The following is a 57,671-nucleotide window of genomic DNA, read 5'->3' as shown; positions in this document are numbered from 1 at the left end:
AGGATGGACTTATTCAGGCCGGACTTGGCTCGAACGTTTCTTCCCGGTTTCTCGGTGTTGCCAGCCGCCGACTTGGACATGTTCCGTATCTGCAAGTCCTCGATACACACCATCGCGTGGTTTTGGCTGATCGCGGTCGTGGCCTTGTGCAGGAAGTCACGGCGGGCATTGCCGATGCGGGAATGAATACGCTGGACACGGGCTTTCGCCTTCTTCCAGTTGCTGCTGAACTTCGACTTGCGGCTCATTGCCTGCTGCGCTTTGCGCAGCCGATCCTCGTGCCGCTTGAAGCTGTTGAGTGGTGCGTAGAACGTGCCATCCGACAACGTGGCGAAGCGGGCGATGCCCATGTCGATGCCGACTGCGCCCCCCTTGGGCACGGACTGCTCGACCTCCCGTTGGGTCTGGATGCTGGCGAACCATTTGCCGCCGCTTGCGGACACGGTGATCTGCTTCACTTCGCCCAGCACATCGCGGCTGTTGCGATAGCGCAGCCAGCCGAGCTTGGGCAGGAAGATGCGGCTGTTGGCCTGATCGAGCTTGATCTGCTTCGGGTCGGGATAGCGGAAGCTGTCGCCTTGGCCCTTCTTCTTGAAACGCGGAAACTCAGCCCGCTTGGCGAAGAAGTTGGTGTAGGCCCGCTCCAAATCCTTGAGCGTCTGTTGCAGCGGATGCGTCGGCGCATCCTTGAGCCACGGCGTTTCCGGGCCGTTGCGCCATTCGGTGAGCAGCTTGCACAGCCCGGCATAGCCGAGCTTCTGCTCGCCTTGCTCATAGCGTGCCGTCTGCACCGCCAGTGCCTTGTTGAACACGAACCGGCACGACCCGGCGAAGCGGCGCATGTCGCGCTGCTGGTCGCCAGTCGGCATCAGTTCATATTTGAAGGCTTGGAGACGTTGCATGCAGAAAGTATAGTTTGGTCTATGAGCAACGACAACGATATTCGGCACGGACGGCACTGCGTTTTTCTGATGCACGTCCATTTGGTCTTCGTGACTAAATACCGCCGCGAGGTGTTCACCAAGAACATCTTGGACGACCTGCACAGCATCTTCACCAGCGTCTGCGCCGACTTCGAGGCGGAACTGGTGGAGTTCGCCGGTGAGGACGATCACGTTCACCTGTTGGTGAACTATCCGCCGAAAGTGGCCGTGTCGGCGCTGGTGAACAGCCTGAAAGGTGTTTCCAGCCGCATGATCCGCAAGAAGAACTACCCGAGCATCCGCAAGAAGCTATGGGGCGGTGCGCTGTGGTCGCCGTCCTACTTCGCCGGAAGCTGCGGCGGTGCGCCTATCGAGATCATCCGCCAGTACATCGAGCAGCAGCAGACGCCACACTGACCGCTGAAAGGACGCCTACGGGGTCCGCGCTATCCTTCCCCGGCCTGAAGGCCGAGGCTTGCCGCGCACCGGGGTCAATGCAACAACGCGCGCCGGCGAATGCATGCGCGTTGTCGAAGCGCACTCGCGTCGCGCCGTGACCGGCGCTTTCGTATCCGGATGTATCGCGTGTCCGCATCGATACATGACATTGCAAAATGCCGCGCCGCAGACACATGCGGGATACCTTCGCGGTGCTCAATACACATGCGACGGATTCTGACGACATTCGCGACGCGGCCGGCGCATCCGGCTCCCGCGTTCGCCAGAGGCCGTGCATAACATTCGATCGACTCACCTTCCGGATTCCGACATGAAGACCTTCAGGATCACCTTCGCGCTCGTCGCGTTTGCTACCGCGGCCTGCGCCCATGCAGCGGCCCCCGTCGACTCGTTGACGGGGAATCAAGATGCCGTGGCCACGACCCAATGGGCACCGGCCATCGCGATGCCGACGGGGAAGACACGTTCCGAAGTTCGTCAGGAGCTCGCTCGCGCGCGCCAGAGCGGCGAGCTCGACGCGCTCAGGAAACTCTATTCCGGCCATTGAAGCACCGACGTTTCCGGAGGTCCGGCACGGGCAGGCGCAATGCTCGCCGGCTCGTGCGCGCTGTATCGGCGGCCGCCCATCCACGTCCAGACGAAGCCTCGAAGATGCCGGGATTCCTCGGCACCGCACGTGCGGCCGACGCGTCGCGCGACGTGCAGCGGGAGACGGGACATCGCATCGACACGCGGAGCTGACGTCGACGAGCGACGTCGCGCGCCTGCCGATGCAAACCGGCCGCGACACGATCGCCGGCGCGGGGAATCGCATCGGAATAAACGATCGCCGTCGCGTGTTCAGTGTTAGCAGTCGCGCCCGCTTCCACGCACGTACCCGCGCGCGGACCGCTTGTACCGGTGCCCGTCATGGGCGATCTCATTCCCCCGCCGCCAATATCGAAGATGTCATCGCTGTCCAGAATGCTGCTCGTCTATGACGGATCCAACGAAGCAAACGCCGCACTCGCACGATGTGCGTCGCTTTCCCGCGCATTGTCGGCCACGGTCGACGTCGTCGCCATCGTCGACAATGTCACCGCCAACGCGCGGTCGGCCGGACTGCTCAGCGAGCTCGCCCATCAGCGGCTGGCAGAATCCGCCCATCACGATCTTCAACGGGCGATCGACAACCTGACGGACCACGGCATCGCCGCGCGCGGCTATGTCCGCTTCGGACGCGCGGCCGATGCTATCGCCGCGCATGCGTCGACAACCTGCGTGGACATGATCGTCGTCGGTTATCGTGCCCCTACCGGGTTCGCTCGCTGGTGGCGCGAGCCTCCCGTTCACTTCGATCTGGCCGAGCGTGTTCCGGGTGCAGCGCTTGTCGTCGTCACGGTCCCGTCGACCTAGCGCCGGCGCGCATCGATGTGCGCGGACGACGCGCCATCGCGTTCGTCCGCGGTTCGCCGCGGTTCGACGCCGTTCGACGCCCGGCCTAAATCGCGTCGGCCGCATCGATGCACGACTGAACGGTCGCGGCAAGAATCATCCGCTGCTGGTTGGCGGGCAGACAGACATCGCTTCCCCGCGGACGAAACACCGGGTCCCCGCGTTGTATCGCCCGCCCCGTCAGCGCACATATCGACGGAACGCGCGCGCGGCTCCTGCACCAGATCTGCTCGGCATACCGCCCTGAACACGAGTCGCTCCACGAAACAGTGATCATGGACAACGACAGGCGCTCCATCACGGCTATCCTGGTAGGCGGTTCGGTGCGCGCACGCGCATCGTCCTCGTTCCATTGACGCGACCCGAGGCGTCGCGCCTTGTATCGCGTGCGCTGCGCTCGCAAGCACACACTGCGCTGTTCCTGCGAAGGATCCAGGACATTGATCAACGTGCGAGCCACGATGTCCGCTTCATGCAGCATCCCCATCACCTCTTCTCCCAATCAATCGGATCGATCATGTGAAAGCGGACGCACGAATCACCGACACCCCGTCATTCGGCCCCGCGATGCGCGCGCCCTCGCTCAGGCTCCGCCTTTCTCACGCAGCATCAGCTCGCTTTTCACCGATTTGACGCCGTTGATCTTCCTGGCCGACTCGACCGCGAGATGGTCTTCGTGTTCGGTTTGCACCTGGCCGGCCAGCGTCACCTGCCCGGTCGCGGCATTGCCGAAAACCGTGATCGCTTGCCCTTGCAGCCCCTTCGTGCGCGACAGCGTCCTCTGAATCGACCGCGAGAACGCGCGATTGGCCGCACGCGTGGCCTTCTTCGTCTGGGCGGATGTCTGGGTGGATGTCACCGCGGCATCGGTGCCCGCCGCATCGGCACTTTCGTCGGCAAATGCCTGCAGTTGCAGGCCAGCGAGCAGGACGGCCGCCAGGCCGCCATTCAGGATGACTTGTCGAATTTTCATGATGGGTTCCTTGGGTTGCTGGTATCGAATGGCACGCAGGTTCCGGCCACATCGCGAAGCCGACTCGATCACCTGCCGCCCGAGTCGTCACCGATGCGATTCGTGTACCGGTGGAACCAGAATAAGGCGCTGCGTCAACGGCATCCATAGCATCTGTAGCTAGCTGCACAACCCGTCAGGATAGATCGCCGCATACGTTCGTATAGGCCGCGGAAACGACTGCACGCGTCGCCGCGCATCACGCCGCCTGAGGCGCGGCTGCTGCGCCGTCAACCGGAAAACGCGGGAGCGTCATCATTGCGCGCGTGCCGCCTTCCGCGCGCGGCGTGAGTGCCAGTTGACCATCGTGCGCATCCACGATGGACTTGCAGATGGAAAGGCCCATGCCCATCCCATGCGGCTTGGTGGTGAACAGCGGGTCGAAGATACGTTGCGCCAATCGCGGATCGATGCCGTCGCCGCTATCGTCGATCCGAATCCGCAAGCCATCCTGAGCGGCTTCGCACGCCAGCACGAGGACGCGCCGCTCCTCCGGGATGCACAGCATCGATTCCGCGCCGTTCATCAGCAGGCCGATGACGGCCTGCTGCAGCTGAATGCGTTCGCCGCGCATCGGCATCGGGGACGCGAGTCCGTCGACGCGCAAGCTCACCTTCATCGCATCCAGCGTGCTTGCCATGATCTCGGCCGCCTCGGAAAGCGCGTCGGCGAGATCGAACGTCGCGAAGGCGGGAGTTTCGTGCCGTGCGTTGGCGCGCAGCGCACGGATGATGGTGCGCGCGCGCTCGGCGCACGCGCAGATGTGGGCGAACATCTCGCGCGCGGCGTCGAGGTTCGGCGTGCCGCGATCGAGCCACTTCAGCCCCGCGCGCGCGGACGTATCGATTGCGGTGATCGGTTGCGCGACTTCATGCACGATCGAAGCCGCCAGCTCGCCGTAGGCCTTCAACCGATCGGCACAATCCGCGTCGGAAGGCGTGTCGCCGATCCTTGCCGCGATGCTGTCCGCGCGTGCCTGCCGAGCGGCAAGCGCGTCGTGCAGACGCTGGTTCTCCAGAACGAACCCGGCATGCAGCGCAAGGATCTCGACCAACGCGGTATTCGCCGGTGTGAAAATGCTCGGCAAATCCCCGTGTTCCAGATAAAGCGCACCCATCAATGCGCCATTGCAGCGTATCGGCACGCACATCACCGAGCGGGGCTTGCGACGGCGCACATAGTCGTCGGTCCGCCAATGGTCGGCGGCGCAGGCGTCGCGCAGCACCAGTCCGTCGCGCAGATGCACGGCGGCGGCAATGATTGGCACCGGCAACCGGTCGGTCGGCAACCGCTCGACGTGCGGCGCATGCGCCGCCGTCGCACTGGCGGCTCCCTCCCAGGCGCCGTCGCGCATGACCGCAATCACGCCCCACGTCGCCGCCGTGCCCTGTATCGCAGCCTCGAGCAATTTCCCGACGCGCGTCTCGGGCGCGACCTCGTCCGCCATCGTGTGGGAAATCTGGCGCAACACCTGCACGTCCAGTGCGAGAAGCGATTGAGACATGAGTTCCTCGATCACCGGGGTCATTTCAGGGCCGCTCGGGCCGGAGAGCGATTTCCAGGTAGTCCGCGCAGCGAAAGCGCTGCAGGAATCGTCGAGTTCGTTGTTCATTCGTCTATCTCCTGCGTACCGGGTTGCGGCCTCTGCCAACCTGAAATCAACGTTTCATGTAGTGAGTACTCCACAAACGAATGTTAGCAGCAGTTTCTCGAAATAAAAATATGAAGATAGCGAAATTCGTTCGTAATGCTGCGGGATCGGCCATGCAACACGAATGCAAGCCATTGAATTTAATATAACTTTATGTCGGGTTGCGAACGCGCGAAGAGTTCCGTAGAATTCGAAATTCATGTAGCGTTCCCTGTACGAAAGTTTGCGGGAACGCCGCCAGTGCAAGTTTTTTCAGGCGGCACGGCCAGTTGGCGGCCGTCATAGGAACGGTATGGCTCAAGCAGCAAAAGGCAAGACTGTGCGTGGAACCGGTGTCCGGGAGGCGGCGGCGCAGGAAACCCGCGACAAGATCCTGCACGCGGCGACCAAGGTCTTCGCGCGCTACGGCTATGAAGGCGGCAGCGTGGAAAGGATTTCGCGGCTGGCGAAGTCGTATGACCGGATGATCTATTACTACTACGGGAGCAAGGAGGGGCTGTTCGTTGCGGTGCTCGAAGGCATCTACCGACGGATGGACGAGGCGGAACTCAAAATGGCGCCCGATGCTTCGAACCCCGTGGAAGCGCTCAAGTCCGTGATTCGCTTCAAGCTGGACTATTATTGGCGCAATCCGGATTTCATCACGCTGCTCAACACGGAGAACCTGCACAAGGGCAAGCACTTGTCCAAGCTCGAGCGCAGGGGCGAGTACTCGTCGCATGCGGTAGAGATCATCGCGAAGATTCTCGAGAACGGCGTCGAACAAGGCCTGTTTCGCACGGGCCTTCGGGCGCGCGACGTTTTCCTGCTGATCATCTCGACCGCGTATTTTTATACATCGAACCTGTATACGTTGTCCGCGTTCCTCGGGGAGGAGCTGAACGCGCCGGATGCCGTGCGCCATTGGGAAACGTTCGTGATCGACAGCGTGCTGCGGGTGGTCCGCAAGGATGCGTCGATCGATGATTGAGCGTGTGCCGGCACCCATGTCGACCCTCGTGACCATCAAGATGCAGGCCCCGTTGCGATGAACTATCTTCGCGCCAATACCATCGACGACGTGCTCGGCCGGCTGGCGGCACAGCCGCGGCCGCGCATCGTTTGCGGGGCCACCGACGCCTTCGCCGATATCGGCCTCGTGCCCGCCCGCTCGGCATGGGTGGATATCAGCCGCGTCGACGCGTTGCGCGCCATCGAGCAGCACGACGGCGTGATCCGCATCGGCGCGGCGAGCACCTGGGAAGCCATCGCCCGGACGGCAGGGCTGCCCGTGGCGCTGACGGCGGCGGCCGCTTGCGTCGGCCCCCGGCAGATTCGCGTCCAGGGCACGATCGGCGGCAACGTGTGCCATGCGTCGCCAGTGGCCGACGGCATCCCCGCGCTGCTGGCGCTCGACGCGTGCGTCGAGCTGGCGAGCCTGCGGGGCGTGCGCCGCTTGCCATTGGCCGAATTCCTGCTCGGCAACGGCCAGACCGCGCTGCACGCGGACGAACTGCTGGTCGCCGTGCTGCTTGCACCACCACACCCGCACGACCGGACGTCGTTCATCAAATGCACGAATCGCGACGGCTCGGCGATCGCCGTCGTTTCGGCCGCCGCGCAGTTGCGCGTGGGCACGGACGGCACGGTCGACGCGGTCGCCATCGCCATCGGCGGCGCATCCGACGTGGCGCGCCGCATGCCGGTGCTCGAGGCGGCATTGGCGGGCCGGCGGCTCGACGAGCTGGCCGGCGTGATCGCGGCGGCACCGCTTGCCGAGCTGTCGCCGGTCGACGACTGCCGGGCGACCGCATTGCATCGCATTCATCTCGCGCGGCTGGCGGTCACGCGCGCTTTCACATGCTGCATCGAGGAGAACGCACGTGGCGCATCCACTGCCTGATCAGCTAGCCGATGTTCGCGAAACCATCGCGGGCGGCAGCACGCCGGTTTCGCCGGAGCCGGACTGGTTCGAGCTCAACGGCACGCGGCGCAGCCTGCCGGCGGACCACTCGCAGCGGCTCATCGACCATCTGCGCGCGAACCTGCGCCAGTTCGGCACCAAGGAAGGTTGCCGCCAGGGCGATTGCGGCAGTTGCACGGTGATCGTCGATGGCGACGCGCGCTACGCGTGCCTGATTCCGGTCGGACAGGTCGCGGGGCGCCGTGTCGTCACCGTCGAAGGCCTCGCCGAAGGCACCCAGTGCGGCGAACGCCTGCAGCACGCGTTTCTCGCGCATCAGGCGGTCCAATGCGGGTTCTGCACACCCGGCATGCTGACGGCCGCGGCGGCGGCAATCGACGCCGGCCAAGTGAGCGATCGCGCCAGTGCGCGGGCCGCCATCGACGGCGTGCTGTGCCGCTGCACCGGCTACCAGAAGATCGTCGACGCGGTGACCGAGGCGGGATGCGGCGGCGCCGCGCGATGCGTCACGCCTCCTCCGTCCGAAGGGCCGTCCGTCGGCGTACCGCTGACGCGCCTCGACGGCCCGGAAAAGGTCGATGGAAGCCAGCGTTTCGGCGCCGACGGCTATCCGGCCGACAGCCTGTTCCTGCGCGCGGTCCGCAGTCCGCATCATCGCGCGCGTTTCGCATTCGGCGACCTCGACGCATTCGTCCGCGCCCATCCGGGCGTGCACCGCGTCCTCACCCACGCCGATGTGCCCGGCATGAATCTGCACGGTGTCGCGACACCGTACATGGATCAGCCGGTCCTTCCGGAGACGGAGGCGCGCCACCATCTCGAGGCGGTGGCGCTGGTGGTCGGCGAGCGCGCCGCGATCGCGGCGCTCGACCTTGACCGCTTTCCGGTGAGCTGGGAACCGCTGACGCCGGTGCTCGCGATCGCCGATGCGGTGCGGGACGACAGTCCGCAGCTGCACGTCGGTCGTCCCGGCAACGTACTGATCGAGGGGCACGTGCGCCGCGGCGACCCGGAACGCGCGATGCAAGACGCGCGTCACGTCGTGAGTGCAACGTTCGAATCCAGTTTCGTCGAGCACGCGTATCTCGAGCCCGAGGCCGGCTGGGCGCGACGCGTGGGCGACACGATCGAAATCCATTCGTCCACGCAGGCGCCGCATCCGCATCGCGCCGATCTCGCCCGCATTCTTGCAGTCGCGCCGGAGCAGGTGCGCGTCGTGGCGACCGCGGTCGGCGGCGGTTTCGGCGGCAAGCTCGACATGACGGTCCAGCCGCTGCTCGCGATCGCGGCCTGGCATCTCGACCAGCCCGTCGCGATGGTGTTGTCGCGCGAGGAATCGATGGCCACGTCGACCAAGCGCCATCCCGGCCGCATGACGTCCAGCATGGCCGCCGATGCCGATGGCCGGCTCCATGCGGTAACGTTCGACGCCGACTTCAATACCGGCGCGTTCGCGTCGTGGGGCACGGCCGTCGCCAACCGGGTACCGGTGCATGCCGGCGGCCCGTACGTCATTCCCCACTATGCGGCGCGGGCACGTGCGATTCATACGCACGTCACGGCCGCGGGCGCATTCCGGGGCTTTGGCGTCCCGCAAACGACGATGTCCCAGGAACAGCTCATCGACGAGCTGGCGTTGACCACCGGCATCGATCCGCTCGAATTCCGCGCGATGAACGCGCTGCGGCCGGGGGACGCCCTGCCGACCGGGCAGGTCCTGGACGACAGCGTGGGGCTCGTCGCCTGCCTCGATGCACTGCGACCGGCGTGGCGTGAAGCACACGCCCGGATCGCCACCCTGAATGCGGCGGCGCCGGGCCACCTGCGTCATGGCGTCGGGATGGCGGCGTTCTTCTACGGGTGCGGCAACACCGCGTTGCCGAACCCGTCGACCGTGCGCTTCGGCATCCGGCCCGACGGCACGATCGTCCTGCACCAGGGTGCGGTGGACGCCGGTCAGGGCGCGAATACCGTCATTCCGCAAATCGCGGCCGATGCGCTGGGAGTACCCGTCGATCGGCTGCACATCGTCGGCCCGGACACGTCGGTGACGCCCGATTGCGGGCGCACGTCCGCTTCGCGCCAGACGTTCATTACCGGTCGGGCGGCTTTCCTCGCCGGCACGACGCTGCGCCACCGGCTGCTCGCATTCGCCGGCGCGGCACCCGACGCGCGGATTTCGGCCGATGCGCGCGGTGTTGCCGTCGATGGCGAGGTACTCGATCTCCGGACGCTGCCAGTCGATGCACACGGCTACGTGATCGCGGCCGAAGAAAGCTTCGATCCGCCGACCACGTCGCTCGATGCGTCGGGGCAAGGCTCGCCGTACGCAACCTACGCGTTCGGCGCGCAGATGGCCGAAGTCGCGGTGGACTGCGACAGCGGCCGCGTCCGCGTACTCAAGGTCGCGGCCGCGCACGACGTCGGCAGAATGGTCAATCCGACGCTGCTCGAAGGACAGATCGAAGGCGCGGTGGCACAAGGTATCGGCATGGCGCTGATGGAGAAGTACCACCCCGGGCGATACAACAATCTGCATGACTACCTGATTCCGACGGTGCATGACATGCCCGACGTGCAGTCGATTTTCATCGAAGCGCCGACGGCCGTCGGACCGTACGGGGCAAAAGGCATCGGCGAGCCGGCGCTAGTGCCCACGGCGGCGGCCATCCTGAATGCGATCCATCACGCAACCGGCGTCCGCATCCGCCAGGCCCCGGCCACGCCGGATGTCGTGCGTCTCGCGCTCGCGGCCCGCAAACCGTCTTCCGCGCGCCGATAGCGCCGTTCCCACCCAGCGAACAACACGATGACGCCAACAAGAAATGCCGAGGAAGTCTCACTGCGAGCCGGATCCGGCTCGTCCTGGTACGCGGAACTCGATCCCGCCGGCAAGCGGGCGTTCAAGGCGTCGTTCGCCGGCTGGGCGACCGATGCGTTCGATTTCATGGTGTTCAGCTTCGTGCTGGCTTCGCTGATCGACCTGTGGGGCCTCGATCGCGGCAAGGCCGGCCTGCTGAGCACCGTGACGCTGATTTTCTCGTCGGTGGGCGGCTGGATTGCCGGCATCCTGGCGGATCGCTACGGACGGGTCAAGGTATTGCAAGGGACCATCCTGTGGTTCTCGGTCTGCACGCTCGCGATCGGCTTCGCGCAGAACTTCGAGCAGATCTTCGTGCTTCGCGCACTGCAAGGGCTCGGCTTCGGCGGCGAATGGGCGGTGGGTGCCGTGCTGATCGGCGAGATCATCGCGCCGGCCCATCGCGGCAAGGCGGTTGGGCTGGTACAAAGCGGCTGGGCGATCGGTTGGGGTTGCGCGGCGATTCTCTACAGCATTGCGTTTTCCGTCCTGCCCGAGTCGCTGGCGTGGCGCAGCCTGTTCTGGGTTGGCATCGTGCCCGCCCTGCTCGTGCTCTACATCCGCAAGCACGTGCCGGAGCCCGACGTGTTCGTGCAGGCGGACGCAGCGAGGAAACAAGGCGCGAGCCAGCCATCGGTGTGGGCCATCTTCTCGCGTTCGCAGGTGCGACGCACGGTCCTGGCCGCGCTGCTGTGCACGGGCATCCAGGGTGGCTTCTATGCGATGTCCACCTGGCTGCCGGCCTTCCTCAAGATCGAGCGACACCTGTCCGTGCTCAACACCAGCGCTTATCTGTTCGTGATCATCGTGGGGTCGTTCTGCGGATATGTCGTCGGCGCGTACCTGTCCGACTTCTGGGGACGCCGGCGCAATTTCATGCTGTTCTCCGCGCTGTCCCTCGTGTCGGTGTGTCTGTACCTGACGCTGCCGTTGTCGAATGCGCAGATGCTGTGGCTGGGCTTTCCGCTGGGTTTTTCTTCATGCGGGATCTTCAGCGGGGTCGGCGCCTACCTGACGGAACTGTATCCGTCGAACTTCCGCGCGAATGCGCAGAGCTTCACATATAACTTCGGCCGCGGCATCGGCGCGCTGTTCCCGAGTCTCGTCGGGATGCTGAGCCATTCGCTCGGCCTGGCGCTGGCCATCGCGATCTTTTCGGGCGCGGCCTATGGCGTGGTGCTGCTGGCGGTGCTCCTGTTGCCGGAGACGAAAGCCCGATCGCTTTGATCGGTCGGCGATGGAATGGCCGCCGTTCAACGCCCGGAGAATTCGCCAGGCGCTGCCCGGGCGACGCAAGCGATTCCCGCGTGCGTGCGCCCGCGTCACTCAGCGACCGACGTACACCTGCCATTCCTCGCCGGTGGTAAAGCCCATCGACTCGTACACGTGCCTCCCTGCCGGCGTGCAATGCAGAAACGCGGTATGCGCGCCGGCTTCGAACGCGGCATCCAGTACCGCTTGAGTCGCGGCCCGCGCGTAACCTCGTCGCCGATAGGCCGGTAGTGTCGACACATTGAACACGCCGACCTGAGCATTGCGCACGACGCCGAACGAGGTCGCGACCGGCATCCCGTCGACCTCCACCCAAAAGCCCATCATGCCGTCGGCTTCCAGGACGGCCGGCGCGCTCAGTCTTCGAAATACGGCTTCCGGCGCCTCATAGCCCGCGGCAAGCGCGCCGTTGTACCGTTCGCTGTCCGCTGCCGTAACGCGCCGCACGACCACGTGCCCGTCGCTGTTCGCCGGCGCGGCGGCGCGCGCCAGCCGCTTCGTCATGAACGGCAACGCGACGCACTGCGTCAGGCCATGATCGTCCGCGATCCGCGCGATCTCGTCGGCCTGCGTGCTCGCGTCGCGGGTCTGAATGCTCCACGGCACTTCGCACGTGCTGAACGCGCCGGAAAGCAGCCTGATTTCGTCGACATCGGGCTGACGCGTCATGCTGATGACCGCGTTCAGCACGGACACGGGCGCGCCACTGTAGATCGCCTTCGTTCCATGCGCGCCACGTTCCACGAAGCCCACATCCTGCAAGCGGCAAAACGCGTCGATCGACTCGTGCCACGCGGCCACGGAAGCATCCAGCAGTTCGGTCGGAGAAGTCATTTCGGTCCTGAACGAGGTCGGTAGCGGATATCTATCGACAACACTCGAGCAAACCGATTCATTCCGTGCCGGCGCGTGGATTCCACCGACGACGAGAAGATGTGCGTGTGCGAGACGTGCCGCGAGCCCGGCACGGTCGTCAGCAAGGACAACCGATCACGGCAACACTCATTGCGTCGGGTCTTTCAACTCGATCAGCAGATCCTTCGCCGCGACCCGCTCACCCGGCTTCACATGCACGGCCGCGATCTCGCAGTCACGCTCCGCCGCGATGTGCGTTTCCATCTTCATCGCCTCGAGCGCGAGCAGCGTCGTGCCGGCCGTCACGCGCTGCCCCGGCTGCACGGCGACCGTCACCACCGAGCCCGGCATCGGCGCGGCGACATGCAGCGGATTCGCCGGATCGGCACGCTGCAAGCCATGGCGCTCCTTGCCTGCCTGCACGACCGCCTTCTGCTCGACGAGCGCGGAACGCGACTGGCCGTTCAGCTCGAACAGCACCTTCACGATGCCGTCCTGTGCATCCGCGTGCTGGCCCTGCAGCGACACGAGCAGCGTCTTGCCCGGTTCGATATCGATCGCCACTTCCTCCTGCGGCTGCAGCCCGTACAGGAACGCGGGCGTCGGTACCACCGACGTGTCGCTGTACGCGCGAACGTGCGCGTAATAGTCGATCGTCTGCTTCGGATACGTCAGATACGACGCCAGTTGCCGGTCGTCGAGCGGCTGCTCGCAGGCGGCCTCGGCCTGCGTGCGTGCCGCGTCGAGATCGACCGGCGGAATCTGGTCGCCGGGACGATACGGCGCCGGCGGCTCGCTCTTGAGCACCTTGCGCGACAGCTCCGCCGGGAAGCCGTCGGGCGGGAAGCCGAGCTCGCCCTTGAACAGCGACACGACCGACTCGGGGAACGCGAGGTCCTTGTCCGGGTTGCGCACGTCGTCCACGCTCAGGTCGTTCGCGACCATCATCAGCGCCATGTCGCCGACCACTTTCGACGTCGGCGTGACCTTCACGATGTCGCCGAACAGGCGGTTCACGTCCGCATACGCGCGCGACACCTCGGTCCAGCGATGATCGATGCCGAGCGAGCGGGCCTGCTCGCGCAGGTTCGTGTACTGGCCGCCGGGCATCTCGTGCCGGTAGACGTCGGCCGTGCCCGCGCGGATCTCCGATTCGAACGGCGCGTAGTAGCGGCGCACGCCTTCCCAATACATCGACGCTTCGTGCAGGCGATCCGCGTCGAGCCCCGGATCGCGCTCGCCGCCGGCCAGCGCGGCCGCGATGCTCGACAGGTTCGGCTGCGACGTGAGGCCGCTCATCGCGTCGAGCGCGCCGTCCACCGCGTCGCAGCCTGCTTCGACCGCCGCGAGCACCGACGCCGCGGCGATCCCGCTCGTGTCGTGCGTATGGAAATGCACGGGCAGCCCGGTTTCCTCCTTCAGCGCCTTCACGAGCGTCGCGACCGCCTTCGGGCGGCAGATGCCGGCCATGTCCTTGATCCCGAGCACATGCACGCCGGCCTGCTGCAACTCGCGCGCGATGCCGACGTAATACTTGAGGTCGTACTTCGAGCGCGACGTGTCGAACAGGTCGCCGGTGTAGCAGATCGCGCCTTCGCACAGCATCCCGCTTTCGCCGACCGCGTCGATCGCCACGCGCATGTTGCGCACCCAGTTCAGCGAGTCGAACACGCGGAACACGTCGACGCCGGCGCTTGCGGCCTGCTGCACGAAGAAGCGCACGACGTTGTCCGCGTAGTTCGTGTAGCCGACCGCGTTCGAGCCGCGCAGCAGCATCTGGAACAGGATGTTCGGCACGCGTTCGCGCAGCAGCGCGAGGCGCTCCCACGGGTCTTCCTTCAGGAACCTCAGCGCGACGTCGAACGTCGCGCCGCCCCAGCATTCGAGCGAGAACAGCTGCGACAGCTCGCGTGCGTAGAACGGCGCGATCGGCAGCATGTCGGCCGTGCGCATGCGTGTCGCGAACAGCGACTGGTGCGCGTCGCGCATCGTCGTGTCGGTCAGCAGCACCTGCTTCTGGTCGAGCATCCAGCTCGCGAATTTCTCCGGGCCGAACTCGCGCAGGCGGTCACGCGTGCCGGCCGGAATCGCCACGGCCGTATCAATCTTCGGTAGCACCGGTTTCGGCAACGGCAGCGCCGGCAGCGTGCGGCCGTTGATCTCCGCGTTGCCGTTCACGTTCAGCTCGCCGAGATAGCGCAGCAGCTTCGTCGCGCGATCGCCGCGCTTCGCGAATGCGAGCAGCTCCGGCGTCTTGTCGATGAAGCGCGTCGTCACTTCGCCCGCGATGAAGGCCGGATGGTTGATCACGTTCTCGAGGAACTGCAGGTTCGACGTGACGCCGCGAATCCGGAACTCGCGCAGCGCGCGATCCATCCGGTGAATCGATTCCGCCGCCGTCGGCGCCCACGTCGTCACCTTCACGAGCAGCGAGTCGTAGTACGGCGTGATCACCGCGCCGCCATAGGCAGTGCCCGCGTCGAGGCGTACGCCGAAGCCCGCCGCGCTGCGATACGCAGTGAGCCGCCCGTAATCGGGCAGGAAATCGTTCTCCGGATCCTCGGTCGTGATCCGGCATTGCAGCGCGTTGCCGTTCAGCGGAATCGCCTGCTGTTCCGGCACGCCGGCCGCGCGCGCGACGAGCGCGCCGTCGGCGTCCGTCGCGTCCTCCGCCAGGCCGATCCGGCCGCCTTCGGTGATGCGGATCTGCGCCTTCACGATGTCGATCCCGGTGACCATCTCGGTCACCGTGTGCTCGACCTGGATGCGTGGATTCACCTCGATGAAGTAGAACTGGCCGGTGTCGGCGTCCATCAGGAATTCGACGGTGCCCGCATGCGTATAGCCCACCGCGCGCATCAGACGCAGCGCGGACTCGCACAGCGCGTGCCGGCTTTCGAGATCGAGATACGGCGCCGGCGCGCGTTCGACGACCTTCTGGTTGCGCCGCTGCACCGTGCAGTCGCGCTCGTACAAATGCACGACCGTGCCGTGCAGATCGCCGAGCACCTGCACCTCGACGTGCCGCGCGTTGCGCACGAGCTTCTCGACATACACTTCGTCGTTGCCGAACGCGGCCAGCGCCTCGCGGCGCGCGACGGGCAGCAGCGTTTCGAGGTCCTGCGCATTTTCGAGTACGCGCATCCCGCGTCCGCCGCCGCCCCAGCTCGCCTTCAGCATCAGCGGATAGCCGACTTCCGCGGCCAGCGCCCGGCACGCATCGAGATCGTCCGGCAGCGGCGCGGTCGCGGGCATCACGGGCACGCCGGCGGCGATCGCTGCATTGCGCGCGGCCACCTTGTTGCCGAGCGTGCGCATCACGTCCGGCGACGGGCCGATCCAGCGGATGCCGGCGTCGATCACGGCCTGTGCGAAGTCCGGGTTCTCGGACAGGAAGCCGTAGCCAGGGTGGATCGCGTCCACCTTTGCCTGCCGCGCGACGCGCAGGATGTCGTCGATGTCGAGATACGCGGCGAGCGGCTTCTTGCCCTCGCCGATCAGGTAGCTCTCGTCCGCCTTGAAGCGATGCAGCGCCAGGCGGTCTTCCTTCGAATAGATCGCGACCGTGCGGATGTTCAGCTCGGCGGCGGCACGCATTACGCGGATCGAGATTTCCGAGCGGTTCGCGATCAGGATGGACTGGATGGGGGTAAGCATCACGGCAGCCATGGATAGTGAAGGGTTCAATTGAACTCGCCGATGTGCCGTCCGCCACGCGCACCACGTGCACACGTCGCTGGGCGACATGCAGATCCTCGCATCGGTCATTCGCGGTGGGCATCGTCCCGGCTTTCGCCAGCCAACATGTTCGCCATATCGCGCGACAGCCGCTATCGACATCGCGACGGCGAATAGCATCCAGCCGACCAGCAGGAAATAAGGGACCGGCTCGCGGGCCGGTCGACCGGCCGGCTCATTTCATCCGGAAAGACCAGTCACGCGGCGGACCGCTCCGTTGATGCAAAAAGCAGGCCACGTCGAATACCAGACGGCCGGCGTGTTATTGCTCGATCTCGACGCCGGCATCGAGCCAGCCGCGCATCATCACGCCGACCTCGTCGTTCAGCCACTGCCGGAACTGCTGATATTCGGGGCGCGGCTGTGCATTCCGGTGCGTGATCAGATAGTGATGGCGATCGCGAAACACCAGCACGTCCTGTACCGGCCGCATCAGGATGCCCTGGTCGATCTGGCGGTGCACGAGGTGATGCCAGCCCAGCAGCGTGCCCTCGCCGGCCTCGGCCTGCGCGACGAGCAGCCGGTAGTCGTTGCTTTCCAGATACTTGTTCTCGATCAGCGTGTCGGTGCCGTCGCTCTGCTGGAACCAGTTGCGCCACACGCGCCAGTCGACGTGCTCGCACACCTGCGCACGGCCAAGCATCGACAGGTTCAGGGTCGGACGCGACAGCAGGTCCAGCGGCTTCAGCGACCGGCCATGAAAGTGACGTTCGTGAAACGCGGGGCTGCACACCGGATACACGATGTCGTGAAACAGCGGCTCGACGTCGAACTCGGGCTCGCGCGGCGGGTTCTTCGTGATGATCACGTCGGGCTCGATGAGCCCGTCGAGTTCCATGAAGTGCTCGGTGACGATCAGGTGCAGCCGGATATCCGGAAACCGCTCGCGAAAGGCCGGCAACCGCGACGACAGCCACAGCGCCGAGAACGTGTGCGACACGCAGATCATCAGCGCGTGCTTGTCGGTGCGGCGCACCGCCTCCGCCGCCTCGGCGATGTTCATGATCGACAGGTACGACGCGTTGTAGAGAATCCGCCCGGCATCCGTCAACGCGATATGCCGGCCGGTCCGCTCGAACAGCGCGACGTCGAGCGAATCCTCGAGTTCCTTGATCTGTCGGCTGACCGCGGCCTGCGTCACGCACAGCACCTCGGCCGCCTGCGTGAAGCTCTCGTAGCGCGCCGCCGTCACGAAACACCGCAGCGCCCGAAGCGACGGCATCTGCGCGAGGAGTCGGTCTGCAAACAATTGCTTCTTCAACATGGCTTTCACTCTCAAAACGGAGGTCGGACGCGGCGCCGACGAACCCGTCGTCCGCAGCCCGCCGGTTGCCCGCGGGCCGTGTCATCGCAAACCTTTCAATTATCAGAATAGTGCAGCTTGCGAGTCAGCCGGGCGGCTGGCGACGGTGGCACCGCCGAAGCGGCGTCACGATGACGCTATTGTCGATCGATTGTGCACCGCATCGCCATTATCGGAAGCGATGAGGGGCAGTGCAAGACGAATGGCGGACCGGCATGCCCCGTCGGCCGCGCCGCCCCCCGCACCGCGCATTTGCGCGGCGCACCACACGCCAGGCCGGCCCGTCATGGCAGATCGCCGGGCGCACCGCCGTTGGTTGGCGCGCGCAACTGGCGCGTGTTGCGCCGGCCGGGCCGCGCAGGCCGCGCTGGCCCGGCGTGCCGCGCGTCCGGCGCGCGCTCAGTCGAGCTTCAGCCAGGTGGTCTTCAGCTCGCAATATTGATCGTGCGCGTAGATGGACTTGTCGCGCCCGCCGAACCCCGACTGCTTGAAGCCGCCGAACGGCGTCGACAGGTCGCCTTCGCCGAAGCAGTTCACCGTGACCGTGCCCGCGCGAATCCGCGCGGCGACCTTGTGCGCGCTGTTCACGTTGTCGGTCCACAGCGACGCGGCCAGCCCGTAGCACGTATCGTTCGCGATCCGCACCGCATCGTCGACGTCGTCGTATTCGATGAAGCAGACGACCGGCCCGAACACCTCGTCGCGCGCGATGCTCATCTCAGGCGTCACCTGATCGAAGATCGTCGGTTCGACGAACCAGCCGCCCGTCTCGGCGAGGATCGCGCGCCCGCCGCATACCACGCGTGCGCCTTCCGCCTTCGCCTTCTCGATATGGCCGAGCACCTTCTCGTAGTGCTTCTGCTCGATCAGCGCGCCGAGCTTCACATCCGGGTCGAGCGGATCGCCGGTCTTCCACCCGGCGAGCACGGCCTGGACCTTCTCCAGCAGTTCCGCCTTCCGGCTCGATGGAACGAGGATCCGCGAGCCGGCGCTGCAGTTCTCGCCCATGTTCCAGAACGCGGCCGCGACGGCCTGTTCCGCCACCGCATCGAGATTGGCCACGTCCGGCAGGATGACCTGCGGATTCTTGCCGCCGCACTCGAGCACGACGCGCTTCAGGTTGGTATCGGCCGAGTAGTGCAGGAACCGCTTGCCGGTCGCGGTCGAGCCGGTGAACGCGACGAGATCGACGTCCGGATGGCGGCCGATCGCCTCGCCGGCCTCGCTGCCGAACCCGGTGACGACGCTGAACACGCCCGGCGGCACGCCGGCCTCCAGCGCGAGATCGGCGATCCGCAGCGTCGACAGCGACGTCTGTTCGGCCGGCTTCACGACCACGCTGTTGCCGACCGACAGCGCGGGGCCGATTTTCCACGCGAGCATCAGCGCCGGGAAATTCCACGGCAGCACGGCGCCGACGACGCCGATCGGCTCGCGCGTGATCATGCTCACGACGCCCGCGCCGGACGGCGACAACGCGTCGTAGCGCTTGTCGGTCACTTCCGCGTGCCAGCGAATGCACGCGGCCGACTCGGGAATATCGAGCCCCAGGCATTCGCCGATCGGCTTGCCGGCTTCCAGCGCCTCCAGCAGCGCGAGTTCCTCCGCATGCTCGTCGATCAGTTGCGCCACGCGCAGCAGCACCGCCTTGCGATGCGCGGGCGCGGCCTTCGACCAGACACCCGATTCGAACGCATCGCGCGCGGCCGCGACCGCCCGGTCGACGTCACGCTCGTTGCATCGCGCCACCTCGGCGAGCGCCTTGCCCGATGCGGGGTTGAGCGTGGCGAACGTCTCGCCCGACGCCGCCGCGCTGCGTTGCCCCGCGATGAACGCGCGACCGTCGAGCGACAACGCGTTCGCCTTCTGTTTCCAGTCCTGATGGTTCGTCATGTCGTTTCCTCAAATATCAAAGCTCGGCACCGGCCGAGAACTCCTTGGCCCAGATCGTCGCCGACACGGCCAGGTCGACGATCGGTCGAACCGGCAGCGGACGCGGATGCGGCTGCTTCAGCAACTGCTGCACGAGACTGTTCGATTCGCCGAGCGCGTACTCGGCGATCAGCTTGCCGGAGGACGACCCGCGGCTCAGGCCGAGGCCGTTGCAGCCGATCGCCTCGTAGAGGCCGTCGTCGCGCTTGCCGAACAGCGCGCCGTTGTTGGCGGACAGGCACAACGGGCCGCCCCACGTATATTCCAGCTCGACGCCGCCGAGCATCGGAAAGCGGCGCTCGAACGAGCGCTGATGCAGATGCCGCGACTTCGCGAGATCGGCCTGCGACACCTTCACGTCCGGCCGGAACGCGAAATGGTTGCGCACGCAAATGCGATCGTTGCTCAGGCGCCGCACCGTCGTGCCCATCGGGTCGGCCGGAATCAGCGACCACGAGCGCGTGCCGCCGAGTTTCGCCACTTCGTCCGGATTCATCGCGCGCGTGAGCGAGGCGAACGTGTAGACCGGCAGCAAGCCGTTCGAATGCATGCCGAAGGTCGCCGCGTACGCATTCGTGCACAGAATCACCTGCTTCGCTACGATCTTGCCGCCGGCGAAATGCAGCACGCGCGTGTCGCTCCGATGCTCGATGCGCGTCACCGCGCTAAGCTCGAACACCGTCACGTTGTCCGGTTGCGTCGCCGCCAGGCCGCGCATCAGCGCGGCCGGCTGCGCCGTGCTGCAACCCGGCGTGAACAGCGCGCCCGTGTAGAAGTCCGTGCCGGTCACGGCCCGGATCCCGGCCTGGTCGAGCCATTCGAACGCTTCGCCGATGCGCGACAGCCCATCGGCGAAATGCGCGAGCGCGGCTGCGCCCTTCGGGTTGACCGACGCATGGAATTTGCCGTCGTCGCGCCAGTCGCAATCGATGCCGAAGCGCCGCACGATCTCGCGCACATAGTCGATCCCGTGCCGCTGAAACCGCACATCGGCGCGATCCTCCTCGATGCTGCGCGAATAGCTTTCGCTGCTGATGTCGTGCGGCAGGTCGACGAAGAATCCGGAATTGCGCCCGGCCGTCGTGCGGCCGATCCGGTCGGCCTCCACGAGCGCGACGGACGCACCGGGCGCCAGCTCCGCGAGCCGGCGCGCCGCGCAAAGCCCGGTGATGCCCCCGCCGACCACCACCCAGTCGAACCGGCAGTCGGACGTGACGGTGCGGGCGTCCTGCGCGGGCGGCAGGCTCTCCCACCATCCGTTCACCCCGTCGGGCGCCGGAAACCGCGCGAATTCCAGATTCGAGCCCATGATGGATTACCGGCCGTCGCGCAGCAGCGGCTTCACGAGCTTCGCGAACGCGTCACGCTCATCGCTCGACAGCGAGCCGAGCGGTGCGCGGGCCACACCGACCGGCAGGCCGGCCAGCTCGCAGCCGTAACGCACGTACTGAATGAACTTGCCGCTGCGCTCGAGCAGTTCGAGCACCGGCAGCAGTTGCGCCATCAGCTTGCGGCCGGTCGCGAAATCGCCGCGCTTCACGCAGGCGTCGAACAGGTCGGTGTGCGCTTCCGGCAGGAAGTTCGACGCGCCGCCGACCCAGCTGCGCGCGCCCCATGCGAAGAACTCGAGCGCCTGATCGTCCATCCCGCAGCTCAGCACGAGGCGGTCGCTGAAATGCGCCGACAGATGATGCAGATGCGCGATATCGCCGGTGCTTTCCTTCATTGCGACGAAGTTCTTGCGCTCGAGCAGCGTCTCGAGAATGTCGTCGCCGATTTCCGTGCCGGTGCGGGCCGGGAAGTTGTACAGCATGATCGGCATGTCCAGCGCGTCGTCGACCGCGAGCAGGTGCGCGAGCAATTCCTGCTGGGTCGGCTGCGCGTAGTACGGCGCGGCCACCAGCAACGCGTTCAGTCCCGCGCGTTTCGCCTCGCGGCCGAGCCGCAGCACTTCCTTCGTCGTCGTCGCGTTGATGCCCGCGGTCAGGAACGTCTTGCCGCCGGCCGCGGCGGCGACCGTGTCGAACGTGCGCACGCGCTCGTCGAAGCTCAATGCGTAGTATTCGCCGGTCGTCCCGCCGATACCGAGGCCCGACACCCGGCCCGCGAGATCGGCCGCATGACGGCCCAGCAATTGATGATCGATTTCGCCGTCCGCGTCGAACGGGGTGACCAGCGGTGTGTGTACGCCCTCAAAGCTCATTTCGATTCCTCACTCAGGTGGATGCGCCAGGTTCCCGCCGTCGAGCGGGAAACCGGCAATTCGACAAAAACGTCGTCGGCGCGTCGCGGCATTCGTGCAGCCACGCCGACCGATTCGCTACGTAATCCGAACGATGTTGCAGACCCGGACCGACGCGGTGTCAGGCGAACGCCTCCGCTTGCGCGTAAATGGGGAACTGGCTGCACAGATCGCGCACGCGGGTCCGCACCGACCGCTCGACCGCCTGGTCGCCGCTCGGATCGCGCTCGAGCGCCGCCAGCACTTCGACGATCATTTCGCCGATCTGCTCGAACTGCTCGGATCCAAAGCCGCGCGTGGTGCCGGCCGGCGTGCCGAGCCGGATGCCGGACGTGACCAGCGGGTTTTCCGTATCGAACGGAATCCCGTTCTTGTTGCAGGTGATGCCGGCGCGCTCCAGCGCCTTCTCGGCTTGCGCGCCGGTAATGCGCTGCGAGCGCAGGTCGACCAGCAGCAGGTGGTTGTCGGTGCCGCCCGTGACGAGCGAGAGGCCACCGGCCGTCAGCACGCTGGCGAGCGTCTGCGCGTTGCGCAACACCCGGTCGATATGACGGGCGAACTCGGGGCGCAGCGCCTCGGCGAACGCCACGGCCTTGCCGGCGACGACATGCATCAGCGGGCCGCCCTGCAGCCCCGGAAATACCGCCGCATCGATCTGCTTCGCGACCTCGGCGTCGTTCGTCAGGATGAAGCCGCCGCGCGGGCCGCGCAGCGTCTTGTGCGTGGTGGACGTCACGACGTCGGCGAACGGCACCGGGTTCTGATGCCGGCCGGCCGCGACGATGCCGGCGAAATGCGCCATGTCGACCATCAGCTTCGCATCGACGCTGTCCGCGATCTCGCGGAACGCGGCGAAGTCGAGCGCGCGCGGATACGCGGAGTAACCGGCGATGATCAGTTTCGGGCGATGCCGCTCGGCGAGCCGGCGCACGTCGTCGTAGTCGATGCGCAGTGTGTCCGGGCTCACGCCGTACTGCACCGCGCTGAACCACTTCCCCGACAGCGCGGGCCGCGCGCCGTGCGTGAGATGGCCGCCCGCGTCGAGCGACATGCCCATCACGGTGTCGCCGGGTTTGACGAGCGCGAGCATCACCGCGCCGTTGGCCTGCGCGCCCGAGTGCGGCTGGACGTTCGCATGCGCGGCGTCGAACAGTGCGCACGCGCGGTCGATCGCGAGCGACTCGATCCGATCGACATGGTCGCAGCCGCCGTAGTACCGCCGGGACGGATAGCCTTCCGCGTACGTGTTCGTCAGCACGGTGCCCTGGGCTTCCAGCACCGCCGCCGACGCGATGTTTTCGGACGCGATCAGTTCGATCCGGCTCTGCTGGCGACGCAGCTCCAGTGCGATCTCCGATGCGATCACCGGATCCCGGCTCTGGAGCGTTTCGGAAAAAAAGCGGGCGTTCTCGTTCACTTGGTGACTCCGCGGCGCGATTCGTGATGTGCTGCATGGACGGCATGAGCTACGTGTACCGCACACCGCAAGGCCGGCGCCCGCGTTGCGGCCCCGGCCGGCGGCATCGGGCGATGTGCGTCGCCGGTGGCGCGGCTTTACTGCTGCAGCCAGGCCTTCAGCTTCTCCGGATGGGCCTCGACGAACTTCTTCGCGGCCGTGGCGTAGTCGTTCGTGCTGTTCCCTTCGAACTCGATCGCCTCGACGTCGGCCAGCGTGAGCTTCAGGTGCTTGAAGAACACGTCGGCGCGCGGGAACTTGCCTGCGAACTTCTTCGATGCGAACGCGTGAATCTGCTCTTCACCGCCCAGCGTGCCCTTCGGATCCTTCAGGTAACGCATCTGCCACTTCTGGAACAGCCAGTGCGGGCTCCAGACCGTCGCGACGATCCACTGCTTCGACTGGTACGCACGCGACACGCTCGCCAGCATGCCGGCCTCGCTCGACGCCTGCAGGTTGTAGCCGTCCAGGTTGTACGCCTTGATGGTTTTCTCGGACGCCTGCATCAGGCCGCCGCCCGGCTCGATGCCCTGGATCGTGCCGTTCAGCTTGCTCTTGACCTCCGGCTTGCTCAGGTCGGCGATCGACGACAGCTGCGATTCCGGAATGTAGGTCGGTACCGCCCAGCCGTTCCTGCCGCCGGTGTAGATGATGCCGACGTCATCCAGGTCATTCTTGTACTTCGCGTAGTACGTCGCGTGCGTGACCGGCAGCCAGCCGCCGACCATGATGTCCAGATCGCCGCGGGCGACGCCCTGGTACTGGATGCCGATGTCGGCCTGGACGAACTGCACCGGCTGCTTGAGGTTCGTCTCCAGCACGTACTTCGCGACGTTGGCTACCGCGAGCACGTCGGCCCAGTTGGTCACTGCGATCTTGACCGGCTCGGCCGCCGCCACGCCCACACCGGCGCCGCAGGCCACCACCGTCGACACCGCAAGTTTCGCCAGAAGCGATTTGAACGTATGGGTATTCATCTAGTACTCCTTGTTAATCACGCGAGTCTTTCAAGGATGAGGAACGCCTCGATCGGCGTTTCTGGTCTCCACGCACTGCTACACCGGTTCCGCCGCGGCACCGTGGCCGCGGCGCTTCATCGTCCGTCAACTGCCTTCGACTGCTGTTTCGCTCAGGTGCGTGCCGCGCCCTGCGGGCCGGCCTTGCCGGCACGCGCGGCCGGCCGCGCCTTCTTCTTCGCCTTCACGCCGAAGCTCTCCGTCAGCCGGTCCAGCACGATCGCGAGCAGCACGACGCCCAGCCCGCCTTCGAAGCCGATCCCGATGTCGAGCCGCTGGATCCCGCTCAGCACGTACTCGCCGAGGCCGCCCGCGCCGATCATCGATGCGACCACCACCATCGACAGCGCCATCATGATCGTCTGGTTCACGCCGGCCATGATCGACGGCAGCGCATTCGGCAACTGGATCTTCCACAGCAGCTGCCAGTCGGTGCTGCCGAACGAGCGGCCGGCTTCGATCAGCTCCTCGCGGACCTGCCGGATGCCGAGCGTCGTCAGCCGCACGACGGGCGGCATCGCGAATACGATCGTCGCGATTACCGCCGGCACGCGTCCGAGCCCGAACAGGATCACGGCCGGGATCAGGTACACGAACGCGGGCATCGTCTGCATGAAGTCGAGCAGCGAGCGCAGGATCATGCCGATCCGGTTATTACGCGCCCCCCAGATCCCGAGCGGCACGCCGATCACCAGGCTGAAGAACGTCGCCGCGGTCACGAGCGCGAGGGTCGAGACCGTCTGCGCCCACAAGCCCATGTAGTGAATGACGAGCAGCGCGAGGCCGACGAAAATCGAGAACGCGATGCCGCGACGCCAGAGCGCGAGTCCGACCAGGATCACGACCATCGCGATGAACGGCACCGCGGCCAGGCCGTCCTCGAGCAGCTTCACGACCGCGCCGAGCCCCGCCGAGAACGTGTCGAAGCCGACGCGGAAATGCAGAAACAGAAAGTTGACGACATTTTCCGCAAACTTCCCGATCACCGACGAATTCATGCTGCCCTCCGTTGCATCATCTGCTTGAGTATCGTCCGGCAGGACACGACGCCCGCCAGTTGTCCCGCTGCGTCCGTCACCGGCACGTCGTGCTCCTGGGTCAGTGCGATCGACGCGAGCCGGTGAAGATCCGTATCGATCGAAACCGCGTTGAAGTCGTGCAGGAAGGCTTCGCGTATCGGTCGCGCACCGGAGCGGTGCAGCGTGGCGGGCGTGACGCAGCCCAGGTAATGGCCGGCCTCGTCGCACACGTAGCCGCATTCCGCGCCGCTGTCGATCAGCTGGTTCAGGTAGCGCTCGGACGGCGTCCCCGCATCGCACCGAAGCAGCCCGCGCGCAATTGTCGTCATCAGGCTGGATGCCTTCAGGAAGCGCGACACGTCGACATTGCGGAAGAAGTCCTGCACGTACGCATCCGCCGGCGTCTGGATCAGTTCGGCCGGCGTGCCGACCTGGATCAGGCAGCCGTCCTTCATGATGCCGATGCGCCCGCCGATCTTCACCGCCTCCTCGATATCGTGGGAAATGAACACGATCGTGCGCTGCTCTTCCTTTTGCAGACGCAACAGCTCGTTCTGCATTTCGAAGCGGATCAGCGGATCGAGCGCCGAGAACGCCTCGTCCATCAGCAGGACCGACGGATTCACCGCCAGCGCGCGAGCCAGCCCCACGCGCTGCTGCATGCCGCCGGACAACTCGCTCGGCAGCAGCTTCTCGTACGACCCGAGGCCGACGCGCTCCAGCGCGGCACGCGCCACCTCATAGCGCTGCGCCTTCTTGATCCCCGCGACCTCGAGCCCGTAGGCGATGTTGTCGATCACCGTCCGGTTCGGCAACAGTGCGAACGACTGGAACACCATCGCCATCTTCTGGCGCCGAACATCGCGTAGTTCCGGCGTCGACATCGGTGCGATGTCGCGGCCTTCGAGCACGACCTGCCCGGACGTCGGCTCGATCAGCCGGTTGAGCAGTCGAACCAGCGTCGATTTACCGGAGCCCGACAGCCCCATGATCACGAAGATCTCGCCGGCCCTGACGCTCAGGCTCACGTCGTTGACCGCGACCATGTTGCCGGTTTGCGCGAAGATCTCGTTGCGTCCGACACCGCGCTCGAGCAGCTCGATCGCCCGCTCGGGCTTCGGACCGAAGATCTTCGAAAGGTGCTTGACGGTCAGGATGTCGGTCCCGGTCGCGATGCTCGACCGGGCAATCGACGGCGCACCGTCGGTATGGATTGCTCCGGGGGGAAGTACGTCGCCCGGTGCAAACGTCAGATTTGGGGCCATTCTGTCATCCCGACTAGCTGGTAATGGAAACCGTGAACTTCAGACGAGTCGCCTTCGATTGCCCGCTTGCCGCGTGGGCTCGATGCGCTCCTGCGTTGGTTGACGGCGCTGATTCAGTGAATGCAGCGTATCAATCCAATTACATCGGTCCCGATACATTTTCTGTGCGCTTTTCCATACCTTTGGTAATGCATCGAAAACGTGCGGAAAAGCACGAATGGTGCGGAATGGTGCGAATGACACGAGCGCGCAATGCCGGCGCGGCCCGCGCGGGATTTCGCGGTGACTGCGGCACGGTGGTGCACGCGGTGCGCGGGAGGGTGCGCTAGGGGAAAATCCCGACGGGGGTGCGTAAGGGAAACTACTGATAAAGCCGGCGCGCGACGCAGGCGGCGCGGCAGATTCTGGCGATGTTCAAGCCGACGCTGACGATATTGCCCCGGATCAGCGACGGCTTCGTTTTGCTCGTGAAACGGTTGACGATCGTCAATCGTCCCGCTTCATCGATCATTCAAATCGACGTGAACGGGAGACGAACGGGATAACTCACGTGAGTCGCCGCGTCCGCTCGTGCCTTTCCTTCAACATCGCGCATACGCGTTCCCCGCGCTCCAAATAGAAAACGCGGATGACCAGCCGACACCGGACACAATCTCCGGCGCGGCTCGTCATCCGCGTTGACGCCCTGACCTACCTCGCAGTACGTCAGCTGTAGTCGTACACCCCACGTCCCGTCTTGCGCCCCAGCCGCCCGGCCGACACCATCTCGCGCAGCAGCGGGCACGCACGATACTTCGTGTCGCCGAAGTCCTTCAGGAACACGTCCATCACCGCGAGGCACACGTCGAGCCCGACGAGGTCGGCCAGCGCGAGCGGCCCGATCGGGTGGTTCGCACCGAGCTTCATCCCCGCGTCGATCTCCTCGGCCGACGCGATGCCTTCGGCGAGCACGAAGAACGCTTCGTTGATCATCGGCACGAGGATCCGGTTCACGACGAAGCCCGGCGCGTTGCGCACGCCGATCGGCGACTTGTCGAAACGCTCGGTGAGCGCGCGCACCGCCGACGCGGTCGCGTCGCTCGTCTGCAGCCCGCGGATGATCTCGACGAGCGGCATTAGCGGCACCGGGTTGAAGAAGTGCATGCCGACGAAGCGCGACGGCTCGGCAAGCAGCGCCGCGAGCGCGGTGATCGAGATCGACGACGTGTTGGTCGCGATGATCGCATCGGGCCGCGCGACCGACTCGATCTGCTTCAGGATGCGGCTCTTCAGCTCGACGTTTTCGGTCGCGGCTTCGATCACGATGTCGACCGCGGCGAGCTTCGCGTAATCGGTCGACGTCGTGATGCGCGCGAGCGCGGCGTCGCGTGCGCCGGCATCGAGCTTCTCCTTCGACACGAGCCGCTCGAGGCTGCCCTTCAGCGCGGCGACGCCCTTGTCGAGCGCCGCATCGCTGACGTCGATCATCACGACGTTGAGTCCTGCAACGGCGGCGGTTTGCGCAATGCCGTTGCCCATGGTTCCGGCGCCCACGACGCCGACGGTTTCGATGGCCATGACGATTCCTGTATGTTCGGGTGCTGAGCGTTCGATTATCAGATGTTCTCGAAGATCGCCGCAATGCCCTGGCCGCCGCCGATACACATCGTCACGAGCGCATAACGCCCGCCGATGCGCTTCAGCTCGTACAGCGCCTTGACCGTGATCAATGCGCCCGTCGCGCCGATCGGGTGACCGAGCGAAATGCCCGAGCCGTTCGGGTTGACCTTGGCCGGATCGAGGCCGAGCTCCTGCGTGACCGCGCACGCCTGGGCCGCGAACGCCTCGTTCGCCTCGATCACGTCGAGATCGGTGATTTTCAGGCCCGCGCGCTCGAGCGCCTTCTGCGTGGCCGGCACGGGGCCGATGCCCATGTACGCCGGATCGACGCCCGCATGCGCATACGCGACCAGACGCGCGAGCGGCTTCACGCCCTGCGCACGCGCGGCATCCGCGCTCATCATCAGCACCGCGGCGGCCGCATCGTTGATCCCCGACGCGTTGCCGGCCGTCACCGTGCCGTCTTCCTTCACGAACACCGGCTTCAGCTTCGAGAAATCGTCCGGGCCCGCATCGTGACGCACGTGCTCGTCGGTGTCGAACGCGACCTCGCCCTTCTTCGTGCGGATCGAGATCGGCAGGATCTGATCCTTGAAGCGGCCTTCGGCGATCGCGCGCGCCGCGCGACGATGCGATTCGAGCGCGAGCGCATCCTGCGCATCACGCGAAATGCCGTACTTGCGTGCGACGTTCTCGGCCGTCACGCCCATGTGGATCGTCTGGAACGGGTCGTGCAGCGCGCCGAGCATCATGTCGACGAGCTTGGCATCGCCCATGCGCTGGCCGAAGCGCGCGGCCGGCACGGTGTACGGTGCGCGGCTCATGTTCTCCGAGCCGCCGCCGATCGCGACGTCGGCATCGCCGAGCATGATCGTCTGCGCGGCCGACACGATCGCCTGCAGGCCCGAGCCGCACAGACGGTTCACGGTCAGCGCCGGCGTGTGCTGCGCGACGCCGCCGTTGATCGCCGCGACACGCGCGAGATACATGTCCTTCGGCTCGGTGTTCACGACGTGGCCGAACACGACATGCCCGACCGCGTCGCCCGGCACGTTCGCGCGCGACAGCACTTCGCTCACGACCTTCGCGCCGAGATCGGTCGGCGAGAAATCCTTCAGGCTTCCGCCGAAATCACCGATCGCGGTACGGACACCGCTCACCACCACGACTTCCTTCGCTGCATTGCTCATCGTCTCACTCCGGTTCGTTCGCGCCCGCGGGCGCGGGGATGCGTTGCGTTACATGTTCGGGTAATTCGGCCCGCCACCGCCTTCCGGCGTGACCCACACGATGTTCTGCGTCGGGTCCTTGATGTCGCAGGTCTTGCAGTGCACGCAGTTCTGCGCGTTGATCACCAGCCGATCGCTGCCGTCGTCGTTCTTCACGAACTCGTATACCGCCGCCGGGCAGAAGCGGGCCTCCGGCCCCGCGTACGTGCGCAGGTTCACGTTCACCGGCACGTTCGCATCCTTCAGCGTCAGATGCGCCGGCTGGTTCTCCTCGTGGTTCGTGTTCGAGATGAACACCGACGACAGCCGGTCGAACGTCAGCTTGCCGTCCGGCTTCGGATACTCGATCGGCGTGCATTGCGATGCGGGCTTCAGCATCTCGTGGTCCGCATGCTTGTGGTGCAGCGTCCACGGCACGTTGCCGCCCATCACCTTCTGCTCGAGCCCGACCATCAGCGTGCCCAGGTACAGCCCCTTGGCCATCCACTGCTTGAAGTTGCGCGCGCGGTACAGCTCCGTGTACAGCCACGATTGCTTGAACGCATCCGGGTACGCGTTGAGCTCGTCGCTCTGGCGGCCGGCCTGCACCGCGTCGAATGCAGCATCGGCCGCCAGCATGCCGGTCTTGATCGCCGCGTGGCTGCCCTTGATCCGCGATGCGTTCAGGAAGCCCGCGTCGTCACCGATCAGCGCGCCGCCCGGGAACACCGTCTTCGGCAGCGACAGCAGCCCGCCCGCGGTGATCGCACGCGCACCATATGACACGCGCTTGCCGCCTTCGAGGAATGCGCGGATCGACGGATGCGTCTTGTAGCGCTGGAATTCCTCGAACGGCGACAGGTACGGGTTCGTGTAGCCCAAGCCCACCACGAAGCCGACCACCACCTGGTTGTTGTCCATGTGATACAGGAACGAGCCGCCGTACGTATCGGACTTCAGCGGCCAGCCGGCCGTGTGGATCACGAGGCCCGGCTTGTGCTTCGCGGGATCGATTTCCCACAGCTCCTTGATGCCGATCCCGTACGCCTGCGGATCGGCGTTCGCGTCGAGCTTGAACTTCGAGATCAGCTGACGGCCCAGATGACCGCGGCAGCCTTCGGCGAACAGCGTGTACTTCGCGTGCAGCTCCATGCCGAGCTGGAAGTTCTCGGTCGGCTCGCCGTCCTTGCCCACGCCCATGTTGCCGGTGGCGACGCCCTTCACCGAGCCGTCGTCGTTGTAGAGGATCTCGGCGGCCGGGAAGCCCGGGAAGATCTCGACGCCCAGCGCTTCCGCCTGTGCCCCAAGCCAGCGCGTGACGTTGCCCAGCGAGATCACGTAGTTGCCGTGGTTCTGGAAGTTGGCGGGCAGCGCCCAGTTGGGCGTGGTGACCGCGCTTTTCTCGGACAGGAACAGGAAGCGGTCTTCCGTCACCTCGACATCGAGCGGCGCGCCGCGTTCCTTCCAGTCGGGGAACAGTTCGTTGATCGCGCGCGGGTCCATCACCGCGCCCGACAGGATGTGCGCGCCGATCTCGGAACCCTTCTCGAGCACGCACACGCCGATCTCGGTGCCTTTCTCGGCGGCCAGCTGCTTGAGCCGGATCGCCGCCGACAGCCCGGCGGGGCCGCCGCCGACGATCACGACGTCGTATTCCATCGATTCGCGCGGGCCGTACTGCGCGAGCAAGTCCTGTGTGGTCAAAATCCTGTCTCCTCCTGCGCCCCGACCGTTACGGTCAGAACTGGTCTTCCGTCAACGCGAGCACGCTCTCGTTGCCCTTCGCGCCGACGATCGACGCTTCGAGCGCGCCGGCCTGCACGAGGACGTGTTCCGCATAGCATTGTGCGATCGCGATCTTCGCATCGTAGAACGCCGTGTCGTTCGCGCGGTTCGCGTGCGCCGCCAGCAGTGCGCGCGCCATCTGCCATCCGCACAGCACCACGCCCGCCAGCTTCAGGTACGGCACGCTGCCGGCGAACACCGCGTTCGGGTCCTGCTTCGCGTTCGCGACCACGTAGTCCACCACCGACGACAGCGCGCGCGCGCCCTTCTCCAGCTGCGCCTTCATCGACGCGGCCGCCGCGCCGTCGAGCTTGCCGAGCGCCGCGACAGTGTCGCCGATCTCCGCGATCAGCGCCTTCGCGACCGCGCCGCCGTCGCGCAGCGTCTTGCGGCCGACGAGGTCGTTCGCCTGGATCGCGGTCGTGCCTTCGTAGATCGCCAGGATCCGCGCATCGCGGTAGTACTGCGCCGCGCCGGTTTCCTCGATGAAGCCCATCCCGCCGTGCACCTGCACGCCCAGGCTCGCCACGTCGTTCACCATCTCGGTGCTCCAGCCCTTCACGACTGGCACCAGATATTCGTAGATTGCCTGATGACGCACCCGCGTCGCCTCGTCCGAATGGCGGTGGGCAATGTCGCTGTGCGCGGCAGCCACATACGCGAGCGCGCGAGCGCCTTCGGTCAGCGCGCGCATCGTGCCGAGCATCCGGCGCACGTCCGGGTGATGGATGATCGTCACCGACTGCTTCGCCGAGCCGTCGACCGGACGACTCTGCACGCGCTCCTTCGCGAATTCCGCGGCCTTCTGGTATGCGCGGTCGGCCACGCCGATCCCCTGCATCCCGACGCCGAAGCGCGCGGCGTTCATCATGATGAACATGTATTCGAGGCCGCGGTTCTCCTCGCCGACCAGGTAGCCGATCGCGCCGCCGTGGTCGCCGTATTGCAGCACCGCCGTCGGGCTCGCCTTGATCCCGAGCTTGTGCTCGATCGACACGCAGTGCACGTCGTTGCGTGCGCCCAGCGAACCGTCGTCGTTGACCATGAACTTCGGCACGATGAACAGCGAGATGCCCTTCACGCCTTCCGGCGCGTTCGGCGTGCGCGCGAGCACCAGGTGGACGATGTTGTCCGCCATGTCGTGCTCGCCCCACGTGATGAAGATCTTGGTGCCGAACACCTTGTACGTGCCGTCGCCCTGCGGCTCCGCGCGCGAGCGCACCAGCGCCAGGTCCGAACCGGCCTGCGGTTCGGTCAGGTTCATCGTGCCCGTCCATTCACCCGAGATCAGCTTCGGCACGTAGCGCTGCTTCTGTTCGTCGGTGCCGGCCGTCAGCAGCGCCTCGATCGCGCCGTCGGTGAGCAGCGGACACAGCGCGAACGACAGGTTCGATGCGTTCAGCATCTCGATGCACGGCGTCGCGATCAGCTTCGGCAGCCCTTGGCCGTCGTATTCGGTCGGATGCTGCAGGCCCTGCCAGCCGCCTTCGACGAACTGGCGGAACGCCGCGCCGAAGCCGGGCGTCGCCGTCACGACGCCGTCCTTCCAGCTGCTCGGGTTGCGGTCGCCCTCGACGTTCAGCGGCGCCAGCACCTCGCCGCAGAATTTCGCGGATTCTTCGAGCACGGCCTGCGCCGTGTCGTAGCCGGCTTCCTCGAAGCCGGGCAACTGCGCAACGGTGTCGATGCCCGCGAGTTCCTTCAGCACGAACAGCATGTCCTTGACAGGGGCGTTATAGCTCATGGTCGATGTTCCAATCAGGCGTTGAATGAGGCGCGCGGCCCGGGCGGCTGCGGCAAAACCGGCCAGCGCCAGGCGACGTCGTGACCCATCGTACTGCCGCGGCGGCGGTTTCCCATTGTCATATCCGGCCCACATGGTGACAAAATCGGCCACGCGATGTGCGGGGTGATGCTGGAAACGGCCGGCCCGGAGCGGCTTGGCGGGGTGTTGGTTTTCGGAGAAATGGCGGGCAATTGCCGTGCCGCCGCGGCGCGCGCTAGCGGGGTCGGAGTGCTCGAACCGGCCGATTCCGGCTCCGTTCAGTCGGACCGTCCGGAGAAACACGGACTCGCGCGGATGGACAGCCACCTCCCTGGTCGACTTGATCGGCGAACCGGAAGTCGGCTGTCGACTGTCGGCTGCGCGATCGATTGTGTCGGCTTCGCTATCGTTGCATGAACGCAATGAAGCGCTTGACCAGACCACCTGCCGCAACGTCACTTCGGCCATCGCCAGACTGGATCGCTCAGATGTTCGGCGAAGTAGTCGGACAGCGCCGTCACCTTCGCGGCGCGCGCCCGCGCCGACGGCGTAACGAAATAAAGACCGCCCTTCGTCAGCGACCAGTCGGTGAGGATCGCTTCGAGACGGCCGTCGGCCAGATATTCGCCCGCGATGAATTCAGGCAGCTCGGCGATCGCAAGGCCATCGAGCAGCGTGGGCAACAGCGCATCGGCGTTCGTTACCCGCAGCGGGCCCGTCGGCATGACCGGCTCCTCGTCGCCCACGTCGTTCGTGAAGCGCCATACGGCACTGCGCGCGCGATACGCGTACGAGAGGCAAGGACGATCCGCCAGCTCGCGCGGATGTGTGGGTCGCCCTTCGCGCCGCAAATATTCCGGCGACGCCACCACGAATTGCGTGACGGCGCACAGCCGCCGCGCAACCAGCGACGAATCCGGCAGCGCGGCGATACGCAACGCGGCGTCAAATCCATCGGCGATCAGATCGACCGACGCATCCGATAAATGCAGGTCGATCGACACCTCCGGATAGGCGCGAAAGAAGCCCGGCAGCAACGGCGCCACCCAGCGCAGTCCGAACGACATCGGCACAGCGAGACGCACCAGCCCGCGCGGCTGCACCGACATCTCGCGCGCCGAGCTTTCCGCCTCCTCGGCCTGGCGATAGATCTCGCCAGCTTGCTCGCTGATCGTCCGACCGAACTCGGTGAGAGAGAGCTGGCGCGACGTGCGATTGAAAAGTCGCGCGCCTAGCCGGTCCTCCAGACGGGCCACACCGCGCGAGACGGTGGCGACGGACACCCCGGTCGCGCGCGCGGCAGCCGCAAACGACCCGTGCTCGGCCACCTTCGCGAACATCGCGAGCCCCTCGAAATCAGGCAGTTTCGCCATTTCCCCTCATCTTTGCATATCTGCAATGTTTGATTGCGATTAATTCTATTTCGAAATGATCGAGCCGTCGATATTCTCCTCACATCGCAGCACGCAACAGCGTCGCGAACACCCCTGACCTAACGAAAGGAGCAATACCATGGCACGCAAACTCGACAACAAGATCGCACTCGTCACCGGCGCAACCAGCGGCATCGGTCTTGCCACCGCCCAACGTTTCGCGGCCGAAGGTGCGCACGTTTATCTCACGGGCCGGCGCCAGGTCGAACTCGATGCCGCCGTGACGGGCATTCTCGAAGCGGGCGGAAAGGCGACCGGCGTACGGTCGGATTCCACCCGGCTCGATGAGCTTGACGCGCTGTATGAGCAAATCAAGAAGGAGCACGGGCGCCTGGACGTGCTGTTCGTGAACGCCGGCGGCGGTTCGATGCTGCCGCTTGGCAGCATTACCGAGGCGCACTACGACGAAACCTTCGACCGCAACGTGAAGGGCGTGCTGTTCACGGTGCAGAAGGCACTGCCGCTGCTCGCCGATGGCGCCTCGGTGATTTTGACCGGCTCGACCGCGGGCAGCGCGGGTACCGCGGCGTTCAGCGTGTATTCGGCTTCCAAGGCGGCAGTGCGTGCCTTTGCACGCAGCTGGATTCTCGACCTCAAGGAGCGCCATGTCCGCGTGAACACGATCAGCCCGGGTGCGACTCGCACGCCCGGCCTGCTCGATCTCGCCGGTGACGATGCGGCTCAGCGCCAGGGGCTCGCCGATTACCTGGCTGCCCAGATCCCGATGGGGCGCCTTGGCGAGCCGGGCGAGATCGCGAGCGCGGCGCTGTTCCTGGCCTCGGACGACGCGAGCTTCGTGAACGGCATCGAATTGTTTGTCGATGGCGGCCAGCAACAGATCTGAGCGGGGCTCGGGTGCGGTGGACGCGTCTTCGACGGTCGCACGCCGCGCCCGGCCTACTCATACCGAGTTCCGTCATGATTGAACGACGCGCTTTTCTTGCACTTGCTGCGATCCGGCGCGACGGTGTCGACGTCCGCCAGCATTTCCGCGTGAGCGAATCCGGGCACGCCGGAGAAGCGCCGCTCGGTCCCCTCCTCGTGTGGAACGACGTCGAGTTCGCGCCGCACTCGGGCTTCGGCCTGCGTGCTCACCGCGACGTCGAGATCGTCACGTGGGTACGTTCGGGCGCAATCACGCACGAAGACGACGCGGGCAATCGCGCGCGCCTGGTCGCCAATTCCGTCCATGTGATGAGTGCCGGCGCGGCGATCCATTGCGCAGAGCGCAACGAGGAAAATGTACCCGCGCGGCAATTCCAGATACGGCTACGTCCGCGCACACCGGCCAGTACGTCGCGCTGCGCGACGCGCGTCTGTTCGCTTGGATGTCGCGAGAGCCGATTCGTTACGCTGGCGAGTGGCGATCCGGAGGATGTCCGCGCCGGCGCATTGCCCATTCACGCCGACGCACGGATGCGTATCGCGACGCTGCGCGAAGGCACGGCGATGCAGCACGCTTTGCCGCTGTCCGGTTCTGCTTATCTGGTTGTCGAACATGGGCGAGTGGACGTGGGGCACATCACGCTGGCGCGACGCGATGGCATCACCATTCGCGATGAAACGTGCGTTACGTTGAGAGCGAAAGACGACACGGATGTCGTGATTGTCGAACTCTTGCGCTAGGACAGGTGCTTCATCCAAGTGCGCCGCGCCGGCGTTCATTGTCATTTCCGGCGGAAATATCCGGAAAACGGTAGGCCATCAGTCGAACGTGATCAAGTCCTTGAAGATCAGTTGTCCCCAGTTATTTCCGCGCGCGTGCACAAGCAGTCCACCGTCCGAAAGCCCACCCAGTTTGATCGGCGCGAAACCGAGTTTTTCAGCAAGCGCGCCAATCTCCGCTGCGGCGCCGTCATCGTCGCTCGCGAGGAACACGACTCTCCTGCCCCCATGTATGGCCGGGTCCTGGCCGAGGACGGCGGCAACCAGATGATTGAAGCCTTTCACCAGCCTGGCTCCGCTGAACGCGTTCGCGACGAAAGCAGACGACGGGAGACCGCCCAGTTCCTCGAGCGGGGCCTGCGTGTTCATCGCGTCGATGACCGTCTTCCCCTTCCAGTCGGGCAGCGCTTTTGCGATCTCCGGGTGCGACTCGAAACGGACAGCCAGAAAGATGATGTCCGCCTTGACGGCTTCCGCCAGGGTTTTGGGAATGATCGTGGGGCCGATCGCGGCCGCCTCGGCCGCAAAGCTTTCCGGGTCGCGCGTGGTTGCAACGGCCACTTCGATGCCGTTGCGGGCGAACGCCCTGGCAAGTGCGTGGCCGATCTTGCCGAAGCCAATGATTGCGTAACGCATATGTTTCTCCTTCGTTTCTCGGCGCGGTCAGAGCTTGTAACCGCCGCTCGCTTCAATCGTCTGGCCGGTCACCCAATGGCCATCATCGGAGGCCAGGAACGCCACGACGGCGGCGATTTCCGAAGGCTCGCCAAAGCGGCCCAGCGCGATTTGGGCCTCGGCCGCCTTGACGAGTTCGGGATTCTCCCGAACGGCGGCGTTCGCATCCGTTCGCGTGAAGCCCGGCGCGACGGCGTTCGCGGTGATGCCACGCGGCCCCAGCTCGATGGCGAGCGTATGGGTCAGCGTATTGATGGCTGCTTTCGCCATTGAGTAGACGGGCGCGGCCGTCACGGGCTTCGTGGCGGCGGCGGAAGAAATGTTGATGATGCGTGCACCATCGGCGAGACGATCCAGCGCGGCCTGAATGATGAAGAAGGGCGCGCGGGCGTAGACCGCCATCAGGGTGTCCCAACTTTCCGGCGTTGCGTCCTTGAAGCCAAGCCAGCCGGAATTGCCGGCGTTGTTGACCAGAATGTCGAGGGCTCGGCTTCCGTTCCGCTGGGTGAACTCGTCGTCGAGTCTCTCGAACAAAGCCGGGACGGTCGCCGGATCAACCAGATCCGCGTGGATCGCGAACGCGGTGCCTCCCGCTTTCTCGATGGCTGCGATCGCCTCGTCCGCGCCGGATTTGCTGGCGTTGTAGGTTAGCGCGACTGTCGCACCGTCCTTTGCAAGGCGTTCGGCGATGGCGCGGCCGATGCCCCGCGATGCCCCGGTCACGAGCGCTGTTTTGCCCTTCAGGGATTGAGTCACTTGAGTTTTCTCCTCAGAGTTGTGCCAAGCCACCGTCAACGGCGACCTCGCTGGCGGTCATGAAGCTGCTGTCCGACGACGCAAGAAAGGCAGCCACCGCGCCGATCTCGGCCGGATCGGCCATACGCTGGAGCGGCGTCATCGCCCCGTAGGCCTTCTGGCCTTCTTCGCCCAGCGCCTCCTTGGCGAGTTCGGTCGCGGTCGCCCCGGGCGATAGCACGTTTATCCGGATGCCGGTGCCCTTCAGGTCCGCCGCCCAAGTCCGCGCGAGGTTGCGCACCGCTGCCTTGCTCGCGCTATAGGCCGTGAATCCTGGGGCTCCCGTGGTGCCGGCGCTCGATCCGGTCAGGATGATCGAACCGCCCGCGCCCATCAGCGGCAGCGCCTTCTGGACCGTGAAGATCGTCCCCTTCACATTGGTGTCGAAGGTGTCGTCAATGTGCTCGGCGGTGATCTGGCCGAGAGGCAGCGGGCTTCCCGCCCCGGCGTTGGCGAAGACGATGTCGAGCGTTCCGCGCTCCGCCTTGACCGCCGCGTAGAGCCGGTCGAGGTCGGTCGGATCGCAGACCGAGCCCTTCACCGCGCGGGCATTGGGCCCAAGGTCGGCCACCGCAGCGTCGAGCGCTTCCTGCCGGCGGCCGAAGATGAAGACGAAGGCGCCCTCTTCGATGAAGCGTCTTGCCGCGGCGCGGCCGATGCCGGTAGCGCCGCCGGTGATCACGGCGGTCTTTCCATTCAGTCTGTTCATGTCATGCATCCTTCGAAACGAAAGCAACAACCCGATTCTGGGACGCTTGATTCATGAAGCCAATTGACTGAATATCTATAAATACCATCTACTTTCTAGATAGATATGCTGGACAACGTCACCATCAATCAACTTCGGGCGTTCGTCGCCGTGTGTGACCAGGGAAGCTTTTCCGGGGCGGCAAGGGAACTGAGGCGTGCGCAGTCGGCGATCAGTCACGCGATCAACGCGCTCGAGAATGCCTTTGACGTGATGCTGTTCGAGCGCAACACGCGCAAAGCGACGCTCACGGCCGCAGGCCGCAGCCTCCTGCCGGATGCGCGCGGGGTGATTGCGCGCACCGAGGAAATGAAGATGCGCGCGGTCGCGATCGCTGAAGCCGGTGTCCCACAGGTCTCGGTCGCCGTGGATACCTATTTTCCGCGTGCGCACCTGATTGAATGCCTGCGCACCCTGCAGGCGGACTTTCCTACGGTCGCGATCAATCTGCGCATGACGACCATGCAGGGCGGCGAGCGCCTGGTTCTCGACGGCACGTGCGCATTGGCGGTAACGATCACGGATGTGCCCGAGCTGAGCCAAGGCTCCATCGAGCGGCAACATTTATGTGACGCGCAAATGGTGACCGTCTGTGCGCCATCGCATCCGCTGGCCGCGCTCGCGGGGCCGATTCCGCGGGAGGAATTTGGCCGGCACATCCAGCTCGTCGTAACGGACAATCAGCCCGATGCGGAAAAGACCCAACAGGGGGTCGCCGGTGAACGCCAGTGGTGGGTGAATGATCTCGGCGCGAAGCACGATCTGCTCAGGGGAGGCCTGTGCTGGGGGCACATGCCGCGCCATCTGGTCGAGCAAGACCTCGCGAAGGGATCGCTTGTCGAACTCCAACGGCGCGCGTGGCACATGCGCTCCCTCACGTTCATGATCTCCCAGCGGCGCGGGTACTCGTTTTCCGAATGCGAGACACGGCTGGTCGAACTCCTTGGCAATCGTCATCCCGTCCCAAAGGGTGGAAAGGCCAAGGTCGGCGTGACGCGCGGTCGCTGATGGATTTGCCCGGCGACGCTGCGCGAACCGTGACGTCAACACTGGCCGAATCCGTCACGTTGCCGCTGCTTCTACTGCCTGGCAAACCGGCATCAACCACGCTGCCGTGCGTCGCAGGTTCCTCGCGATCGCATCTCGACCCGTGTTTCAGGAACAGAGGCGGTGACACAATGATCGCGGTCTGAACAGTGGGCTGCTTGAATCCGAAATGCGACCATTGGCATCAACACGGTTCATTTGGCCGAAATGGGTCGGCAAGCACCGCCACGGAAATCCACGAAGAACCCACTGCATGGCGGCCGGCGCCAAATCGGCCGACCTTTTTTGCCGTCCGGGCCCGCGCGTTTCTGCGTAGACTTTCATCTGATCAGGCCACATGACCGGGAGCAGCGACGAAGATGAATGAACGCCCGAAGCCCATCGCGGATTTCGTCCGGATCGCCGCCGGACTGTTCCAGTCGGACAAGCTTCCCCCCGCCGCGCGCGCGTTCGCGCCGCGAGTATTCGCCCGGTTGCAGCAGCCGTCGGATGACGGCAAACGGCTCGCGGTGCGATACCCCGCATGCGAATGGCTCGACCCGGCGCTCGAGTCGGTCGCGCGCGTCGACCCGACGTTCGCCACCGTCGCGCAGCTGATCAAATCGCTCGAGCCCGACGTGGGATGGTCGCGTCGCACATCGGGAAAGGACGGCAGTCCGAACTATATCGACGGGCATGTGAACGGGATGATCTGCGGGCCCGGCGGCGCGGAAAGCCGCGACGACATCCAGCTCGGCTTCTCGTTGATGATGCCCAATGTCAGATATCCGGATCATGGTCACGCGCCGGAGGAAGCGTACGTGCTGATGACCGCCGGTGAATTCCGGCAGCAAAACGGCGCATGGTTCGATCCCGGGATCGGCGGCGGCATCCACAACCCGCCGGGAGCGTTGCATGCGATGCGCTCCGGCGACGCACCGTTCCTCGCGATCTGGTGCCTGCTGAATTGATCTGACGAGCGACGCGATGTGCTGACGGAGCCGCCGGCGGTCAGCGGCCAGTCATTGGCCTACCGGCCGGTCGGGATCGCTTCCGACCGCTGTTGAGGGACCAGCCCGATCGTCTCCGGCGACCATGTGAACGATTTCACGCGAAGGCAGCCGCCGAGGGGAGCCGGCCATGGGAGCCGGCAAAGGAACCCGGTTATGGGGAAACCTGTCCGGTGCCGCCGCGCACAGGCCGGCTCGAGCAACCACGCCGCACCGCGAAAGCGGCAGCGAGCCTGGCTCGTCAACACCCGTTCGGCCGACGCGATATTGCGCGCGCGTGGATAAAACGCAACAGTAGAACGGACGACGCGCTCGATGCGCTCCTCCTCGATCGCGCCGTCGTTATGAGGCATACTCTATTCGCGCCCAGCGAACGATCGTTCTTTTTTAAACGCAAGCCGTCGCACGCGCCACTAAACAAGCACATGATTCTGTTACCTTGACGCACCGGCCCGCGCGCAATGCAATGGCCATCACCCATCTTTCACACTATGACACTACAGATTGGGATTCCTCTGGAGACAGCCACCGGCGAACGGCGCGTTGCGACCGTACCCGAAGTGGTCGAGAAACTGATCAAGCTGGGGTTTTCGGTAGCCGTGCAAAGCGGCGCCGGCGCCGGCGCGAATTTTGACGACGATGCGTACCGCGCGGCCGGCGCGAGCATCGCCGCGTCGGCGGCCGAGCTCTGGTCCGGCAGCGACATCGTGTTCAAGGTGCGCCCGCCGAGTGCCGACGAAGTCGCGCTGATGCGCGAAGGCGGCACGCTGATCGGCTTCGTGTGGCCCGCGCAGAACCCCGAACTGATGCAGCAGCTGGCCGCGAAACGCGCGACGGTGCTGGCGATCGATTCGCTGCCGCGCACGCTGTCGCGCGCGCAGAAGATGGACGCGCTCACGTCGATGGCCGGCATCAGCGGCTACCGCGCAGTGATCGAGGCCGCGCATGCGTTCGGCCGCTTCCTGAACGGCCAGGTCACGGCGGCCGGCAAGGTCCCGCCGGCCAAGGTCTTCATCGCCGGTGCCGGCGTCGCGGGCCTCGCCGCGATCGGCACGGCAGCGAGTCTCGGCGCGATCGTGCGCGCGAACGACACGCGCGCCGAGGTGGCCGATCAGGTCAAGTCGCTGGGCGGCGAGTTCGTCAAGGTCGACTACGAAGAGGAAGGCTCGGGCGGCGGCGGTTACGCGAAGGTGATGAGCGAAGGCTTCCAGCAGGCGCAGCGCGCGATGTATGCGCAGCAGGCCAAGGACGCCGACATCATCATCACGACCGCGCTGATCCCCGGCAAGCCGGCGCCGAAGCTGATCACGGCCGAGATGGTGCAGTCGATGAAGCCCGGCAGCGTGATCGTCGACATGGCCGCCGAACAGGGCGGCAACTGCGAACTCACGGTGCCCGGCGAGGCGGTCGTGCGCCACGGCGTGACCATCGTCGGCTATACCGATCTCGCGTCGCGGCTGTCGCGGCAGTCGTCCACGCTGTACGGGACCAACCTGCTGCGCGTGATCGAGGAGCTGTGCAAGGGCAAGGACGGCACGATCAACGTCGACTTCGACGACGACGCGATCCGCGGCCTCACCGTCATCAAGGAAGGCAACATCACCTGGCCGCCGCCGCCGATCAAGCAGGCGGCCGTCGCACCCAAGCCCCAGGCGGCCACACCCGTCGTGGCCGCACCGGCGAAGTCCAAGGGCCACGGCCACAGCGGCGAGCCGATGTCGGCCAAGGCGCTCGCGATCGTGTTCGCGATCGGCGCACTGGGGTTCCTGCTGGTCGGCCAGTTCGCGCCGGCCAGCTTCCTGTCGCACTTCACGGTGTTCGTGCTCGCGTGCTTCGTCGGCTACATGGTGATCTGGAACGTCACGCCGTCGCTGCACACGCCGCTGATGAGCGTGACCAACGCGATCTCGTCGATCATCGCGATCGGCGCGCTCGTGCAGGTCGCGCCGCCGCTGGGCGAGCTGGCCAATGCCGGCGACCGTCCGTCCGGGCTGATCCTGGGTCTCGCGGTGGGCGCGCTGACGCTCACGGCCGTCAACATGTTCGGCGGCTTCGCGGTGACGCGTCGCATGCTGGCGATGTTCCGCAAATAAGGGGACGACAACAATGACTTCCAACCTGACTACCGTCTCCTATATCGGCGCCGCGATCCTGTTCATCCTCAGCCTCGGCGGGCTGGCCAATCCCGAGACCGCGCGCCGCGGCAACCTGCTCGGCATGATCGGCATGCTGATCGCCGTGCTGGCCACCGTGGCCGGCCCGCGCGTGTCGGCCGCGGGCATTCCGTACGTGATCGCCGCGCTGGTCGTCGGCGGCGCCGTCGGCCTGTACGCCGCGAAGAAGGTGCAGATGACGCAGATGCCGGAACTGGTCGCGCTGATGCACAGCCTGGTCGGTCTCGCGGCCTGCCTGGTCGGTTTCGCGAGCTATATCGATACGTCGCTGCAGCTCACCGGCGCCGAGAAGGCGATCCATGAAGTGGAGATCTACGTCGGCATCCTGATCGGCGCGGTCACCTTCGCGGGCTCGATCATCGCGTTCGGCAAGCTGTCCGGCAAGATCGGCGGCAAGCCGCTGCTGCTGCCGGCACGGCACTGGCTGAACCTGGCCGCGCTGCTGATCGTGATCTACTACGGCCGCGCGTTCCTGCATGCGGAAACCATCCAGGACGGCATGCTGCCGCTCGTCGTGATGACGGTGTTCTCGCTGCTGTTCGGCGTGCACATGGTGATGGCGATCGGCGGCGCGGACATGCCGGTCGTGGTGTCGATGCTCAACAGCTACTCGGGGTGGGCCGCGGCAGCCACCGGCTTCATGCTCGGCAACGACCTGCTGATCGTGATCGGCGCATTGGTGGGCTCGTCCGGTGCGATCCTGTCGTACATCATGTGCCGCGCGATGAACCGCAACTTCATCAGCGTGATCGCGGGCGGCTTCGGCAGCGGCGCGGGCGCACCGGCGGCAGCCGGCGGCGCGGCGCAGCCGGCCGGCGAGGCGGTCGCGGTGAGCGCGATGGAAACGGCCGAGCTGCTGCGCGAAGCGAAGCGCGTGATCATCGTGCCGGGCTACGGGATGGCCGTGGCGCAAGCGCAGCACACGGTGTTCGAACTGACGAAGCTGCTGCGCGAAAAGGGTGTGGACGTGCGTTTCGCGATTCACCCGGTCGCGGGCCGCATGCCGGGCCACATGAACGTGCTGCTGGCCGAAGCGAAGGTGCCGTACGACATCGTGCTCGAAATGGACGAGATCAACGGCGACTTCCCCGAGGCCGACGTGTCGATGGTGATCGGCGCGAACGACATCGTGAACCCGGCCGCGCAGGACGACCCGTCGAGCCCGATCGCCGGCATGCCGGTGCTGGAAGTGTGGAAGGCGAAGACGTCGATCGTGATGAAGCGCAGCATGGCGTCCGGCTATGCGGGCGTCGACAATCCGCTGTTCTACAAGGACAACAACCGCATGTTGTTCGGGGATGCGAAGTCGATGCTCACTGAAATCTTCGGCGCACTGAAAGCCTGAGTGCGGCCTCGCGCGCGGAGCGGGCAGCCCGCCGCTCCCGCGCCGCGCCGGCTCCCCGGCAGCAAAATGGCGGCATCATGTTCGACATCGTCCGTAACGGAACCCAAGATGATGAATATCGATACCGACCTGCCGGTGATGGTGACCGGCGCAACCGGCTACGTCGCGGGCTGGCTCGTGCAACGGTTGCTCGAAGCCGGCGTGACGGTGCATGCGGCCGTTCGTCATCCCGACGATCCCGACAAGCTCAAGTATCTGCAGCGCATCGCGGCCGGCCAGCCCGGCACGATCCGCTATTTCCGCGCGGACCTGCTCGAACCGGGCTCGTATGCGGACGCGATGGCCGGTTGCGGGACCGTGTTCCATACCGCGTCGCCGTTCACCATCACGGTTCGTGATCCCCAGAAAGAACTGGTAGACCCGGCGCTGCTCGGCACGCGCAACGTGCTCGATACGGTGAACCGCACGCCGTCGGTCCAGCGCGTCGTGCTGACCAGCAGCTGCGCCGCGATCTACGGCGACAACGCCGACCTCGACGCGGTGCCGAACGGCGTGTTCACCGAGGCGAACTGGAATACCAGTTCGTCGCTGACGCACCAGCCGTATTCGTATTCGAAGACGGTGGCCGAGCGCGAAGCGTGGCAGATCGCCGGCGCGCAGCAGCGCTGGCGTCTCGTCACCATCAATCCGTCGCTCGTCATCGGGCCGGGCATCAATCCGTACGCGACGTCGGAGAGCTTCGAGATCGTCCGGCAGATGGGCGACGGCACGATGAAAATGGGCGTGCCGGATCTCGGCATGGGCGCGGTCGACGTCCGCGATGTCGCCGACGCGCACCTGCGGGCCGCGTTCCTGCCCGACGCGAACGGCCGCTACATCGTGTCGGGTCACAACACGAGCCTGCCGGCGATGGCGGCGACGCTGCTCGAACGGTATGGCGCCGACTACCCGATCCCGCGGCGCATCCTGCCCAAATGGCTCGTGTGGTCGATCGGCCCGCTGGTGAACAAGGGCGTGACGCGCCGCGTCGTCGCCCGCAACGTCGGACTGCCGTGGCGCGCCGACAATGCCCGCAGCCGCAACGAACTCGGGATCCACTACCGCCCGCTCGCCGAGTCGATGAACGACTTCTTTCAGCAGCTGATCGAAACCGGACAGTTGCGGCGAGGAACCGCTTCGTGATTTCACCGGGCCGGCAGGTCATGCCGGTCGGCCCCGGCGTGCGCGTCGACGAACGGCTGCCGCGCGCCCCACGCACGATGATTCGCGCGCCAACGGGAGCCGTCCATGGGAACCCACGAAGGATGCCGGTTATGGGAGCGGGTTTGAAAAAAACGCGCTACGCTCGCCGCCGGTAAGTCCCCGGCGTACTCCCCGTCCAGTGCCGGAATGCGCGATGAAACGCGCTCGGATCGTCGAAGCCGATATCGGCGCCGATCGCCGCGATCGTGTCGAGCGTGTCGGTGAGCCGCTGGATCGCGATGTCGCGCCGCAGCTCATCCTTGAGCGCCTGGAACGTCGTCCCTTCGGCGGCCAGGTGGCGGCTCAGCGTGCGCACCGAGCAATGCAGATGCTCTGCCGCCTCGTCGATCACCGGCAAGTCGGGCAGCGCCGCCGACAGGTATTGCCGCACGCGATGGCACACGAGCTGTTCGCTGAACGATTCGAAGATCCAGTCGCCCGGCGCGCGCGCGAGGAACTTGCGCAGGTTGCGCTTGCTCTGCCGGATCGGCGCGTCGAGATAGTCGGCGCTGAAGCGCATCAGCGTGCGTTCGCAGTCGAACTGCACGGAGCCGGAGAAGAAGTACAGGTGTTCGACCGCATGGCGCGGCCGCGGACACGCGAGCTCGATCTGCAGCAGCGGGATCTTCTGCCCGATCAGCCAGGAACACACGCCGTGCACGAGCTTGAGCATCAGTTCCTGGCCGAGCGCGCCGATCGGGCCGACGGCCGGGTTCGGCCGTAGCAGCACCTGCGCGACCAGGCCGTCGCGCTTCGATTCGACGAAGAAGTCGTCGAGCAGGATATGAAAGAACTGGCCGAAACGATGCAGCGCCGTTTCGAGGTTGCGCGCATCGAGCAGGCTCAGGCACAGGTACTTCAGCGTGCCGCCGCGCAACGGGCGCGAGAAGATGCCCGGCATCTCGTCGTCGAGGTCGATCGCGAGCGTGCGGTACAGCGTCGAGAACTGCTCTTCCGTCACGCGCGCATGCGGCTCGCCGAGCAGCTCAAGCGGTATGCCGGCTCCGCGCAGATAGCGCTCGACCACGTCGCGCTGCGCGCCCGCGCTCGCCAGAAAACCGTTGACGAGCGAGATCGGCACCGTCGCGCTCGGCGACGGCAGCGCACGCCCGGGCTGGGCGGAAGGTGAGTCTGAACCGGTCATCGCGTCCCCGTCGGTCGAACCGCCCGCATTGTACTTGAGCGGCCCGGAGCGGACTGTCGGGGCTTTCGCCGGCACGCCGGCCCGCACGTCGGCCGCCGCGCGGCGCGTCGGCGCCATCAGTCCGCGCGGCTGAGTTCCCGGCGCAGGATCTTGCCGACCGTCGACTTCGGCAGCCGGTCGACCAGGCGGATCAGCTTCGGCACCTTGTAGGCGGCGAGGTTCGCGCGGCAATGCGCGACGATCTGCGCTTCGGTCAAGGCCGCGTCCGGCGCGGGCACCACGAACAGCTTGACGGCCTCGCCGGTGCGCTCGTCCGGCACGCCGATGCACGCGCATTCGGCGACGCCCGCCAGCGCGGTCGCAACCGCTTCCACCTCGTTCGGGTACACGTTGAAGCCCGACACGATGATCATGTCCTTCTTGCGGTCGACGATCTTCAGGAAGCCGGCCGCGTCGAACACGCCGATGTCGCCGGTGCGGAAGTAGCCGTCCGCGGTAAACGCGGCCGCGTTCGCCTCCGGCTTCTGCCAGTAGCCGCCCATCACCTGCGGCCCCTGCACGCAGATCTCGCCCGCTTCGCCGATCGCCACCTCGCGATCCTGGTCGTCCAGCAGCTTCACGTCGGTCGACGGCAGCGGCAGGCCCGTCGTGCCCGTGAACACGTCGATCGACTGCGGGTTGAATGTGACCACCGGCGACGTTTCCGACAGCCCGTACCCTTCGCGAATGAAGTTGCCCGTCACCGCCTTCCAGCGCGCGGAGATCACGTCGATCACCGCCGCGCCGCCGCCGGCCGACAGCTTCAGCCGCGACCAGTCGACTTCGTTCAGCCGCGGATGGCCGGCGAGCCCCGCATACAGCGTATTGACACCGACGAACACCGACGGCCGCGCGGCCTTCAGCACGTCGATGAAGCCGTCCATGTCGCGCGGATTCGCGACGAGCCAGTTCTCCGCGCCGATCGCGAAGTAGGACAGGAAGTTCACCGTCAGCGCGAAGATGTGATACAGCGGGATCGCCGTGACGATGACCTCCTCGCCCGGCCGCCGCGCACCCTGCGCGATCGCGCCGAACTGCTCGATGTTCGCGACCAGGTTGCGATGCGACAGCGCGGCGCCCTTCGACAGCCCGGTCGTGCCGCCCGTGTACTGCAGCAGCAGCAGATCGTCGCCGCCGAGCGCCACCGGCTCGACTGCGAGCGATTCGCCCGCGGCAAGCGCGTGCGCGAGTGCGATCGAGCCGGGCGGCAGCGCATCGCACGCGCCGGCCGGCGCATCGACGACGCCAAGATCGCCGCGGCCCACGCTCAGCACGGTTCGTATGCGCGTCCTGCCGACCACGTCGGCGAATGTGCCCATCGATCCGCCGCACACCACGGCCACTTCGACGCCCGCGTCGTTGAGCTGATGTTCGAGCTCGTGGGCGGTGTAGAGCGGATTCACGTTGACCTGGATCGCGCCGATCCGCGCGAGCGCGACGAACACCACCGGAAAGGCGAGCACGTTGGGCAGCATCACGGCCACGCGGTCGCCCTTGCGTACGCCCGCGACCTGCTGCAGGTACGCGGCCAGCGCGGTCGACAGGCGGTCGACGTCGGCATAGGTGAGCGTGCGGCCGAACGCGCGGAACGCGGGGCGCTCCGCGAAGCGGCGCATCGCGTCGTCCAGCAGCGCGGTTACGGAAGGATGGCGATCGGCATCGATCTCGGCGGGGATCGAGCCATACGAGCCGATCCAGTGTCTCTTCGTCATGTTCTGCTCCTCGGGGGACGGCGCCGGGCAGCGCCGTTCGCACAGCGGCCCGCGCACCGTATGGGCAAAGGCCGCCGCCTGACCGGCGACTATCGCCCGCCCACGCGGCTTTGAAAATGATTCGGGCGGTCGAAAAGATGATCGAAACGGACACGCAGGCGCGCGGCGGCCCGCCTGTCGCCGCGCCGCCCGGGCACCGGTCATGCCGTGTCCGTCCGTGCACACCCCTGCGCATCAGGGTGAACCCTATGGCGCCCGCGCGCGTTCCGGCGCAGAATCGCGCACCGGAACGATATCGAATCGGACGCACAACCCGCCATGCCGCGCAGCGCGCTCTTGAAACCGACGGCCACCGGCCCCGCCTCGCTGCCGGACGCCCCGCCCGCCCAGGCGTCGCGCGAGAAGCGCTTCTCGCCGGCCAAGCTGGCCGTGCTCGTCGGCGTCGCCCAGGAACTCGGCCTCGATCCGGCAGCCGTGCTGGACGGCACCGGCCTGTCGCCGGACGCCGTCACCGATCCGTTCACGCTCACGTCGTCGCGGCAGTTTCTGACCGCCGCGCGCAATGCGGTCGGCCGCTACGACGGCACCGATCTCGGCGTGCGCGTCGGCCGCCGGCTGCATGCGTCGAGCTACGGGATGTACGGCTACGCGATGCTGTGCTCGGAATCGCTCGCGCATGCGTTCGATTCGGCCGTCAAATATCACCAGCTCGCGAACGGGATGCTCGCGATCCGCTGGGTCGAACAGGGCGACACCGCGTCGTGGCTGTTCCCGGACCCGCACGAAGCCGCGCTGCCCGAGCCGGACCTGCGGCTGTACCGCTTCCTGATCGACATGCAGTTCGCGCTGCACGTGACGGTCATCAAGGACGTGATGGGTGCGTGGTGCGTGCCGGCCCGCGCGCAGTTCGCGCAGCCGGAGCCGGCGCACGCGGCGCAGCTCGCCGACGCGCTCGAATGCCCGATCGCGTTCGACCAGCCGCACCATGTGTTGAGCTACCCGGCCGCGTGGCTTGCACGCGCGCCGCAACTCGCGAACCCGATCACTGCCGCGCAGGTGTCGTCGCACTGCGCGCGCCTGCTCGACGAACTGCGCAGCCAGGCCGGCGTCACGCGGCGCGTGTACCAGGAACTCACGCGCACGCCCGGGCAGTTCCCGGACATCGACGCGATCGCCGACACGCTGTGCATGACGTCGCGCACGCTGCGCCGCAAGCTCGACGCCGAAGGCACGTCGTACAGCGAGCTGCTGACGAGCGTGCGCAAGGCGCTCGCGATCGATTACCTGAGCACCACGACGCTCAGCACCGAGGACATCGCGCTGACGCTCGGCTTCAGCGATGCGGTCGGGTTTCGTCACGCGTTCAAGCGCTGGACCGGCACGACGCCCAGCGACGTGCGGCGCAAGCGCGGCCGGTAAGCGCGCGGGCACAGCGCCGCCGGATTTCAACGCGTTTCGCCCGGCGCCGGATGCGCGACCGGCAGCGCAAATTCGAACACCGCGCCGCGTCCGTCCCGATCGACGAGCCGGATCCCGCTGCCGTTGAGCACCAGCATCCGGTGCACGATCAGCAGCCCGAGCCCGCCGCTCGTCGCCGCACCGCCGCTCATCGGCCGCTGCGGCCGTTGAAACAATCCTTCGCGCCGCGCCTGCGGAATCCCTTCTCCGGTATCCGACACGGTCACCACCACGCGATCGTCCTGCGGCGTCAGCGCCACTTCGACTTCGCCGTGCTGCGGCGTGTGCCGCAATGCGTTGTCGAGCAGGTTGGTCAGCACGCGCTCGATCATCCCGAGATCGGCCGATACGACCGGCACGCGCGGCGGGATCCGCGCATGCAGCGCGATGCCGCGCGACTGCGCGGCCAGCTCGAACTTCTGGAAGACGTCCTGCACGAGATCGACGAGCGAGAACGGCTCGCGCTCGGCCTGCACGCCGCCCGATTCGAGCCGCGCGAGTTCGAACAGCGCCTGCGCGAGCCGGCCGACCTTCGTGCTCTGCGCGAGCGCGATCGACAGGTAGCGGCGGCGCTCGGTCTCGGCGAGCGTGTCGGACTTCAGCGACAGCGTCTCCAGATAGCCGTGCAGCGACGTCAGCGGCGTGCGCAGGTCGTGCGAGATGTTCGTGATCAGTTCGCGCCGCTGCTGGTCCTGGCGCGTCAGCGCGCGCCACTGGTCGCCGATCCGGTCGGCCATCTGCGCGAACGCGGATTCGAGCACCGCGATGTCGTCGCCGCGCCGCCCCGGCGGCGAGCGCGGCACCGGCGGCTGCGTGTCGGGCGCGCCGTTCGCGTCGAAGCGGCGCATGGCGTCGGTCAGCCGGCGCAGCGGGCGCGTGATGAAGCTGAACGCGGTCAGGCCCGCGAGCAGGCCGAGCAGCGCGACGACCGCCATCGACCACAGCGTCGTGCGCAGCACGTTGCCGGCGTCGACGCGCGCGACCAGCCGGTCGTGCGCTTCACCGAGCAGCACCACGTAGATATAGCCGGACGGCGGCTGTCCCGGGCGCTGCAGCGGCGCGGCGCTGAACACCTTGCGCGCGTCGGGGCTGCGCGGGTCATCGCCGAGGATCGGCAGCGGCTCGCCCGCGATGAAGCGCTGCACCGGCGCGAGATCGACGCGGTCGCGCTTCACGTGGCCCGGTGGCGCGTCGTCGCCCTCGATGCGCCCCGCGTTGTCGAGCAGGTACACCTCGACGCTCGGGTTCACGCCCATCAGCTGGCCGAACAGCGTGCGCACGGCGTCCGGGCGCAGCCCGTTCGCGTCCATCAGCGGCGTGCTGCTCGCGATGTGCGCGGCGAGATCGCGCGACAGGCCCTGCACGACTTCCTTCTCGCGCATGTCGTTCGCACGGATCTGCAGCCATGCCGACGCGCCCGAGCACGCGAGCAGCAGCACCGCGAACACGCACGACAGCCGCTGGGTGAGGGTGAGTTTCATCATGTGTCCCGCTGGTCCGGCGCGGCGAGCTTGTAGCCGCGTCCCCACACGGTGAGGATCCGCACGGGCTCGGCCGGATCGGCCTCGACCTTCGCGCGCAGCCGGTTGATGTGGGTGTTCACCGTGTGTTCGTAGCCTTCGTGCTGGTAGCCCCACACCGCGTTCAGCAGGTCCATCCGCGAGAACACCTTGCCCGGATGCCGCGCGAAGAAATACAGCAGGTCGAATTCGCGCGGCGTGAGGTCGATGCGCGTGCCGTCGACGCTCGCTTCCCGCGCGATCGGGTCGATCGACAGCCCGGCGACGTCGAGCGTGCCCGCGTCGATCCGCGAATCGCGCGCGAGCGCGTCGACGCGCCGCAGCAGCGCCTTGACCCGCGCGACGAGTTCCAGCACCGAGAACGGTTTCGCCAGATAGTCGTCGGCGCCGAGCTCGAGGCCGAGGATCCGGTGCACCTCGCTCGAGCGCGCGCTGGTGATGATGATCGGCGTGTAGCGCGCCATCGCGCGGGCGCGCCGGCAGATTTCCAGGCCGTCGACGCCGGGCAGCATCAGGTCGAGGATCAGCGCGTCCCAGTTGCCCTGTTCGAGCAGGCGCAGGCCTTCCGTGCCGTCCGCGCTGTGCACGACTTCGTAGCGCTCGTCGCGCAGGTGCAGGCTCAGCACGTCGGCGATGTCGGCGTCGTCTTCGACGATGAGGATGCGTTTGGGGTGGTCCATGGCGGTCGGCGGCGGCACGTCGGTTGGGGGCTCACGGTTGGTGCGAAGTTGGGTTCCGGCCGCCCTCTCCGGGCCGGCAAGCCGGCCTGCCGGGGAAGGCGAATGGCGGCAACAACGCCGCGCTGTCGCCATTGTGCAAAATTTTGCGGCGGGCAGGGATCACATTTCATTTAACTTTGGCCGGCCCGCATGCCGGAAGCCAATGCCGGCAAGGCTATCCGACGCGTCGAGCACCGCCGGATTGCCCTACAGATCCAGTACGAGATCCGACGTAGGCCGGCTGCAGCACATCAGACGCAGGCCCTTGTCGATTTCCCGCTGACGAATGCCGCCGTTGTGATGCATGTCGACGGTACCGTCGAGCACCGTGGTCTTGCACGTGCCGCAAATGCCCTGGCTGCACGAGGACGGCAATGCGACGCCGGCCTTTCGCGCGGCGGTGAGCACCGTCTCCGTGCCGTTGATCGCGAACGTCTTTCCCGACCTGGCCAGCCGAACCGTATAGGTGCCGCTCGCCACCGGCTCCGCGTGACCGGATGCATCGGCAACGTCCGCGAGCGGCTCGACCGTTTCGGCAAAGTTGAAGCTTTCCCGATGGTAGCGGACGGGATCGTGGCCGCCCTGCACGAGGATGTCCCTGACGGCGTTCATATAGCCCGACGGGCCGCAGGTGAACACCTCGCGGTCGCGGTAGTCCGGGACGTACCGGCGCAGCAGTTCGACGCTCAGCCGGCCGATCGGGCCGCACCAGCCGGCCTCCGACCCCGGCGCTTCGCACACGTGGATCACCTGGAGATTGTCCGCGTCCTCCCGCAGCCGGTTCAACTCGTCGCGAAAGATGATGTCGTCGGGTGTTCTCGCACTGTGAACGAACACGATATCGCGGTTCAGGCCGAGGTCGATCGCCGCGCGCGTCATCGACATCAGCGGCGTCACGCCCGAGCCGGCGGACAGATAGAGCATTTTCACGGCCGGCGCGGCGGCCGGCGTGAAGATGCCGGACGGACCGTACGCATTCAGCTCGACCCCGGGCCGCATGGTGCCGTGCAGCCAGCTCGACATGATCCCGCCGGGCGTCCGCTTGACCGTGATGGACAACGTGTACGGCCGCGTCGGCGGCGACGAGATCGTGTAGCAGCGGCTGACCGGCACGCCGTCGATGTCGGCCGATACGGTGATGAACTGGCCCGGCTCGAACGCGAAAGCGTGCCCGTCTTTCGCGCGGAACACGAACGTCCGGACATCGTGCGTTTCGGCCCGCACCCGGCAGCACACCAGCGTCTTGCGTTCGCCGCTCGACCATTGCGGCTGCGTACGCTCCCAGGTGCCGGGGTCCGAAAAACGATCCCGTGCTTCCGCGGCCGGATCGGGCATGCCGATGTTCTCTCTGACAGTCATGATGAACTCAGATACCGTGAGCCTTCAGGCGTGCGTCGTACCAGCGCGCGAACTGATCGAGCGCGCGTTCCGTGTAGGTCGAGTACGGCCCGGGAACATAGCCTGGGTCCTGCGTTCCGGCATGCGTGATCGCAACCAGATCCGCATCCTGCCGCGTCGTGGCCTCCCACACTTCTGTCAGCGTCTTCAGGTCGTAGTCGACGCCTTCGACCGCATCCGCGTGCACGAGCCATACGGTGCGCACCACCGTCTTGTCCGGCGCGAGCGGCAGGATGTACGCGACCACCGCGTGATCGCTCATCACGTGGGTCCACGCGTGATGGCCCCACATGTGCACGTCGCCCAGATCGCGACGTTCCAGACCGCCGAGCAGCTTCGTGCACGCCACCTTCGTATCCATCGTCTGCGATTCGCCGGCACCGGCAATGACGAGCCGCTGCGAACGGAAATTCGTCTCGACGCTCTCGTCGAGCGACTCGAACGCCTCGCAGATATAGCCTACCCCCTCCCACTCTTCCTTGCGGGCGGCATTGTGCGCAAGGTACTCGTCGTACTCGCGCAGCGATTCCTCGCTCTGGCCGTCCGGGCAAAAGCCGAAATCATGCGCGAGGAACGACTGCGTGAGCTCCGGATGCGTCCCGCCGCAGTGATAGCACTCGCGGTTGTTCTCCATCACGAGTTTCCAGTTGCCGTTCTCGACGATCGTCATCTCGTGCGCGATCTTCGTGCGCTGCATGTCGTACGGCGCGAAGCGCGGCGCCATCGCCGCCTCGAGCGTCGAGAAATCGTTCGGCGCCTCATCGGCGAGGCAAACGAACACATGCGCGCCCACCACCTTGACGTGCACCGGGATCAGGCTCCGGCATGTCGTGTCGAATTCGTGGCCCATGTGCGTGGCATGGCGAAGGCTGCCGTCCAGGTCGTACGTCCACTGGTGGTACGGGCAAACCAGCATGCCGACGGTCGCCTTCGTGGCGCTCTTCATCAGGCGCGCGCCGCGATGCCGGCAGACGTTCCGGTACGCGCGGATGTTCTCGTCGTCGTCGCGTACGATCAGGATCGACGACTTGCCGATATCGACGGCATAGACGTCGCCCGGTTCCGGGACATCGGCCGTCACGGCAACGAAGATCCACAGCTTCTCGAAGAAGACGTCGACGTCCGTCTCGAACACGTCCTGACGGCCAAAAAGCCCGGCCGGCATCCCGTGCCCGGGCTTGCGGCTGTCGAGCAACTCGCGGTGGGTCTTGAGCAAAATCGCGGACATGTACTCCTCCAACAGGTTGAATTTCGCAATGCTTGTATTGCGCTTGTCGGGAAGTATTGGAGTGACGATTTGGAGCGTCAACGCGCCTTATTTTCTGCTTCGCATTACTTTAAGTTATGCGACCTTCGCCCCGTCCTGATTTACTCTGACTCGACTGTCCCGTAAGGCATTCGGCGCCATCCGGCCTCGAGCCGGCACCCCGCACGACACCAGACTGATGAGCATGACAAAACGAACCAAAGGGTATCGACGCATCGTTCCGTCGTTGACGGCGCTGGTCGAGTTCGAAGCGGTCGCGCGCCTGGCAAGCTTCACGCTTGCCGCGACCGAACTGGGTGTGACGCAGGCGGCCGTGAGCCGACAAGTCCGGTTCCTTGAAGAAACGCTGAATGTCCGTCTCTTTCATCGCCTGCATCGCTCGATCGCGCTGACGAGCGAGGGTGAAATGCTGTACCTGACGGTGGCTGAATCCATGCAGAAGATCGCCGGGGTATTCGATCGCCTGTCGACCGGCGCCGAGCAGCAGGAACTCGTCCTCGCGTCGACCGCACCGTTCGCGCAATTTCGGCTGCTGCCGCGGCTTCCCAAGCTCAAGCAACTGAATCCGCCGTTGCAGCTGCGGCTGATCACCCAGATGTTCACGGCCGATCTCCGGCATGTCGAGGTCGATGTCGCGGTGCGCTATGGCGACGGCAGGTGGACCGACGGCACGTCGATCCTGTTGTTCGACGAAGAGGTGTTTCCCGTCTGCTCGCCGCGGTTCCTCGAGGAAAACGGCATGCCGCAATCGCTCGAGGCGCTCGCCGCGCTGCCGCTCGTCGAATCCGATTCGACCTACGAGGGATGGATGGGCTGGGACGCATGGTTCCACTCGGTGGGCCACCGTCCGAGCCGATTGAACTACGTGCTTCGCTGCAGCCTCTACACCGACGCCGTCCAGGCGGCGCGATACGGGCAAGGGGTCGCGCTCGGCTGGAACCGGATGGTGCGCGACCTGCTGACGACCGGCGAGTTGGTCCGTCTGCCGATCGCGTCCTGCACGATGACCGACGCCTATTTCGTCGTGGTTCCGCACGGTCGCTCGATCACGCCTGCGGTCAACCAGTTGATCGACTGGTTGCGCGAGGATGTCCCGGTTCGTTGAGCCGCACCGTTCGACCGTCCGAAACGCGAAACGCACGCTCAGCCTTCCGCACTCCGATACGGTCGGACGGCCCGTCGTCCGTCACGAGTGCTTCAAGCCGCCAGCCCCGCCGGCGAAACCGCCTGCATGTCAGGATTGAACCGGGTCATGCAATTGAGATCGAGCGCGCGAATCTGCTCGGTCATGAAGTCGACGAAGATCCGAATGCGTGTCGGAAGGTGTTGCCGGCTCAGATAGCAGATGTAGTGGCCGCGATCCTCCGGCACATGCTTCGCCAGTGCGACGACGAGTTCCTTCGACGCGAGATGGTCGCGGATCTGGTAGCCCGCCATCTGCGCGATGCCCGCTCCGTTCAGCACCGCGCGCAACACCAGATCCGCGTCGTTGAACGTGAGGCGCGACGTCGGCAGGTACTTTTGCGCGCGGCCGTCGACATTGAATTCCCATTCGAACACGCGACCGCTCGCAGAGCGGAAATTGATGCACTCGTGCTGGTCGAGGTCGTCGATGCGCTGCGGGAGGCCATGCCGCGCGACATACGACGGCGCCGCGCAAAGCGCCATCTGCATCGGAATCAGTTGCCGCGCGATGATGCTCGAGTCCTCGATGCGCCCGTTGCGGAACGACACGTCGATCCGCTCCGACACCAGGTCGATCGGCCGGTCGTCGAGCAGCAGATCGATGATGATGTCCGGGTAGGCCTGCGCGAATTTTTCCAGCAGCGGCGCGACGATCTTCCGGCCGAACCCCACGGCCGAGCTGATGCGGATGAGGCCGCGCGGCGGCCCCTGCCGCAACTCCAGCATGTCGTTCATGGCTTCCACGATCTGCGCCACGCCCTGATGGCAGTTCTCGAAGAATCGCTGGCCTTCGCACGTCAGTTCGGTCGTGCGCGTGGTGCGCTGGAACAGGCGCGTGCTCAACTGCGCCTCCAGCTTCTGCACGTTCCGGCTCACGGCTGGCCGACCGACGCCGAGCCGTTCGGCGGCCTTGGTGAAGCTCCCCTCGCTCGCCACTGCAACGAATGCAAGGATGCCTGCATAGCTCGCACCGAAGCTCGCGGACATCGCATCGGCGCGACCGGTCAGATCGCGACGAATGCCATGCTCCGATGGTTCCGAATGATTCATTTCCGCTGCCCCCAAGAGATGCCGATCATTCCGATTGCCCGCCGCCGGCGGGCGCCCGCGAGCCGCCGTACGTGCGCGTGCGAATCAGCGCGCGGCGAGCCACTGGTCGAGACCGATGCGGCCGAGCCGCGCGGCCCCGAGCGGCACCAGCGATTTTTCCTCGACGCGGCCGCCGTAGTAGCGGGCGTCGCGATCGATCACCACTGCACGCGCGTCGCCGATCGACTTCAGATAGCGCGCGACGATCTCAGCGAACGGCGCGCGATCCGGGCCCGCGACTTCGATCGCGCCGTTCTGCGGCGCGGCGAGCGCCGCCTGCGCGACGAATGCCGACACGTCTTCCGCGGCGATCGGCTGAAACAGTCCGTCGCCGATACGGACCGTGCCGTCTGCCGTGCCGGCATCCGCGATGCCGCCGATGAATTCCATGAATTGCGTCGCGCGAACGATGGTGTACGGCACGCCCGCCGCCTCGATCGCCTGTTCCTGCGCGACCTTGGCCGCGAAATAGCCGTTCTCCGGCATGCGGTCGCAGCCGACGATCGACAGCGCGACGTGGTGGCGCACGCCGGCGGCCACTTCCGCCTTGCCGAGATTGCGTGCTGCCGTGCGGAAGAAGTCCAGTACCGCCTGCGGCTCCCATGACGGCGCATTCACCACGTCCACGACGACGTCCGCGCCGGTCAATGCGTCGGCCAGGCCTTCGCCCGTGATGATATTCACGCCGGTGCTCGGCGACGCGGCCAGCACCTGATGGCCGGCTTCACCGAGCAGCGTGACGACACGCGAGCCGATCAGGCCCGAACCACCGATGACAACGATCTTCATCGCAAAATCTCCTGACGAATGGATTGCATTGGACTGCGAGGGGTACGCGACGGCGCTGGATCCGATGAAAGGCGGTCGTAACCTCGCATCACGTGTCGCAATTGTGGAAGAATCATGTCCTATCCATAAGTGCCAAGAATCGTCGATCGGACTGGTCCATACTGCGTCTGTTCCTGTCCTGTTCGCGTCACCCGAGAGACCGTGATGTCTGCGCAAACGCCCCCGCTGGCCATCGAAATCGACCGGCAACACCAGTTGCCGGTCTATCTGCAGATTTGCGAGCGGTTCAAGGCCGCGATCGCCGCCGGTCATCTGCGCCCCGGCGATCGCGTGCCCGCGCTGCGCGGCCTGGCGACGCAACTGAACACCGCGCGCGGTACCGTTGAACAGGCTTACACGATCCTGGTCGACGAGGGCTATCTGCAAATGCGCGGCGCGGCGGGCACGTTCGTCGCGCCGTCCCTGCCGGCCTCGCTGACGCAGCCGCCGCCCGCGCGCGCCGAACACGCCGACCCGCAACGGGCGTCGCTCGCACCGGACG

The 57,671-nt window shown here is 66.1% G+C and carries 48 protein-coding genes (1 of these 48 running past the window's edge); 17 read left to right on the top strand and 31 right to left on the bottom strand.

Annotated elements, in window-relative coordinates; genetic code table 11:
• Positions 1-902, bottom strand: partial view of a transposase gene (locus tag F3J14_RS07240; RefSeq protein ID WP_247682152.1) — the 5' portion only. 433 nt of this gene lie to the left of the window's left edge; 902 of the gene's 1,335 nt are visible here — the first part of the coding sequence; it begins with the start codon at positions 900-902; the stop codon falls past the left edge of the window.
• A 21-nt stretch (positions 903-923) separates the two neighbouring features.
• Between F3J14_RS07240 and tnpA the strand changes: the two genes are divergently transcribed.
• The 3 genes from tnpA to F3J14_RS07225 all read left to right on the top strand — a co-directional run bounded on the left by tnpA (position 924) and on the right by F3J14_RS07225 (position 2,777).
• On the top strand, positions 924-1,340 hold the full coding sequence (gene tnpA, locus F3J14_RS07235; RefSeq protein WP_166722426.1) for an IS200/IS605 family transposase: 417 nt from the start codon (positions 924-926) through the stop codon (positions 1,338-1,340).
• 352 nt (positions 1,341-1,692) lie between these two features.
• Entirely contained in the window at positions 1,693-1,929 is a 237-nt protein-coding gene (locus tag F3J14_RS07230; protein ID WP_166722425.1) for a DUF4148 domain-containing protein, read from the top strand.
• A gap of 416 nt (positions 1,930-2,345) precedes the next feature.
• Entirely contained in the window at positions 2,346-2,777 is a 432-nt protein-coding gene (locus tag F3J14_RS07225) for a universal stress protein (RefSeq protein WP_166722443.1), read from the top strand.
• 85 nt (positions 2,778-2,862) lie between these two features.
• Here the strand turns inward: F3J14_RS07225 and F3J14_RS07220 are convergent, their stop codons facing one another.
• The 3 genes from F3J14_RS07220 to F3J14_RS07210 form a co-directional block, all read right to left on the bottom strand.
• A complete protein-coding gene (locus F3J14_RS07220) occupies positions 2,863-3,303 on the bottom strand; it encodes a DUF3331 domain-containing protein (protein WP_166722424.1) in 441 nt (146 codons plus the stop codon).
• Positions 3,304-3,399: 96 nt separating this feature from the next.
• Positions 3,400-3,789, bottom strand: coding sequence for a BON domain-containing protein (locus F3J14_RS07215; RefSeq protein ID WP_166722423.1), 390 nt, complete (start codon positions 3,787-3,789; stop codon positions 3,400-3,402).
• 238 nt (positions 3,790-4,027) lie between these two features.
• Positions 4,028-5,440, bottom strand: coding sequence for an ATP-binding protein (locus F3J14_RS07210; protein WP_166722422.1), 1,413 nt, complete (start codon positions 5,438-5,440; stop codon positions 4,028-4,030).
• A gap of 331 nt (positions 5,441-5,771) precedes the next feature.
• Here F3J14_RS07210 and F3J14_RS07205 point away from each other — a divergent pair, with 331 nt between their 5' ends.
• The 4 genes from F3J14_RS07205 to F3J14_RS07190 are packed head-to-tail and all read left to right on the top strand — an operon-like array spanning position 5,772 to position 11,469.
• Positions 5,772-6,449: a TetR family transcriptional regulator gene (locus F3J14_RS07205; RefSeq protein ID WP_126223833.1), complete on the top strand. Its 678-nt coding sequence runs from the start codon at positions 5,772-5,774 to the stop codon at positions 6,447-6,449.
• Between the two features lie 57 nt (positions 6,450-6,506).
• Complete coding sequence (locus F3J14_RS07200; RefSeq protein ID WP_166722421.1) at positions 6,507-7,361, top strand: FAD binding domain-containing protein; 855 nt, start codon at positions 6,507-6,509, stop codon at positions 7,359-7,361.
• On the top strand, positions 7,342-10,164 hold the full coding sequence (locus F3J14_RS07195; RefSeq protein ID WP_166722420.1) for a molybdopterin cofactor-binding domain-containing protein: 2,823 nt from the start codon (positions 7,342-7,344) through the stop codon (positions 10,162-10,164). Before F3J14_RS07200 ends, F3J14_RS07195 begins: the two co-directional genes overlap by 20 nt.
• A gap of 27 nt (positions 10,165-10,191) precedes the next feature.
• Entirely contained in the window at positions 10,192-11,469 is a 1,278-nt protein-coding gene (locus tag F3J14_RS07190; protein WP_166722419.1) for an MFS transporter, read from the top strand.
• 99 nt (positions 11,470-11,568) lie between these two features.
• Here F3J14_RS07190 and F3J14_RS07185 read toward each other — a convergent pair whose 3' ends face one another.
• The 16 genes from F3J14_RS07185 to F3J14_RS07110 form a co-directional block, all read right to left on the bottom strand.
• Complete coding sequence (locus F3J14_RS07185; RefSeq protein ID WP_166722418.1) at positions 11,569-12,348, bottom strand: GNAT family N-acetyltransferase; 780 nt, start codon at positions 12,346-12,348, stop codon at positions 11,569-11,571.
• A 168-nt stretch (positions 12,349-12,516) separates the two neighbouring features.
• Positions 12,517-16,038: a pyruvate carboxylase gene (locus F3J14_RS07180; RefSeq protein WP_166722417.1), complete on the bottom strand. Its 3,522-nt coding sequence runs from the start codon at positions 16,036-16,038 to the stop codon at positions 12,517-12,519.
• A gap of 331 nt (positions 16,039-16,369) precedes the next feature.
• Positions 16,370-17,371: a LysR substrate-binding domain-containing protein gene (locus F3J14_RS07175; RefSeq protein WP_166722416.1), complete on the bottom strand. Its 1,002-nt coding sequence runs from the start codon at positions 17,369-17,371 to the stop codon at positions 16,370-16,372.
• A 438-nt stretch (positions 17,372-17,809) separates the two neighbouring features.
• The gene (locus F3J14_RS07170) at positions 17,810-19,303 is read right to left on the bottom strand and encodes an aldehyde dehydrogenase (protein WP_166722415.1); all 1,494 of its coding nucleotides are present in this window, start codon (positions 19,301-19,303) and stop codon (positions 17,810-17,812) included.
• Between the two features lie 16 nt (positions 19,304-19,319).
• The gene (locus F3J14_RS07165; RefSeq protein WP_166722414.1) at positions 19,320-20,651 is read right to left on the bottom strand and encodes an FAD-binding oxidoreductase; all 1,332 of its coding nucleotides are present in this window, start codon (positions 20,649-20,651) and stop codon (positions 19,320-19,322) included.
• A 6-nt stretch (positions 20,652-20,657) separates the two neighbouring features.
• Positions 20,658-21,545: a dihydrodipicolinate synthase family protein gene (locus tag F3J14_RS07160; protein ID WP_166722413.1), complete on the bottom strand. Its 888-nt coding sequence runs from the start codon at positions 21,543-21,545 to the stop codon at positions 20,658-20,660.
• Positions 21,546-21,705: 160 nt separating this feature from the next.
• A complete protein-coding gene (gene glyA / locus F3J14_RS07155) occupies positions 21,706-23,001 on the bottom strand; it encodes a serine hydroxymethyltransferase (RefSeq protein WP_166722412.1) in 1,296 nt (431 codons plus the stop codon).
• Positions 23,002-23,138: 137 nt separating this feature from the next.
• Positions 23,139-24,017: a glycine betaine ABC transporter substrate-binding protein gene (locus tag F3J14_RS07150; protein WP_166722411.1), complete on the bottom strand. Its 879-nt coding sequence runs from the start codon at positions 24,015-24,017 to the stop codon at positions 23,139-23,141.
• A 152-nt stretch (positions 24,018-24,169) separates the two neighbouring features.
• Positions 24,170-25,054, bottom strand: a complete 885-nt coding sequence (locus tag F3J14_RS07145; protein WP_166722410.1) for a proline/glycine betaine ABC transporter permease — start codon at positions 25,052-25,054, stop codon at positions 24,170-24,172.
• A complete protein-coding gene (locus F3J14_RS07140; protein ID WP_166722409.1) occupies positions 25,051-26,340 on the bottom strand; it encodes a glycine betaine/L-proline ABC transporter ATP-binding protein in 1,290 nt (429 codons plus the stop codon). Before F3J14_RS07140 ends, F3J14_RS07145 begins: the two co-directional genes overlap by 4 nt.
• Positions 26,341-26,701: 361 nt before the next feature.
• Positions 26,702-26,851 (bottom strand): hypothetical protein, encoded by a 150-nt coding sequence (locus F3J14_RS07135; protein WP_166722408.1) that lies wholly within the window; start codon positions 26,849-26,851, stop codon positions 26,702-26,704.
• Positions 26,852-27,045: 194 nt separating this feature from the next.
• The gene (locus F3J14_RS07130; protein WP_166722407.1) at positions 27,046-27,897 is read right to left on the bottom strand and encodes a 3-hydroxybutyryl-CoA dehydrogenase; all 852 of its coding nucleotides are present in this window, start codon (positions 27,895-27,897) and stop codon (positions 27,046-27,048) included.
• Between the two features lie 38 nt (positions 27,898-27,935).
• Complete coding sequence (gene bktB / locus F3J14_RS07125) at positions 27,936-29,129, bottom strand: beta-ketothiolase BktB (RefSeq protein ID WP_166722406.1); 1,194 nt, start codon at positions 29,127-29,129, stop codon at positions 27,936-27,938.
• Positions 29,130-29,177: 48 nt separating this feature from the next.
• On the bottom strand, positions 29,178-30,851 hold the full coding sequence (locus tag F3J14_RS07120) for an electron transfer flavoprotein-ubiquinone oxidoreductase (RefSeq protein ID WP_166722405.1): 1,674 nt from the start codon (positions 30,849-30,851) through the stop codon (positions 29,178-29,180).
• A 34-nt stretch (positions 30,852-30,885) separates the two neighbouring features.
• Positions 30,886-32,676: an acyl-CoA dehydrogenase gene (locus tag F3J14_RS07115; protein WP_166722404.1), complete on the bottom strand. Its 1,791-nt coding sequence runs from the start codon at positions 32,674-32,676 to the stop codon at positions 30,886-30,888.
• 476 nt (positions 32,677-33,152) lie between these two features.
• Positions 33,153-34,070, bottom strand: coding sequence for a LysR family transcriptional regulator (locus F3J14_RS07110; RefSeq protein WP_166722403.1), 918 nt, complete (start codon positions 34,068-34,070; stop codon positions 33,153-33,155).
• A 139-nt stretch (positions 34,071-34,209) separates the two neighbouring features.
• Here F3J14_RS07110 and F3J14_RS07105 point away from each other — a divergent pair, with 139 nt between their 5' ends.
• Both F3J14_RS07105 and F3J14_RS07100 read left to right on the top strand, forming a co-directional pair.
• A complete protein-coding gene (locus tag F3J14_RS07105) occupies positions 34,210-34,974 on the top strand; it encodes an SDR family oxidoreductase (RefSeq protein WP_166722402.1) in 765 nt (254 codons plus the stop codon).
• Between the two features lie 74 nt (positions 34,975-35,048).
• The gene (locus F3J14_RS07100) at positions 35,049-35,756 is read left to right on the top strand and encodes a pirin family protein (protein ID WP_166722401.1); all 708 of its coding nucleotides are present in this window, start codon (positions 35,049-35,051) and stop codon (positions 35,754-35,756) included.
• A 78-nt stretch (positions 35,757-35,834) separates the two neighbouring features.
• Here F3J14_RS07100 and F3J14_RS07095 read toward each other — a convergent pair whose 3' ends face one another.
• Genes F3J14_RS07095 through F3J14_RS07085 form a run of 3 tightly spaced genes read right to left on the bottom strand, consistent with a single transcriptional unit; the run spans position 35,835 to position 37,974 of the window.
• Positions 35,835-36,431 carry an NADPH-dependent F420 reductase gene (locus tag F3J14_RS07095; RefSeq protein ID WP_166722400.1) on the bottom strand — a complete coding sequence of 199 codons (597 nt, stop codon included), beginning with the start codon at positions 36,429-36,431 and terminating at the stop codon, positions 35,835-35,837.
• A gap of 27 nt (positions 36,432-36,458) precedes the next feature.
• A complete protein-coding gene (locus F3J14_RS07090) occupies positions 36,459-37,226 on the bottom strand; it encodes an SDR family oxidoreductase (protein WP_166722399.1) in 768 nt (255 codons plus the stop codon).
• Positions 37,227-37,239: 13 nt separating this feature from the next.
• Positions 37,240-37,974, bottom strand: a complete 735-nt coding sequence (locus F3J14_RS07085; RefSeq protein WP_166722398.1) for an SDR family oxidoreductase — start codon at positions 37,972-37,974, stop codon at positions 37,240-37,242.
• Between the two features lie 105 nt (positions 37,975-38,079).
• On the opposite strand from F3J14_RS07085, the gene F3J14_RS07080 reads away from it, so the two are divergent.
• The 5 genes from F3J14_RS07080 to F3J14_RS07060 all read left to right on the top strand — a co-directional run bounded on the left by F3J14_RS07080 (position 38,080) and on the right by F3J14_RS07060 (position 44,750).
• On the top strand, positions 38,080-39,021 hold the full coding sequence (locus F3J14_RS07080) for a LysR family transcriptional regulator (RefSeq protein WP_166722397.1): 942 nt from the start codon (positions 38,080-38,082) through the stop codon (positions 39,019-39,021).
• Positions 39,022-39,419: 398 nt separating this feature from the next.
• Entirely contained in the window at positions 39,420-40,010 is a 591-nt protein-coding gene (locus tag F3J14_RS07075) for a dimethylsulfoniopropionate lyase (RefSeq protein WP_166722396.1), read from the top strand.
• Between the two features lie 530 nt (positions 40,011-40,540).
• Positions 40,541-42,142 (top strand): Re/Si-specific NAD(P)(+) transhydrogenase subunit alpha, encoded by a 1,602-nt coding sequence (locus F3J14_RS07070; protein ID WP_166722395.1) that lies wholly within the window; start codon positions 40,541-40,543, stop codon positions 42,140-42,142.
• Between the two features lie 13 nt (positions 42,143-42,155).
• Positions 42,156-43,568 carry a Re/Si-specific NAD(P)(+) transhydrogenase subunit beta gene (gene pntB, locus F3J14_RS07065; RefSeq protein ID WP_166722394.1) on the top strand — a complete coding sequence of 471 codons (1,413 nt, stop codon included), beginning with the start codon at positions 42,156-42,158 and terminating at the stop codon, positions 43,566-43,568.
• A gap of 108 nt (positions 43,569-43,676) precedes the next feature.
• Positions 43,677-44,750 carry an NAD-dependent epimerase/dehydratase family protein gene (locus F3J14_RS07060; protein ID WP_166722393.1) on the top strand — a complete coding sequence of 358 codons (1,074 nt, stop codon included), beginning with the start codon at positions 43,677-43,679 and terminating at the stop codon, positions 44,748-44,750.
• A gap of 157 nt (positions 44,751-44,907) precedes the next feature.
• Here the strand turns inward: F3J14_RS07060 and F3J14_RS07055 are convergent, their stop codons facing one another.
• Both F3J14_RS07055 and F3J14_RS07050 read right to left on the bottom strand, forming a co-directional pair.
• Positions 44,908-46,071, bottom strand: a complete 1,164-nt coding sequence (locus F3J14_RS07055; protein ID WP_168736142.1) for an AraC family transcriptional regulator — start codon at positions 46,069-46,071, stop codon at positions 44,908-44,910.
• The gene (locus F3J14_RS07050; RefSeq protein ID WP_166722392.1) at positions 46,071-47,705 is read right to left on the bottom strand and encodes an AMP-binding protein; all 1,635 of its coding nucleotides are present in this window, start codon (positions 47,703-47,705) and stop codon (positions 46,071-46,073) included. Before F3J14_RS07050 ends, F3J14_RS07055 begins: the two co-directional genes overlap by 1 nt.
• 318 nt (positions 47,706-48,023) lie before the next feature.
• Here F3J14_RS07050 and F3J14_RS07045 point away from each other — a divergent pair, with 318 nt between their 5' ends.
• Complete coding sequence (locus F3J14_RS07045; protein WP_166722391.1) at positions 48,024-49,124, top strand: AraC family transcriptional regulator; 1,101 nt, start codon at positions 48,024-48,026, stop codon at positions 49,122-49,124.
• 26 nt (positions 49,125-49,150) lie between these two features.
• Here the strand turns inward: F3J14_RS07045 and F3J14_RS07040 are convergent, their stop codons facing one another.
• The 4 genes from F3J14_RS07040 to F3J14_RS07025 form a co-directional block, all read right to left on the bottom strand.
• Entirely contained in the window at positions 49,151-50,644 is a 1,494-nt protein-coding gene (locus F3J14_RS07040) for a HAMP domain-containing sensor histidine kinase (RefSeq protein WP_166722441.1), read from the bottom strand.
• Complete coding sequence (locus F3J14_RS07035) at positions 50,644-51,363, bottom strand: response regulator transcription factor (protein ID WP_166722390.1); 720 nt, start codon at positions 51,361-51,363, stop codon at positions 50,644-50,646. The genes F3J14_RS07040 and F3J14_RS07035 overlap by 1 nt, the downstream gene beginning before the upstream one ends.
• A gap of 246 nt (positions 51,364-51,609) precedes the next feature.
• A complete protein-coding gene (locus F3J14_RS07030; RefSeq protein ID WP_166722440.1) occupies positions 51,610-52,737 on the bottom strand; it encodes a hybrid-cluster NAD(P)-dependent oxidoreductase in 1,128 nt (375 codons plus the stop codon).
• A gap of 31 nt (positions 52,738-52,768) precedes the next feature.
• A complete protein-coding gene (locus F3J14_RS07025) occupies positions 52,769-54,028 on the bottom strand; it encodes an aromatic ring-hydroxylating dioxygenase subunit alpha (protein WP_166722389.1) in 1,260 nt (419 codons plus the stop codon).
• 223 nt (positions 54,029-54,251) lie between these two features.
• Between F3J14_RS07025 and F3J14_RS07020 the strand changes: the two genes are divergently transcribed.
• On the top strand, positions 54,252-55,172 hold the full coding sequence (locus tag F3J14_RS07020) for a LysR substrate-binding domain-containing protein (protein WP_166722388.1): 921 nt from the start codon (positions 54,252-54,254) through the stop codon (positions 55,170-55,172).
• 92 nt (positions 55,173-55,264) lie between these two features.
• Here F3J14_RS07020 and F3J14_RS07015 read toward each other — a convergent pair whose 3' ends face one another.
• Both F3J14_RS07015 and F3J14_RS07010 read right to left on the bottom strand, forming a co-directional pair.
• Positions 55,265-56,302 (bottom strand): LysR family transcriptional regulator, encoded by a 1,038-nt coding sequence (locus tag F3J14_RS07015; protein ID WP_166722387.1) that lies wholly within the window; start codon positions 56,300-56,302, stop codon positions 55,265-55,267.
• Between the two features lie 84 nt (positions 56,303-56,386).
• Complete coding sequence (locus F3J14_RS07010; RefSeq protein WP_166722386.1) at positions 56,387-57,130, bottom strand: SDR family oxidoreductase; 744 nt, start codon at positions 57,128-57,130, stop codon at positions 56,387-56,389.
• 204 nt (positions 57,131-57,334) lie between these two features.
• Between F3J14_RS07010 and F3J14_RS07005 the strand changes: the two genes are divergently transcribed.
• Positions 57,335-57,671, top strand: a 337-nt coding sequence (locus tag F3J14_RS07005; protein WP_166722385.1) for a GntR family transcriptional regulator, incomplete at its 3' end; no start/stop codon positions are given.

This window comes from Burkholderia sp. Tr-862, assembly GCF_011753085.1.
Taxonomy (GTDB): Bacteria; Pseudomonadota; Gammaproteobacteria; order Burkholderiales; family Burkholderiaceae; genus Burkholderia; species Burkholderia ambifaria.
The sequence above is the reverse complement of the archived record's forward strand: the minus strand, read 5'-3'. Positions and strand labels throughout refer to the sequence as shown.

Excerpts from the sequence above, each read along its gene's own strand:
- F3J14_RS07160 (WP_166722413.1), bottom strand. The coding sequence starts at position 21,545 with ATGAGCTTTGAGGGCGTACACACACCGCTGGTCACCCCGTTCGACGCG.
- F3J14_RS07050 (WP_166722392.1), bottom strand. The coding sequence starts at position 47,705 with ATGACGAAGAGACACTGGATCGGCTCGTATGGCTCGATCCCCGCCGAG.
- F3J14_RS07230 (WP_166722425.1), top strand. The coding sequence starts at position 1,693 with ATGAAGACCTTCAGGATCACCTTCGCGCTCGTCGCGTTTGCTACCGCG.
- F3J14_RS07055 (WP_168736142.1), bottom strand. The coding sequence starts at position 46,071 with ATGGCGCCGACGCGCCGCGCGGCGGCCGACGTGCGGGCCGGCGTGCCG.
- F3J14_RS07030 (WP_166722440.1), bottom strand. The coding sequence starts at position 52,737 with ATGCCCGATCCGGCCGCGGAAGCACGGGATCGTTTTTCGGACCCCGGC.
- bktB (WP_166722406.1), bottom strand. The coding sequence starts at position 29,129 with ATGAGCAATGCAGCGAAGGAAGTCGTGGTGGTGAGCGGTGTCCGTACC.
- F3J14_RS07175 (WP_166722416.1), bottom strand. The coding sequence starts at position 17,371 with ATGTTGAAGAAGCAATTGTTTGCAGACCGACTCCTCGCGCAGATGCCG.
- F3J14_RS07180 (WP_166722417.1), bottom strand. The coding sequence starts at position 16,038 with ATGGCTGCCGTGATGCTTACCCCCATCCAGTCCATCCTGATCGCGAAC.
- F3J14_RS07170 (WP_166722415.1), bottom strand. The coding sequence starts at position 19,303 with ATGACGAACCATCAGGACTGGAAACAGAAGGCGAACGCGTTGTCGCTC.
- F3J14_RS07185 (WP_166722418.1), bottom strand. The coding sequence starts at position 12,348 with ATGACTTCTCCGACCGAACTGCTGGATGCTTCCGTGGCCGCGTGGCAC.
- F3J14_RS07135 (WP_166722408.1), bottom strand. The coding sequence starts at position 26,851 with ATGATCGATGAAGCGGGACGATTGACGATCGTCAACCGTTTCACGAGC.
- F3J14_RS07215 (WP_166722423.1), bottom strand. The coding sequence starts at position 3,789 with ATGAAAATTCGACAAGTCATCCTGAATGGCGGCCTGGCGGCCGTCCTG.
- F3J14_RS07190 (WP_166722419.1), top strand. The coding sequence starts at position 10,192 with ATGACGCCAACAAGAAATGCCGAGGAAGTCTCACTGCGAGCCGGATCC.
- F3J14_RS07010 (WP_166722386.1), bottom strand. The coding sequence starts at position 57,130 with ATGAAGATCGTTGTCATCGGTGGTTCGGGCCTGATCGGCTCGCGTGTC.
- F3J14_RS07150 (WP_166722411.1), bottom strand. The coding sequence starts at position 24,017 with ATGAATACCCATACGTTCAAATCGCTTCTGGCGAAACTTGCGGTGTCG.
- F3J14_RS07110 (WP_166722403.1), bottom strand. The coding sequence starts at position 34,070 with ATGGCGAAACTGCCTGATTTCGAGGGGCTCGCGATGTTCGCGAAGGTG.
- F3J14_RS07105 (WP_166722402.1), top strand. The coding sequence starts at position 34,210 with ATGGCACGCAAACTCGACAACAAGATCGCACTCGTCACCGGCGCAACC.
- F3J14_RS07200 (WP_166722421.1), top strand. The coding sequence starts at position 6,507 with ATGAACTATCTTCGCGCCAATACCATCGACGACGTGCTCGGCCGGCTG.
- F3J14_RS07085 (WP_166722398.1), bottom strand. The coding sequence starts at position 37,974 with ATGAACAGACTGAATGGAAAGACCGCCGTGATCACCGGCGGCGCTACC.
- F3J14_RS07070 (WP_166722395.1), top strand. The coding sequence starts at position 40,541 with ATGACACTACAGATTGGGATTCCTCTGGAGACAGCCACCGGCGAACGG.
- F3J14_RS07060 (WP_166722393.1), top strand. The coding sequence starts at position 43,677 with ATGATGAATATCGATACCGACCTGCCGGTGATGGTGACCGGCGCAACC.
- F3J14_RS07115 (WP_166722404.1), bottom strand. The coding sequence starts at position 32,676 with ATGAGCTATAACGCCCCTGTCAAGGACATGCTGTTCGTGCTGAAGGAA.
- F3J14_RS07080 (WP_166722397.1), top strand. The coding sequence starts at position 38,080 with ATGCTGGACAACGTCACCATCAATCAACTTCGGGCGTTCGTCGCCGTG.
- F3J14_RS07220 (WP_166722424.1), bottom strand. The coding sequence starts at position 3,303 with ATGGGGATGCTGCATGAAGCGGACATCGTGGCTCGCACGTTGATCAAT.
- tnpA (WP_166722426.1), top strand. The coding sequence starts at position 924 with ATGAGCAACGACAACGATATTCGGCACGGACGGCACTGCGTTTTTCTG.
- F3J14_RS07095 (WP_166722400.1), bottom strand. The coding sequence starts at position 36,431 with ATGCGTTACGCAATCATTGGCTTCGGCAAGATCGGCCACGCACTTGCC.
- pntB (WP_166722394.1), top strand. The coding sequence starts at position 42,156 with ATGACTTCCAACCTGACTACCGTCTCCTATATCGGCGCCGCGATCCTG.
- F3J14_RS07035 (WP_166722390.1), bottom strand. The coding sequence starts at position 51,363 with ATGGACCACCCCAAACGCATCCTCATCGTCGAAGACGACGCCGACATC.
- F3J14_RS07165 (WP_166722414.1), bottom strand. The coding sequence starts at position 20,651 with ATGGGCTCGAATCTGGAATTCGCGCGGTTTCCGGCGCCCGACGGGGTG.
- F3J14_RS07075 (WP_166722396.1), top strand. The coding sequence starts at position 39,420 with ATGAATGAACGCCCGAAGCCCATCGCGGATTTCGTCCGGATCGCCGCC.
- F3J14_RS07020 (WP_166722388.1), top strand. The coding sequence starts at position 54,252 with ATGACAAAACGAACCAAAGGGTATCGACGCATCGTTCCGTCGTTGACG.
- F3J14_RS07045 (WP_166722391.1), top strand. The coding sequence starts at position 48,024 with ATGCCGCGCAGCGCGCTCTTGAAACCGACGGCCACCGGCCCCGCCTCG.
- F3J14_RS07145 (WP_166722410.1), bottom strand. The coding sequence starts at position 25,054 with ATGAATTCGTCGGTGATCGGGAAGTTTGCGGAAAATGTCGTCAACTTT.
- F3J14_RS07040 (WP_166722441.1), bottom strand. The coding sequence starts at position 50,644 with ATGAAACTCACCCTCACCCAGCGGCTGTCGTGCGTGTTCGCGGTGCTG.
- F3J14_RS07140 (WP_166722409.1), bottom strand. The coding sequence starts at position 26,340 with ATGGCCCCAAATCTGACGTTTGCACCGGGCGACGTACTTCCCCCCGGA.
- F3J14_RS07225 (WP_166722443.1), top strand. The coding sequence starts at position 2,346 with ATGCTGCTCGTCTATGACGGATCCAACGAAGCAAACGCCGCACTCGCA.
- F3J14_RS07015 (WP_166722387.1), bottom strand. The coding sequence starts at position 56,302 with ATGAATCATTCGGAACCATCGGAGCATGGCATTCGTCGCGATCTGACC.
- F3J14_RS07205 (WP_126223833.1), top strand. The coding sequence starts at position 5,772 with ATGGCTCAAGCAGCAAAAGGCAAGACTGTGCGTGGAACCGGTGTCCGG.
- F3J14_RS07025 (WP_166722389.1), bottom strand. The coding sequence starts at position 54,028 with ATGTCCGCGATTTTGCTCAAGACCCACCGCGAGTTGCTCGACAGCCGC.
- F3J14_RS07130 (WP_166722407.1), bottom strand. The coding sequence starts at position 27,897 with ATGGCCATCGAAACCGTCGGCGTCGTGGGCGCCGGAACCATGGGCAAC.
- F3J14_RS07210 (WP_166722422.1), bottom strand. The coding sequence starts at position 5,440 with ATGAACAACGAACTCGACGATTCCTGCAGCGCTTTCGCTGCGCGGACT.
- F3J14_RS07100 (WP_166722401.1), top strand. The coding sequence starts at position 35,049 with ATGATTGAACGACGCGCTTTTCTTGCACTTGCTGCGATCCGGCGCGAC.